This is a genomic window from Paludibacterium yongneupense DSM 18731 (assembly GCF_000422925.1).
In the GTDB taxonomy this organism is placed as follows: Bacteria; Pseudomonadota; Gammaproteobacteria; order Burkholderiales; family Chromobacteriaceae; genus Paludibacterium; species Paludibacterium yongneupense.
The window spans coordinates 1-54,861 of the sequence record NZ_AUGZ01000018.1 but is presented as its reverse complement, the minus strand read 5'-3'; the positions used below and the strand labels follow the sequence as shown (position 1 = coordinate 54,861).

At 63.5% G+C, this 54,861-nt stretch carries 60 protein-coding genes (1 of these 60 only partly in view); 35 read left to right on the top strand and 25 right to left on the bottom strand.

Annotated elements, in window-relative coordinates; all coding sequences use genetic code 11:
* The 7 genes from G520_RS0108230 to G520_RS0108200 form a co-directional block, all read left to right on the top strand.
* A protein-coding gene (locus tag G520_RS0108230) for an ABC transporter ATP-binding protein (protein ID WP_028535231.1) crosses the window boundary here: on the top strand, nt 1–60 show its 3' portion. Its footprint begins 1,041 nt before the window's first position; only the last 60 of its 1,101 coding nucleotides appear in the window; the start codon falls outside the window, past its left edge; it ends in the stop codon at nt 58–60.
* Between the two features lie 102 nt (nt 61–162).
* Nucleotides 163–1,200 (top strand): ABC transporter substrate-binding protein, encoded by a 1,038-nt coding sequence (locus G520_RS0108225; protein ID WP_028535230.1) that lies wholly within the window; start codon nt 163–165, stop codon nt 1,198–1,200.
* A 63-nt stretch (nt 1,201–1,263) separates the two neighbouring features.
* The gene (locus tag G520_RS0108220; protein WP_211222788.1) at nt 1,264–2,520 is read left to right on the top strand and encodes an ABC transporter permease; all 1,257 of its coding nucleotides are present in this window, start codon (nt 1,264–1,266) and stop codon (nt 2,518–2,520) included.
* Between the two features lie 21 nt (nt 2,521–2,541).
* Nucleotides 2,542–3,369, top strand: a complete 828-nt coding sequence (locus G520_RS0108215; protein ID WP_028535228.1) for an ABC transporter permease — start codon at nt 2,542–2,544, stop codon at nt 3,367–3,369.
* 61 nt (nt 3,370–3,430) lie between these two features.
* Complete coding sequence (gabT, locus tag G520_RS0108210) at nt 3,431–4,717, top strand: 4-aminobutyrate--2-oxoglutarate transaminase (RefSeq protein ID WP_156876908.1); 1,287 nt, start codon at nt 3,431–3,433, stop codon at nt 4,715–4,717.
* Between the two features lie 113 nt (nt 4,718–4,830).
* The gene (locus G520_RS0108205) at nt 4,831–5,988 is read left to right on the top strand and encodes an iron-containing alcohol dehydrogenase (RefSeq protein ID WP_028535226.1); all 1,158 of its coding nucleotides are present in this window, start codon (nt 4,831–4,833) and stop codon (nt 5,986–5,988) included.
* Nucleotides 5,989–6,022: 34 nt separating this feature from the next.
* Nucleotides 6,023–6,805: an N-acyl homoserine lactonase family protein gene (locus tag G520_RS0108200; protein ID WP_028535225.1), complete on the top strand. Its 783-nt coding sequence runs from the start codon at nt 6,023–6,025 to the stop codon at nt 6,803–6,805.
* Between the two features lie 141 nt (nt 6,806–6,946).
* Here G520_RS0108200 and G520_RS0108195 read toward each other — a convergent pair whose 3' ends face one another.
* From G520_RS0108195 to G520_RS0108185, 3 genes are all read right to left on the bottom strand, one after another.
* Nucleotides 6,947–7,564 carry a peroxiredoxin gene (locus tag G520_RS0108195; protein WP_028535224.1) on the bottom strand — a complete coding sequence of 206 codons (618 nt, stop codon included), beginning with the start codon at nt 7,562–7,564 and terminating at the stop codon, nt 6,947–6,949.
* A gap of 158 nt (nt 7,565–7,722) precedes the next feature.
* Complete coding sequence (locus tag G520_RS0108190; RefSeq protein WP_028535223.1) at nt 7,723–8,961, bottom strand: MFS transporter; 1,239 nt, start codon at nt 8,959–8,961, stop codon at nt 7,723–7,725.
* A 181-nt stretch (nt 8,962–9,142) separates the two neighbouring features.
* On the bottom strand, nt 9,143–9,730 hold the full coding sequence (locus tag G520_RS0108185; RefSeq protein ID WP_028535222.1) for an arylesterase: 588 nt from the start codon (nt 9,728–9,730) through the stop codon (nt 9,143–9,145).
* A gap of 9 nt (nt 9,731–9,739) precedes the next feature.
* On the opposite strand from G520_RS0108185, the gene G520_RS0108180 reads away from it, so the two are divergent.
* Nucleotides 9,740–10,432: an ABC transporter ATP-binding protein gene (locus tag G520_RS0108180; RefSeq protein ID WP_028535221.1), complete on the top strand. Its 693-nt coding sequence runs from the start codon at nt 9,740–9,742 to the stop codon at nt 10,430–10,432.
* Nucleotides 10,429–12,912 carry an ABC transporter permease gene (locus tag G520_RS0108175; protein WP_036665793.1) on the top strand — a complete coding sequence of 828 codons (2,484 nt, stop codon included), beginning with the start codon at nt 10,429–10,431 and terminating at the stop codon, nt 12,910–12,912. The genes G520_RS0108180 and G520_RS0108175 overlap by 4 nt, the downstream gene beginning before the upstream one ends.
* A gap of 7 nt (nt 12,913–12,919) precedes the next feature.
* Here the strand turns inward: G520_RS0108175 and G520_RS0108170 are convergent, their stop codons facing one another.
* A complete protein-coding gene (locus tag G520_RS0108170; protein WP_028535219.1) occupies nt 12,920–13,594 on the bottom strand; it encodes a DUF3313 domain-containing protein in 675 nt (224 codons plus the stop codon).
* A 458-nt stretch (nt 13,595–14,052) separates the two neighbouring features.
* Here G520_RS0108170 and mltG point away from each other — a divergent pair, with 458 nt between their 5' ends.
* From mltG to G520_RS0108150, 4 genes are read left to right on the top strand one after another with little or no spacing between them, the layout of a single operon-like run.
* Nucleotides 14,053–15,045 carry an endolytic transglycosylase MltG gene (mltG, locus tag G520_RS0108165; protein ID WP_028535218.1) on the top strand — a complete coding sequence of 331 codons (993 nt, stop codon included), beginning with the start codon at nt 14,053–14,055 and terminating at the stop codon, nt 15,043–15,045.
* Nucleotides 15,045–16,034 (top strand): DNA polymerase III subunit delta', encoded by a 990-nt coding sequence (gene holB / locus G520_RS0108160; protein WP_028535217.1) that lies wholly within the window; start codon nt 15,045–15,047, stop codon nt 16,032–16,034. Before mltG ends, holB begins: the two co-directional genes overlap by 1 nt.
* Before the next feature lie 20 nt (nt 16,035–16,054).
* Nucleotides 16,055–16,840 carry a TatD family hydrolase gene (locus G520_RS0108155; protein WP_028535216.1) on the top strand — a complete coding sequence of 262 codons (786 nt, stop codon included), beginning with the start codon at nt 16,055–16,057 and terminating at the stop codon, nt 16,838–16,840.
* Complete coding sequence (locus tag G520_RS0108150; RefSeq protein ID WP_028535215.1) at nt 16,837–17,613, top strand: MBL fold metallo-hydrolase; 777 nt, start codon at nt 16,837–16,839, stop codon at nt 17,611–17,613. The genes G520_RS0108155 and G520_RS0108150 overlap by 4 nt, the downstream gene beginning before the upstream one ends.
* A 54-nt stretch (nt 17,614–17,667) precedes the next feature.
* Here G520_RS0108150 and trpS read toward each other — a convergent pair whose 3' ends face one another.
* Nucleotides 17,668–18,690: a tryptophan--tRNA ligase gene (gene trpS / locus G520_RS0108145; protein WP_028535214.1), complete on the bottom strand. Its 1,023-nt coding sequence runs from the start codon at nt 18,688–18,690 to the stop codon at nt 17,668–17,670.
* A 248-nt stretch (nt 18,691–18,938) separates the two neighbouring features.
* A complete protein-coding gene (gene ppsR, locus G520_RS0108140; RefSeq protein WP_028535213.1) occupies nt 18,939–19,760 on the bottom strand; it encodes a posphoenolpyruvate synthetase regulatory kinase/phosphorylase PpsR in 822 nt (273 codons plus the stop codon).
* Between the two features lie 309 nt (nt 19,761–20,069).
* Here ppsR and ppsA point away from each other — a divergent pair, with 309 nt between their 5' ends.
* Nucleotides 20,070–22,457 carry a phosphoenolpyruvate synthase gene (ppsA, locus tag G520_RS0108135; RefSeq protein WP_028535212.1) on the top strand — a complete coding sequence of 796 codons (2,388 nt, stop codon included), beginning with the start codon at nt 20,070–20,072 and terminating at the stop codon, nt 22,455–22,457.
* A 73-nt stretch (nt 22,458–22,530) separates the two neighbouring features.
* Entirely contained in the window at nt 22,531–23,442 is a 912-nt protein-coding gene (locus G520_RS0108130) for a DMT family transporter (RefSeq protein WP_028535211.1), read from the top strand.
* On the opposite strand, the gene mfd is transcribed toward G520_RS0108130, so the two are convergent.
* Nucleotides 23,426–26,830 (bottom strand): transcription-repair coupling factor, encoded by a 3,405-nt coding sequence (gene mfd, locus G520_RS0108125; RefSeq protein ID WP_028535210.1) that lies wholly within the window; start codon nt 26,828–26,830, stop codon nt 23,426–23,428. The two genes, G520_RS0108130 and mfd, sit on opposite strands and share 17 nt — an antisense overlap.
* Before the next feature lie 153 nt (nt 26,831–26,983).
* Here mfd and G520_RS22130 point away from each other — a divergent pair, with 153 nt between their 5' ends.
* The 9 genes from G520_RS22130 (at nt 26,984) to rplI (ending at nt 33,509) form a co-directional block, all read left to right on the top strand.
* Nucleotides 26,984–30,256: a bifunctional diguanylate cyclase/phosphodiesterase gene (locus G520_RS22130; protein ID WP_246542728.1), complete on the top strand. Its 3,273-nt coding sequence runs from the start codon at nt 26,984–26,986 to the stop codon at nt 30,254–30,256.
* Nucleotides 30,257–30,330: 74 nt separating this feature from the next.
* Nucleotides 30,331–31,080, top strand: a complete 750-nt coding sequence (gene rlmB, locus G520_RS0108115; RefSeq protein ID WP_028535208.1) for a 23S rRNA (guanosine(2251)-2'-O)-methyltransferase RlmB — start codon at nt 30,331–30,333, stop codon at nt 31,078–31,080.
* 87 nt (nt 31,081–31,167) lie between these two features.
* Complete coding sequence (locus G520_RS0108110; RefSeq protein WP_051229264.1) at nt 31,168–31,473, top strand: metal-sensitive transcriptional regulator; 306 nt, start codon at nt 31,168–31,170, stop codon at nt 31,471–31,473.
* A 9-nt stretch (nt 31,474–31,482) separates the two neighbouring features.
* Nucleotides 31,483–31,746, top strand: coding sequence for a hypothetical protein (locus tag G520_RS0108105; protein ID WP_028535206.1), 264 nt, complete (start codon nt 31,483–31,485; stop codon nt 31,744–31,746).
* Between the two features lie 7 nt (nt 31,747–31,753).
* Complete coding sequence (locus G520_RS0108100; protein ID WP_028535205.1) at nt 31,754–31,963, top strand: heavy-metal-associated domain-containing protein; 210 nt, start codon at nt 31,754–31,756, stop codon at nt 31,961–31,963.
* A gap of 151 nt (nt 31,964–32,114) precedes the next feature.
* Nucleotides 32,115–32,492, top strand: coding sequence for a 30S ribosomal protein S6 (rpsF, locus tag G520_RS0108095; protein ID WP_028535204.1), 378 nt, complete (start codon nt 32,115–32,117; stop codon nt 32,490–32,492).
* A gap of 5 nt (nt 32,493–32,497) precedes the next feature.
* Entirely contained in the window at nt 32,498–32,809 is a 312-nt protein-coding gene (gene priB / locus G520_RS0108090; RefSeq protein ID WP_036665782.1) for a primosomal replication protein N, read from the top strand.
* A 4-nt stretch (nt 32,810–32,813) separates the two neighbouring features.
* Nucleotides 32,814–33,041, top strand: a complete 228-nt coding sequence (gene rpsR / locus G520_RS0108085; RefSeq protein ID WP_028535202.1) for a 30S ribosomal protein S18 — start codon at nt 32,814–32,816, stop codon at nt 33,039–33,041.
* 18 nt (nt 33,042–33,059) lie between these two features.
* Nucleotides 33,060–33,509, top strand: coding sequence for a 50S ribosomal protein L9 (rplI, locus tag G520_RS0108080; protein ID WP_028535201.1), 450 nt, complete (start codon nt 33,060–33,062; stop codon nt 33,507–33,509).
* Nucleotides 33,510–33,638: 129 nt separating this feature from the next.
* Here rplI and G520_RS0108075 read toward each other — a convergent pair whose 3' ends face one another.
* From G520_RS0108075 to G520_RS0108055, 5 genes are all read right to left on the bottom strand, one after another.
* Nucleotides 33,639–33,956 carry a RebB family R body protein gene (locus G520_RS0108075; RefSeq protein ID WP_028535200.1) on the bottom strand — a complete coding sequence of 106 codons (318 nt, stop codon included), beginning with the start codon at nt 33,954–33,956 and terminating at the stop codon, nt 33,639–33,641.
* Between the two features lie 67 nt (nt 33,957–34,023).
* Complete coding sequence (locus G520_RS0108070) at nt 34,024–34,341, bottom strand: RebB family R body protein (protein WP_028535199.1); 318 nt, start codon at nt 34,339–34,341, stop codon at nt 34,024–34,026.
* Nucleotides 34,342–34,397: 56 nt separating this feature from the next.
* On the bottom strand, nt 34,398–34,937 hold the full coding sequence (locus tag G520_RS0108065) for a hypothetical protein (RefSeq protein WP_028535198.1): 540 nt from the start codon (nt 34,935–34,937) through the stop codon (nt 34,398–34,400).
* 60 nt (nt 34,938–34,997) lie between these two features.
* Nucleotides 34,998–35,834: a hypothetical protein gene (locus tag G520_RS25350; RefSeq protein WP_211222787.1), complete on the bottom strand. Its 837-nt coding sequence runs from the start codon at nt 35,832–35,834 to the stop codon at nt 34,998–35,000.
* A gap of 75 nt (nt 35,835–35,909) precedes the next feature.
* Nucleotides 35,910–36,137 (bottom strand): RebB family R body protein, encoded by a 228-nt coding sequence (locus G520_RS0108055; protein ID WP_028535197.1) that lies wholly within the window; start codon nt 36,135–36,137, stop codon nt 35,910–35,912.
* Nucleotides 36,138–36,383: 246 nt separating this feature from the next.
* Between G520_RS0108055 and G520_RS0108050 the strand changes: the two genes are divergently transcribed.
* On the top strand, nt 36,384–37,121 hold the full coding sequence (locus tag G520_RS0108050) for a Crp/Fnr family transcriptional regulator (RefSeq protein WP_051229263.1): 738 nt from the start codon (nt 36,384–36,386) through the stop codon (nt 37,119–37,121).
* Nucleotides 37,122–37,227: 106 nt separating this feature from the next.
* Nucleotides 37,228–37,788 carry an RNA polymerase sigma factor gene (locus G520_RS0108045; protein WP_036665780.1) on the top strand — a complete coding sequence of 187 codons (561 nt, stop codon included), beginning with the start codon at nt 37,228–37,230 and terminating at the stop codon, nt 37,786–37,788.
* 12 nt (nt 37,789–37,800) lie between these two features.
* Here G520_RS0108045 and G520_RS0108040 read toward each other — a convergent pair whose 3' ends face one another.
* From G520_RS0108040 to purM, 11 genes are all read right to left on the bottom strand, one after another.
* Nucleotides 37,801–38,130, bottom strand: coding sequence for a DUF2322 family protein (locus tag G520_RS0108040; protein WP_028535194.1), 330 nt, complete (start codon nt 38,128–38,130; stop codon nt 37,801–37,803).
* A gap of 49 nt (nt 38,131–38,179) precedes the next feature.
* Complete coding sequence (locus G520_RS0108035; RefSeq protein ID WP_028535193.1) at nt 38,180–38,734, bottom strand: hydrolase; 555 nt, start codon at nt 38,732–38,734, stop codon at nt 38,180–38,182.
* Nucleotides 38,735–38,855: 121 nt separating this feature from the next.
* Nucleotides 38,856–40,100, bottom strand: coding sequence for a uracil-xanthine permease family protein (locus G520_RS0108030; RefSeq protein WP_028535192.1), 1,245 nt, complete (start codon nt 40,098–40,100; stop codon nt 38,856–38,858).
* Between the two features lie 103 nt (nt 40,101–40,203).
* Nucleotides 40,204–40,836 carry a uracil phosphoribosyltransferase gene (gene upp / locus G520_RS0108025; RefSeq protein ID WP_028535191.1) on the bottom strand — a complete coding sequence of 211 codons (633 nt, stop codon included), beginning with the start codon at nt 40,834–40,836 and terminating at the stop codon, nt 40,204–40,206.
* A gap of 130 nt (nt 40,837–40,966) precedes the next feature.
* Nucleotides 40,967–41,776, bottom strand: coding sequence for an EAL domain-containing protein (locus tag G520_RS22120; protein WP_051229262.1), 810 nt, complete (start codon nt 41,774–41,776; stop codon nt 40,967–40,969).
* Nucleotides 41,777–41,855: 79 nt separating this feature from the next.
* Nucleotides 41,856–42,170, bottom strand: a complete 315-nt coding sequence (gene grxD, locus G520_RS0108015; protein WP_028535190.1) for a Grx4 family monothiol glutaredoxin — start codon at nt 42,168–42,170, stop codon at nt 41,856–41,858.
* Between the two features lie 98 nt (nt 42,171–42,268).
* Nucleotides 42,269–43,555, bottom strand: a complete 1,287-nt coding sequence (locus tag G520_RS22115) for a chloride channel protein (RefSeq protein ID WP_051229261.1) — start codon at nt 43,553–43,555, stop codon at nt 42,269–42,271.
* Between the two features lie 31 nt (nt 43,556–43,586).
* A complete protein-coding gene (locus G520_RS0108005) occupies nt 43,587–44,855 on the bottom strand; it encodes an RsmB/NOP family class I SAM-dependent RNA methyltransferase (protein ID WP_211222786.1) in 1,269 nt (422 codons plus the stop codon).
* A gap of 2 nt (nt 44,856–44,857) precedes the next feature.
* The gene (locus G520_RS0108000; protein WP_028535188.1) at nt 44,858–45,928 is read right to left on the bottom strand and encodes a DUF3108 domain-containing protein; all 1,071 of its coding nucleotides are present in this window, start codon (nt 45,926–45,928) and stop codon (nt 44,858–44,860) included.
* A 6-nt stretch (nt 45,929–45,934) separates the two neighbouring features.
* Nucleotides 45,935–46,573, bottom strand: a complete 639-nt coding sequence (gene purN, locus G520_RS0107995; protein ID WP_028535187.1) for a phosphoribosylglycinamide formyltransferase — start codon at nt 46,571–46,573, stop codon at nt 45,935–45,937.
* A 95-nt stretch (nt 46,574–46,668) separates the two neighbouring features.
* Entirely contained in the window at nt 46,669–47,706 is a 1,038-nt protein-coding gene (gene purM / locus G520_RS0107990; protein ID WP_028535186.1) for a phosphoribosylformylglycinamidine cyclo-ligase, read from the bottom strand.
* A 210-nt stretch (nt 47,707–47,916) separates the two neighbouring features.
* Here purM and hda point away from each other — a divergent pair, with 210 nt between their 5' ends.
* From hda to G520_RS0107965, 5 genes are read left to right on the top strand one after another with little or no spacing between them, the layout of a single operon-like run.
* Nucleotides 47,917–48,591 carry a DnaA regulatory inactivator Hda gene (gene hda, locus G520_RS0107985; RefSeq protein WP_028535185.1) on the top strand — a complete coding sequence of 225 codons (675 nt, stop codon included), beginning with the start codon at nt 47,917–47,919 and terminating at the stop codon, nt 48,589–48,591.
* Complete coding sequence (locus G520_RS0107980) at nt 48,588–49,253, top strand: histidinol-phosphatase (protein ID WP_028535184.1); 666 nt, start codon at nt 48,588–48,590, stop codon at nt 49,251–49,253. Before hda ends, G520_RS0107980 begins: the two co-directional genes overlap by 4 nt.
* A gap of 10 nt (nt 49,254–49,263) precedes the next feature.
* Nucleotides 49,264–50,133 (top strand): ATP-binding protein, encoded by an 870-nt coding sequence (locus tag G520_RS0107975; RefSeq protein WP_028535183.1) that lies wholly within the window; start codon nt 49,264–49,266, stop codon nt 50,131–50,133.
* 2 nt (nt 50,134–50,135) lie between these two features.
* Nucleotides 50,136–50,846: an NUDIX domain-containing protein gene (locus G520_RS0107970; RefSeq protein ID WP_028535182.1), complete on the top strand. Its 711-nt coding sequence runs from the start codon at nt 50,136–50,138 to the stop codon at nt 50,844–50,846.
* Nucleotides 50,840–51,265 carry a hypothetical protein gene (locus G520_RS0107965; RefSeq protein ID WP_246542729.1) on the top strand — a complete coding sequence of 142 codons (426 nt, stop codon included), beginning with the start codon at nt 50,840–50,842 and terminating at the stop codon, nt 51,263–51,265. Before G520_RS0107970 ends, G520_RS0107965 begins: the two co-directional genes overlap by 7 nt.
* Before the next feature lie 9 nt (nt 51,266–51,274).
* Here G520_RS0107965 and ubiA read toward each other — a convergent pair whose 3' ends face one another.
* Nucleotides 51,275–52,102 carry a 4-hydroxybenzoate octaprenyltransferase gene (ubiA, locus tag G520_RS0107960; protein ID WP_051229278.1) on the bottom strand — a complete coding sequence of 276 codons (828 nt, stop codon included), beginning with the start codon at nt 52,100–52,102 and terminating at the stop codon, nt 51,275–51,277.
* Nucleotides 52,103–52,143: 41 nt separating this feature from the next.
* The gene (locus G520_RS25345) at nt 52,144–52,662 is read right to left on the bottom strand and encodes a chorismate--pyruvate lyase family protein (RefSeq protein ID WP_246542730.1); all 519 of its coding nucleotides are present in this window, start codon (nt 52,660–52,662) and stop codon (nt 52,144–52,146) included.
* A gap of 56 nt (nt 52,663–52,718) precedes the next feature.
* Here G520_RS25345 and G520_RS0107950 point away from each other — a divergent pair, with 56 nt between their 5' ends.
* From G520_RS0107950 to G520_RS22110, 4 genes are all read left to right on the top strand, one after another.
* Nucleotides 52,719–53,084, top strand: coding sequence for a CidA/LrgA family protein (locus tag G520_RS0107950; protein ID WP_028535178.1), 366 nt, complete (start codon nt 52,719–52,721; stop codon nt 53,082–53,084).
* Entirely contained in the window at nt 53,081–53,791 is a 711-nt protein-coding gene (locus G520_RS0107945) for an LrgB family protein (protein WP_028535177.1), read from the top strand. Before G520_RS0107950 ends, G520_RS0107945 begins: the two co-directional genes overlap by 4 nt.
* Before the next feature lie 42 nt (nt 53,792–53,833).
* Complete coding sequence (locus G520_RS0107940) at nt 53,834–54,301, top strand: SixA phosphatase family protein (RefSeq protein WP_246542731.1); 468 nt, start codon at nt 53,834–53,836, stop codon at nt 54,299–54,301.
* Nucleotides 54,302–54,449: 148 nt separating this feature from the next.
* On the top strand, nt 54,450–54,861 hold a 412-nt coding region (locus tag G520_RS22110; RefSeq protein ID WP_487042755.1), incomplete at its 3' end, for a phosphoketolase family protein.

The window sequence follows — 54,861 nt, the reverse complement described above, 5'->3', positions numbered from 1 at the left end:
GACGATGTGGTCCCGCTGGGATGGTCGGTGGAACATGCGCGCGCGCTCGACCCGATCTGAGACGTGCAGGATGTCCGCCCTCGCCGGTCGTATCCCCGGCGCGGGGCGGTTTGTGCAGAAATCAGGACTTTGTGTTCATTTATTGCTGTGAGGAAACCCGACATGACGTTTAACGCTCCCAAGTGGCTCGCCCTGAGCTGTCTGATCCCGCTGGCCGCGCATGCCGCCACCGATCTCACTCTGATCTCCTTTGGCGGATCGAACAAGGATGCCCAGGTCAAGGCCTATTACGGCCCGTTCCAGAAGACGAGCGGCGTCCATCTGGTGACCGGCGAGTACAACGGCGAGATGGCCAAGATCAAGGCCATGGTCGAAGCCGGCAATATCGGCTGGGACGTGGTCGAGGTGGAAACGCCGGAACTGATCCGCGGCTGCGACGAAGGACTGTTCGAGAAGCTGGACTGGAGCCAGATCGGCAACAAGAAAGATTTCGTTCCGGCCGCGGTCAGCCAGTGCGGCGCCGGTATTTTTGTGTGGTCGACGGCGCTGACGTATAACGCCGCCAAGCTGAAGGGAACGCCGACCGGCTGGAAGGATTTCTGGGATCTGAAGAAATTTCCGGGCAAGCGCGGCCTGCGCAAGGGGGCCAAGTACACGCTGGAATTCGCCCTGCTCGCCGACGGGGTGAAGCCGGCCGATGTGTACAAGGTGCTGGCGACCAAGGCCGGTGTCGATCGCGCGTTCAAGAAGCTCGATCAGATCAAGCCGGCGATCCAGTGGTGGGATGCCGGTGCTCAACCGGCCCAGTTCCTGGCATCCGGCGACGTGGTCATGAGCTCGGCATACAACGGCCGCATCGCGCTGGCGCAGAAGGATGGCAACAAAAACCTGAAGATTGTCTGGGGCGGCAGCATCTACGATGTCGACTCCTGGGCCATCGTCAAGGGCTCGCCCAAGAAGGCTGAAGCATTGAAGTACATCGCTTTTGCCAGCAAGCCGCAATACCAGAAGATCTATTCCGAGAACATCGCCTATGGTCCGACCAACGTCAAGGCATTGCCCCTGCTGAGCAAGGCCGTGCAGGCCGACTTGCCGACCGCGGCCGCCAACATCAAGAATGCCATGGCACTTAACGTGCAATTCTGGGTGGATAACGGCGAAGAACTCGAGCAACGCTTCAACGCCTGGGCAGCCAAGTAAGCGGCTGTTTTACCGTGGCCCGGCCGGGGTGCCGACCGGGCCCTTCATGCGAGCGAGACGACGATGAGCGATATGAGTCCTGCCGTGCTGCTGACGAATACCGGGGTGCCGATGAAGGCGCAGCTGCGCCGCATCGAACGCGTCAGCCAGCTGAAGTCGCTGGCGCTGATCCTGCCCCTGCTGCTGTTTTTGATCGTGACCTTCATGCTGCCTATCGCCGCCATGTTGCGGCAAAGCGTGAGCAACCCGGAAGTGGTGCGCGTGATGCCCGCCACCTTGCAGGCGCTCAAGCACTGGAATGGCAAGACCATGCCGGATGAGGCCACCAGCCGCGCGCTGCTGTCCGATCTGACCCGCGCAGGCGGAGACGGATACGCGCTGGCCGCGGCCGGCAAACGACTGAATATGGAAATCGCCGGCTATCGCAGCCTGGTGATGAAGACGGTGCGGCATTTGCCCGAAGAGCGTGCGGCGCCGTCTGCCCGCGCCGCGCTGTTGACGGTCGACGATCGCTGGGGCGATCCTGCCTACTGGCACGCGATTGCGCGCAATGCCTCTCCCACGACGCCGTTTTACCTGCTGGCCTCGCTCGACCACAATGTCAACGATCAGGGCGAAGTCGTGCATTCCGAGCCGGACCGCGCGATCTATCTCGATGTGTTCGCGCGTACTTTCGGCATGAGTCTGGTCGTGACCCTGGTGTGCGTTCTGCTGGGCTTTCCGGTGGCCTACCTGCTGGCGACGCTGCCGACGCGCAAGAGCAATCTGCTGATGATTCTGGTGCTGCTGCCGTTCTGGACATCGGTGCTGGTGCGTGTCGCCGCCTGGATCGTGCTGCTGCAATCCGGGGGGCTGATCAATTCGGCGCTGATCGGGCTAGGCCTGACGCGCGAACCGCTGGAGCTGGTGTTCAACCGTACCGGCGTCTACATCTCCATGGTCCATATCCTGCTGCCGTTCATGATTCTGCCCATCTATAGCGTGATGCGCGGGATTTCACCCAGCTATATGCGGGCGGCGATTTCGCTGGGCAGCCACCCCATCCTCAGCTTCTGGCGCGTCTATTTTCCGCAGACCGTCGCCGGACTGGCGGCGGGCGGCCTGCTGGTGTTTATCCTCAGTATCGGCTATTACATCACGCCGGCCTTGCTCGGCGGCCCGAAGGATCAGATGGTCAGTTATTTCGTCGCCTTCTATACCAATACCACCGTCAACTGGGGCATGGCCACTTCGCTGGGGACGCTGCTGCTGCTGGCGACACTCATCCTGTACGCCGTGTACAACCGCCTCATCGGCGCCAACCGACTGCAACTGGGCTGAGCCCCGCCAACGGAGACCGCCATGCAATCCTTCGTCACGCTGCCCGAACGCATCTGGTACTACACCTTCCGCGTCATCTGCGCGCTGGTGCTGCTGTTCCTGGTGCTGCCCATCCTCGTGATCGTGCCGTTGTCGTTCAATTCGAGCGAGTTTCTGCTCTATCCGCTGACAGGATTTTCCCTGCGCTGGTATCAGGACTTTTTCCATTCGCCGGAATGGATGAATTCGCTTAAGAACAGCGCCATCGTCGCACCGTCGGCGACGGTCGTGGCGACCTTGCTCGGAACCATGGCCGCGGTCGGTCTGACCCGGGCGCGCTTTCGCGGCAAGGCGCTGCTGATGGGCGTGCTGATCTCGCCGATGGTGGTGCCCGTGGTCATTCTCGGCGTTGCCAGCTATCTGTTTTTTGCTCCGCTCGGCCTGACCAGCGGCTACGGTCTGCTGATCATGACCCACGCTGCGCTCGGCGTTCCCTTCGTCATCATTACCGTCAGCGCGACCTTGCAGGGCTTCAATACCAACTTGCTGCGCGCGGCCAGCAGCCTTGGCTCAACGCCGCTGCATGCGTTTTTCCGCATCACCTTGCCGCTGATCGCCCCCGGCGTGGTCTCGGGGGCCTTGTTCGCATTCGGCACCTCTTTCGACGAGGTGGTGGTCACGCTGTTTCTGGCGGGGCCGGAACAGACGACCTTGCCGCGGCAGATGTTCAGCGGCATTCGCGAGAATATCAGCCCGACCATCGCCGCCGTGGCGACGATACTGATCGCCATTTCGGTGTGCATGCTGCTGGCGCTCGAATTCCTGCGCGGCAGGGCCGAGAAACTGCGTTCCTCCTTGCCCGGGGCTTAGGAGGCTGTTTACTGCGACGGGCGTCGTGCCCGCCGCGCTTCACTTGGATAGGATCCGACAGATGGACAGGCAAACGTTGATCGACAATACGAGCTTGGCGCAGCGGCGCCGGGCCGCCACCTCGCTTGGAGTCGGTGTTGCGACCGATATCTACCCGGTGCGCGCGAAAAACGCCGAAGTATGGGATGGGGAAGGGCGACGCTACATCGATTTCGCCGCCGGGATCGCCGTTTTGAACACCGGGCACCTGCACCCCAGGGTGCAGGCGGCAGCCAAGGCGCAACTCGATCAGTTCTCGCACACCTGTTATCAGGTGCTGCCCTACGCCGGCTATGTCGAACTGGCCGAGCGTCTGAACGCGCTGGCGCCGATCGAGGGACCGGCCAAGTCGCTGTTTGTGACCACCGGTGCCGAAGCGGTCGAAAACGCGGTGAAAATCGCCCGCGCCGCCACCGGCCGTCCCGGCATCATCTCCTTCAACGGCGGTTTCCATGGCCGCACGAATCTGACCATGGCGCTGACCGGCAAGGTTGCACCGTACAAGATCGGTTTCGGCCCGCTGGCGGGGGGCGTCTACCATGCCGCCTATCCCAACGCGCTGCATGGGATCAGCTGCGCCGATGCGCTGGCCAGTGTGGAAGCCCTGTTCAAATACGATATCGCGGCGCAGGAAGTGGCCGCCATCCTGATCGAGCCGGTGCAGGGCGAGGGGGGCTTCGTGCCCGCGCCGGCCGAATTCATGCACGCGCTGCGTGCTCTGTGCGACCGGCACGGCATCCTGCTGATCGCCGACGAAGTCCAGTCCGGCTTCGCGCGGACCGGCAAGCTGTTTGCCATGGAGTATTTCGACGTCAAGCCCGATCTGATGTGTATCGCCAAATCGCTGGCCGGCGGGCTGCCCCTGTCCGGCGTGGTCGGTCGCGCCGCATTGATGGATGCGCCCGTAGTCGGCGGTCTGGGCGGCACCTATGGCGGCAATCCGGTGGCGATCGCCGCCGCGCTGGCGGTACTGGACGTCATCGAAGACGAAGACTTGTGCCGGCGTGCCGATGCCATTGGTGCCCGCATCAAGGCACGGCTGGGCGCACTGGCGGCACGCGTGCCCCAGATTGCCGACGTGCGCGGCCCGGGCGCGATGGTCGCGGTCGAGTTCATGCAAGACGGCGAGCCGGCGCAGGCTTTCCTGGGGCGCGTGAAGGCGCGGGCGCTCGAGCTGGGGCTGATCTTGCTGTCGTGTGGCGTCTACGGCAATGTGATCCGCTTCCTGTGCCCGCTGACGATTGAAGACACGGTGCTGGAAGAGGCGCTCGACATCCTCGAGCGCTCGCTGCTCGACGCCGGCGAGTAAGTTCCGACTCGCGCCGCACGCCCCCGCTTCCGCAAGGAAGGGGGGCATTTTTATGGCATCCGACCGCCGTCGGCGATCGGCGCCCGCTATTTTTCTACCCTTGGAATGCCTTCATGACTTCTTATGAGTTTCATACCGTCCCCCACATCGTGGTGCAGGTGGGGGCCGCCGCGCGGCTGGGCGAAATACTGGCTCCGCGCTTCAAGGAGCGTCAGGCGTGCATCGTGACCGATGCCGGTTTGCTTCAGAGCGGATTGCTCGCCCCGGCCCTGGAGAGTCTCGAGTCGGCAGGCTGGCGGGTCGACGTGATCGCCGACGTGCAGGCCGACCCGCCGGAACGGGTGGTGCTGGATATCGCCGCGCGCGCGCGCTCGCTCGATTGCCGGCTGGTGATCGGGCTGGGCGGAGGTTCCTCGCTCGATGTGGCCAAGCTCGTTGCCGTGCTGCTGGCCAGCGACCGGCCTTTGTCCGATATGTATGGCATCGACAAGGTCGGTGGCGGACGTCTGCCGCTGGTGCAGATCCCGACGACGGCCGGGACCGGTTCCGAAGTCACGCCGATATCGATCGTCACCACCGGCGAGACGACCAAGAGCGGCATTGTGGACAACACCTTGTATGCCGACCTGGTGGTTCTAGATGCCGACCTGACGCTGGGGCTGCCCGCAAGCGTCACGGCAGCGACCGGAATCGATGCCATGGTGCACGCCATCGAGGCTTTCACCAGCCGCCATCGCAAGAATCCGTTGTCGGACCAACTGGCGATCAATGCCCTGCGCCTGCTCGGCCGCAGCCTGCTCAAGGCCTGCCGCTTCGGACAGGACCTGCGGGCCCGGGAAGATATGCTGCTGGGCGCCATGCTGGCCGGGCAGGCCTTCGCCAATGCGCCGGTAGCGGCCGTACATGCGCTGGCCTATCCGATCGGCGGCCTGTTCCATGTTGCGCACGGTCTGTCCAATGCGCTGGTGTTGCCGCATGTCCTGCGTCACAACAGCACGCGTTGTGCGGATCTGTATGCGCAACTGGCCGACGAGGTTCTGCCCGTTCCCTTGCGCGGGTCGGTCGCGGAGCGCTCGGAAGCCTGGGTTCGCCATTTTGAAACGCTGATCGCGGCATCGGGATTGCCGAGCCGCCTGCGCGATGTCGGCGTGGCCGAGCAGGACATTCCGGCCATGGCCGCCGCCGCCATGCTGCAGACGCGGCTGCTGGACAACAACCCGTGCGAACTCGGGTTGGCCGATGTCACGGCCATCTACGAACGCGCGTGGTAACCCCCGACGAAACGGCATACGGATTGAAATGATCATGTCGCAGACCAGGCTTTATTTTTTGTCCTCCGGAGTGCTGGAGAGCGAAAAACACTACTTCACCCTGAACCGTGGGCAGGGCGAAGCCTTTACCGTCCCCGTTCCGTTTTTCTTCGTCGAACATGACGGCGCGAGGGTGCTGCTCGATACCGGCAATTCGATCAAGGTGTGCGCGAATCCGCGCGAGCATTGGGGAAGCGCCGTCGACGCCTATTACCCGCGGATGGGCCCGTCCGACTATGTCGTGAATCAGCTGGCCGCGCTGGGCTGCGCGCCGGAAGCGGTGACGCACATCGTTCTGTCGCATCTGCACCTGGATCACGCGGGCGGGATCAAGTCCTTTCCCGGAGCACGCCTCGTCGTCCAGCAGCGCGAGTACGATTGGGCGTTCAGCGAAGCGAACACTCAGCACGGGGCTTATATCCAGGCCGACCTGACCGGCATCGCGGCCAGGCAGTGGCTGTGCATCGACGGTGAATTCGATCTGTTCGGTGACGGCAGCGTCTGTGCGTTTCCCACGCCGGGGCACACGCCAGGTCATCAGTCCTTCCTGATTCGTCTTGCCAGCGGCAAGCGTTTCGTGCTGACCGGCGATGCCTGCTACACGACGGAAAATCTGGAGGAGGACATTCCACCGGGTCTGGTCTGGGATGCGGAGACGAGCCGGGCCAGCATGCAGGCGATCAGGCGGATCGCCCGCGAGAACGGAGCGGAGGTCATCGTCGGTCACGATCCCGTGGCTTGGGGAGCCTGGCGGCATGCTCCGGCGTTCTACTCATAGCCCGTGCGGCACAAAGGGGAAAAAGGAGGCGGCCATAAAGCGAAACCCCCCCTCTTCCAGAGGAAGGGGGGGCTTGTTTTTATGTTGTTTGCAGCGGTTTCCCTTTTTTGCGGGATATAGAACGTCCCGCGGCGATATCTTTTACAGGTCCTTCGCGTTTTCGGCGAGGTAGGCGGCAACGCCGGCCGTATCGGCCTTCATCCCCTTTTTGCCCTTGTTCCAACCCGCCGGGCACACTTCGCCGTGTTCTTCGAAGAATTGCAGCGCGTCGACCATGCGCAGCGCTTCGTCGATATTGCGACCCAGCGGCAGGTCATTGACCACCTGGTGACGCACCTGGCCGGCGCGATCGATCAGGAAGGTGCCGCGGAAAGCGACACCGCCTGCCGTCTCGACGTCGAAGGCCTGCGCAATCTCATGCTTGAGGTCGGCGACAAGCGTGTAACCGACCTGGCCGATGCCGCCCTTTTCGACGGGCGTGTTACGCCAGGCGCTATGGGTGAACTGGCTGTCGATCGATATGCCGATGACTTCGACATTGCGCTTCTTGAATTCTTCCAGACGGTGATCGAACGCGATCAGTTCCGACGGGCAGACGAAGGTGAAGTCCAGCGGGTAGAAGAATACGACGGCATATTTGCCGGAAGTGGTCTTATGGAAACTGAAGTCGTCGACGATTTCGCCGTTTCCGAGTACTGCGGAGAAAGTCTTTTCGGAGTCAGCAAAAAACGGTGCGCTTTTCCCTACGAGTACAGCCATGTTTTCTCCTTTGCATAGTGCTTGCGACGTAAGCCATCCTGCGACTGGCCTCGCCTAGCAGATGCAAATTTATAAGGCATTTGAACGTTTTACCGCCAATTGTAAATTGATATCGAGACGATTGAATTTCGCAATCGGCGGGGTCGGAGAGGACGGCGTCAGGGGCGACAGTCGGCGGGGGTCGGCTGCGGGTGCAGAATGGCGTTGATCGCCGGCGATTGCACGGCAAGGGCCGCGATCGAGGCCAGGCCGCACACCCACCACAGCATCGCACCGCCCGCACTTGCGTAGATCCAGGTGCCGAGGGCGGGAGCGTATAGCGTGCGCCCGCTCCAGACCGCGCTGTAGACACCCATATAGCGCCCGCGCTGCCGCCCTTCCGAGCGCAGCATCACCAACTGGGCGAGCGAGGGGGACAGCAGCAACTCGCCGAAGGTGATCGCGATCATCATCAGTATGCCCCACAGCGGTCCATTGCCGAAATTGAGCACACAATAGCCGGCGCCGTTGAGGAAAACGCCGAGCGCAGCACAGCGCCCCATCCCCCAGGCCTGCATGCGATGCGCGATCGGCACCTGCAGAAAAACCACCATCAGGCCATTGAGGGTGAACAGATAGCCAAGCCAGCGCGGGTCGAGCTGATAGTCGCGTCGGAGAAACAGGCCGAGCGTGGTATAGGTCTGGTCGAAAATCGCGGTCGCAATCATCAGGGCCAGCATCAGGCGCAGGAACACGCCGTCTCGCCACGGCCCTTGTCTGCCCGCCACCTCGTGGCGACTGGGCGCATTTCTGGCGATGCCAGGGGCCGGGTGGCGGCGGTAGGCCCAGACCATCCAGATCACGGCGAGCAGGGCACTGACGCCATCGCTGAGGTAGACCCAATGATAACCGACCGAAGCCAGCAGGCCGCCGGTGATGCCCGACAAGGCGACCCCCAGATTGGTGGCGACGCGCAGCATGCCTTGTGCGACGGGCCGGCGCGCTTCGGTGCACGGTTCGAGCGCCAGGCGCTGATTGACCGGGCGGAAGGCGCCGTCGGCAATGCCGGCGACCAGCAGCACCGGCAGAAAGGCAGGCAAGGGCAAGGCGGTGCCGAGCAGCACCAGGCAGAGGCCGGAGAGGGTCAGAAACACTCGGGCGAGCATGCGGGGGTCGAAGCGGTCGGACAAGGCGCCGCCTTTGTAGGAGCCGAGCAGCGACCCGGCGCCATAGGCTGAAATCATCAGGCCGACGCTGCGGAAGTCGACACCGTAGCTCTCGTGCAGGTACAGGGGCAGGAACAGTTTGGCCATACCGCCCATATTGATGATCAGGCAACAGACGACCTGGATATACACGGCTGTGGGCAGGCCGCGGTAAGGAAGGGTGATGCGCTTGAGCGCGGCTGAAAAGGGCATGCGTCGGCTTGTCTTGTCATGTTGGGCCGCAGCGACAGTGCGCGGAGAGTAAGAAGAATATAACCCGGCGAGGGGGATATTGAGAATGGATAATATCAAGCAATGCCGGTCTCGGCGTGCCGTAAGCCCTGCGGCTGCGGACATCTTTGCCGCCCGTGCGGCGATTGCGTGCATTCCGGTATTACAATGGCAGCCTGGCTTTGACCGTTAGCATCATGCGCGGCTGCATTTCGGCGCGGGGATGGATACCGTCGCTCTGGAAGCGTGCGAGATCGCGCTCGAAGCCGGCGACGAGCAGCGGCACGTAGATCAGCCGCCGCCGCCGCGCGAGAGCGTCAAAGACGGCGTGGAAGGCGTCCCCATAGCTCTGCCCGTAGTTGGGCGGCAGTTGCTGCCCGATCAGGACGACGCGTGCACCCGCGCGTCGGCTGAGTTCGACCATGCGCTCGAGATTGACGGCCATCTCGGGCAGCGGCAGGCCGCGCAATCCGTCGTTGCCGCCAAGCTCGAGGACCACGATGTCGGGATGGACGCGGGCGAGAGTCTGCGGCAGGCGGGTCAGGCCGCCGGCGCTGGTCTCGCCCGAAACGCTGGCGTTGATGACACGATGGCGCGGGCCCAGGTCGCGGGCCAGCAGGTCGACCCAGCCCTGGCCGGGCGCCAGTCCGTACGCTGCGGACAGGCTGTCGCCAAAGACCAGCACGGTGGCGGCCGAGACAGGCAGGGCCGACAGCAGTAGAAACGATAAACCCGCCAGAGAACGCAGCATGGGCATCCAATGAATACATATGACGACAAGGCTGTATTATCCGCTACCGCGCTGGCCAAGCAAGTCGAGCTGCACGGTGAGTCCATCACCATTCTCGCTTCGGCAAGTCTCACGGTTGCGCGCGGAGAAAGCGTTGCCATCGTCGGCGCCTCCGGTTCCGGCAAATCGACGCTGCTGTCGCTGCTGGCCGGCCTGGACATCCCCAGCGAGGGCGAGGTCATGCTGCTTGGCAGACCGTTGTCGGAGCTGGACGAGGATCAGCGCGCCGCTCTGCGGCGCGATCGCGTCGGGTTCGTGTTTCAGAATTTCCAATTGCTTGCGCAGCTGTCGGCGCTGGAAAACGTGATGCTGCCCCTGGAACTGGCCGGGCGGCGCGATGCGGTGCAGGTGGCGACGCAGATGCTGACCCGTGTCGGGCTCGCGCACCGGCTCAAACACTATCCGCGCCATTTGTCCGGCGGCGAACAGCAGCGGGTGGCGCTGGCGCGCGCTTTTGTGATTCATCCGCCGCTGCTGTTCGCCGACGAGCCGACCGGCAACCTCGATCCCGTGCATGGACGGCAGATCATCGACCTGCTGTTCCAGCTCAATGCCGAAGAGGGGACTGCGCTGGTGCTGGTCACTCACGACAATGAGCTGGCGGGGCGCTGCGATGCGATCTACCGCCTGGTGGACGGAACCCTGGTCGGGGCCGGTCGATGAGGGCGCGCCTCGGCCTCATCCTGCGTTTCGTGCGGCGCGAGCTGCAGAGCGGCGAGCTGACGGTGCTCGCGTTGGCGCTGGTGATCGCCGTGACCGCGATGAGCAGCGTGGCGTTTTTTTCCGACCGCGTCGAGCAGGGGTTGGCATCGCAGGCGACGCAGCTGCTGGCCGCCGATCTGGTCGTGGTCGGCGACGCGCCGCTGGCGCCGCAGTTTGCCCGCGCCGCCAGCGGCGCCGGCCTTGCAACGGCGAGCAGCGTCAGCTTTCCCTCCATGATCTTTGCCGACGGACAGACTGCGCTGGCCAATCTGAAGGCGGTCAGCGACAGCTACCCCTTGCGTGGCGAGGTCTGGCTGCGGCTGGCGGATGGCCGTCCGAGTCATGGCGCTTTGCATCCGTTGCCGGGGAGCGTCTGGGCGGATGCGCGACTGATGCAGCGCCTCGGCGTGGCGCCGGGCACGATGCTCGCCATCGGCAGCACGCGTTTGCGGCTAACCGCCGAAATCGTGCGCGAGCCCGATGGCGCCATGGATCTGTACAACTTCATTCCGCGGCTGGTGATCAATCAGCGCGATCTGGCGGCGACCGGCCTGATCCAGGAAGGCAGTCGAGCACGCTGGCGGTTGATGGCGGCCGGGCGTGCCGATGCCGTCGCCTCGGTGCGGCAGGCGTGGTCCGGGTATTTGCAGCGCGGCACCCGTATCGAGGATGTGGAGGAGGCCAGGCCCGAAGTCCGTACTGCGCTGACGCGCGCGCGCCGCTTTCTCGGCTTGACGGCGATGCTGACCGTGGCGCTGGCCGCCGCCGCTGTTTCGCTGGCGGTACGACGCTATCTGGCGCGGCACTGGCAGGCGGTTGCGGTGCTGCGTTGTCTCGGGCAGACCTCGTCCGAGGTTCTGGCCCTGTTTGCCTCGCTGTTCGTTCTGCTCGGTCTCGGGGCCGGGACGGTTGGCACCCTGCTCGGTTTCGCGCTGCAGAGCGCGCTGGCGCGCATGACCCTGTCCTGGCTGGGGGCGGCCCTGCCGGACCCTCGCGGGCTCATGTTCTTGCCGGGGCCGCTGGCGGCACTGGTGCTGCTGGCCGGCCTTGCCCTGCCGCCGCTGCTCGGTTTGCGTCAGGTGCCGCCGCTGGCGGTGCTGCGCACCGAAGCCCCCGCGACCGGGCTGGGCGCCGCGACCTCCATCATGGCGGTGTTCGTCCTGCTCGGGCTGGCGGCGTGGCAGGTTGGCGATGCCGGACTCGCACTATGGATGCTGGCCGGTTTCGCCGGCTTTTTCGGCGGCGTGGCGCTGCTGGCCCTGGCCCTGGTATCGCTTACGCGCGCGCTGTCGGGACGCGGGCGGATAGGCTGGCGGCTCGGTGTCATCAGCCTCGCACGCCGGCCCTGGCTGGCGGTGATACAGATCTCGGCCCTGTCCGTGGGGCTGATGGCCTTGCTGACCCTGACCGTGGTTCGCAACGATCTGATCCGGTCCTGGCAGCAGAGCATTCCCGCCGATGCGCCCAACCATTTCGTCATCAATCTGCAGCCGGCGCAGCGGGCGCCGTTCGCGGCGGCCTTCGCCGGGGTGGGGCGCATCGCCCCCGAACTGGCTCCCATGGTGCGTGGGCGCTTGACCGCAATCAATGACCATGCCGTGACCGCCGGCGACTATCGCAGTGGCGAGGCGCGACGTTTGGTCGAGCGCGAATTCAATCTTTCCTGGCGCTCGACGCTTCCGCCCGGCAATGTCTTGACCGCCGGGCGCTGGTGGCGCGATGCGCACCCTGCCGCGCAATTCTCGGTCGAGGCGGGCGTTGCCGAAAAGCTGGGCATCCGCGTTGGCGACGCGCTGACCTTCGATATCGGCGGAACGCCCTACGAAGCGCTGGTGACCAGCCTGCGCGCCGTCGCCTGGGACAGTTTTCGCGCCAACTTCTTTGTGCTCGCGCCGCCCGGCCTGCTCTCGGACCAGCCGTCGAGCTGGATCACCAGCTTTCACCTGGCACCGGGCGACGAGGCTTTTGTGGCGTCGCTGGTGCGGCGCTTCCCCAATATCACCGTGATCGATGTGAGCGAGATTCTCGACGAGGTCCGCGCGATGATAGATCGCCTGTCGCGCGCAATCGAGGTGATGTTCGCGCTGGCGCTGGCGGCGGGTGTGCTGGTGCTGTGGGCGGCGTTGGCGACTACGCGCGACGAACGGCTGATCGATGTCGCCTTGCTGCGCGCGATTGGCGCGTCGCGGCGTCAGGTGCGCCTGGTCGTGGTGTCCGAACTGCTGTGGTTGGGTACGTTCGCCGGCTTGCTGGCCGGGGGGGGCGCGATGGCGCTGGGTACGCTGGCGGCAAGCAAGCTGTTCAACCTGCCGCCGACGCTGGATGTCGCCCTGCTGCCGCTGGGCGTTGGAGCCGGCATCGGCGTGGTTCTTCTCGCCGGCTGGCCATTGGTGCGGCGCGTGACGCGGCACGCGCCGGTCGAAGTGTTGCGCGAGCTGTAAAACCCGCTCAGGGCTGCCGCCGCAGGGTCTTGGCCAGCAGTTGCGCGTTCTGCTCGCACCAGCGATCCAGCATCGGCTTCATCAGGGCGAAAGTGATGGCCTGTGTGGCCGTCTTGGCCTGCTTGCCTTCTTTTTTCAGGTCGACGCCGCCGGCCAGCAGCTCGCCGCTGTTCGCGTCTTCAAGCTGGGCCATTGAGGCAATATGTACCAGATAGGGTTCGATGCCTCCGGCGTAACGTGCCAGATTGAACACGGCCTTGATCGGCAGCAGATCGCTGGCCTGGAACCCCTGATGTTCCTGACTCAAGGACGTGACCGCGGTGCGCAGGCGCAGCACGCCGGGACCGGCCTGTTCGGTGACCGTGATGCCGAGTTTCTGCAATTCGTGGCTAAGGGTCTGCTGGTAATAGCGGCTGACTTCATTGCGTTCGTCGACGCTGAACAGTTTCCACTGTCCGTCGCTGTCCTTGCCGATGAAGGCCAGGGGTTCGATGATGATGGCACTGTAGCTGTGCAGATCGACGCCCGGCTTTTTGTAGCCGTACTGGCTTGGCTTGCCGTCCATCTGCAGGAAAGCTTCTTTCGGCAGGTTGAGGATGGACTCGCCCGAGTGGGCGGCGGTGGTCAGCGACAGCAGCGACCAGGCGACCAAGGCGCAGGAGAAATGGAATAAAGTCTTCATTTTTTTTATCCGCCAGCTAGTTTCAATGCATAACTTAAGCAGACAGATTTGCTTCCAGAATGTTCCCCGCTGCTGCCGGTCTAAAATGATAACGCGTTTGACCGGTCGTTTGTTTAAAATAAGCCCGTTCATCTGTCATCCTTTCGCTGTCGCCGCGGCCTTGTCCCCGACGGAGAAGCGGTGGGGAATGCGGCACTCGGGTCAATGAACATAATGTTATATGTGTTTAAACAAAATGATAGCCTGTTCTGTCCGTTCGAGCCGCGGCCCGCAGAAAATTCATGCCTCCTTCCTAGGCCGCCCCAGCGCGCGGCAGCCCGCGCCGTTCGCGGCCGCAGCGCGCCGAGGCGGCGATTCCGGCCGTGGCCGGCGCTCACGGAGCGACATCTAGCTGGTATCATGTCGGCTTTAGACCTCGCGCGCAGGGCGCGGGGGCGACCGTTGCGGATCGATTTCTGATGATGAAGAGTATTGGCCGGATTTTGGCGCTGGCCGTCGTGGCGGCGGTGGCGTGGCTGATCTGGGTGGTCGCTGTTCCGGTGGAACTGCCGCGCACACCGTATGGCATTACCGTGGGGCCCAACCGTACCCTGGGCCAGGTTTCGCGCTCGCTGGAGGATGAAGGTGTGATCCGCAACCGGCGGGTGATGATCGTGCTGGCGCGGCTCGGCGGCTACGACCGTCGGCTCAAGGCCGGCCTGTACCGCTTCAACGGCCCCGCCTCCTTGTGGGACATCCTGCAGCGCTTCGCGCAGGGACGCCCGGACGAAGCGAGCGTGACGGTGATCGAGGGGTGGACGTTCCGCCAGCTTCGCGCGCAGCTCGATCAGAATCCGGACCTGCAGCACGTGACGGCGGGCTGGAGCGATGCCCAGATCCTGAGCGAGATCGGTGCGACCGAAACGCAGGCCGAAGGGCTGTTCTTTCCGAGCACCTATTATTTCAACCCGGAGTCGACCGATCTGGCGCTGTACCAGCGCGCCTACCGCACCATGCGCGAGCATGTCGACGCGGCCTGGCAGCAGCGGGTTGCCGGCGACGGTCTGAAGTCGCCCTACGAGCTCCTGATCCTGGCCAGCCTGATCGAGAAGGAAACGTCGCGCGACGAGGACAGGCCCCTGGTCGCGGCAGTGTTCCGCAACCGCCTCAAGAGCGGGATGCGCTTGCAGACCGATCCGTCGGTCATCTATGGCATGGGCGAGGCGTATCGCGGCAAGATAGGCAAGGCCGACCTGAGGCGCGATACCCCGTACAACACCTATACGCGCAGCGGGCTGACGCCGACCCCCATCTCGCTGCCGGGCAAGGCATCCCTGCAAGCGGCCGCCCGGCCAGCGCTCAGCGACGTGCTGTACTTCGTCGCTAGCGGCGACGGACGCAGCCAGTTTTCGGCGACGCTGCAGCAGCACAACAGTGCCGTACGCAAATTCATTCTCAAGAAAGCGAACTGATGCTGTATCCGTGGCAACTGGACGATTGGCGGCGCATCAACGCCGAACGCGAACGCCTTCCCAACGCCTGGCTGTTTACCGGCGCCGCCGGTACCGGCAAGCTGGCGTTCGCCGAGCATATGGCCCGTTCGTTGCTGTGCGACCGGCCGGATGCGGCACTGAACGCCTGTGGCGAGTGCGAGGCGTGCCGCTGGTTCGCCAATAGCGGCCATCCCGATTTCAGGCGTCTGACGCCGGCGGGCGAGGAGGCCGAGGAAAAGACCGCGCGCCGCCTGCCGTTGATCCGCATCGAAGCGGTGCGCGAGATGATAGAGTTTGCCCACCTGACTGCGCATCGCAACGGCAGGCGCGTGATTCTGGTCGAACCGGCGGAGGCGCTGAATCCTGCCGCTGCCAACGCGCTGCTCAAGATCCTGGAGGAACCCCCGCGCGACGTGCTGTTTCTGCTGGTCGCACACGCGCCACAGCGGCTGCTGCCGACGATACGCAGCCGTTGCCGTCCGTTTCAGCTGTCGGCTCCGACGTCGGCAGAGGCGCTGGACTGGCTGCGCGGGCAGGGGGTGGCCGATGCCGAGAATGAACTCGCCTATCACGGCGGCGCGCCGCTGTTCGATCATGATCCGGCGCTGGCCGCGCTGCGGCGTCAGTTTCTCGATGCGCTGGAGCAGACCACATTTGCCAGCGTCCTGCAGGTGGCCGAGGTGATCGACAAGAACAAGTTGTCGCTGGCGCAGGCGCTCGAATGGCTGCAGCAGTGGCTGCTGGACCTCGCCGGCGCCGGCCTGGCCGCCAGCGTGCGCTACTTTCCCGACCGGCGTGCGAAACTGGACGCGCTGGCCGCGCGCGCGGACATGATGGAGCTGATGCGCTGCCAGCAGGAGGCGGTGCGCCTGGCTCCATATGGCCAGCACACCTTGAACGTACGGTTGCAGCTGGAGGCCCTGCTGATGGGCTACCTCAAGATTTTCGCCCCGGCGCGTCCGGCGTGAGCGTGGCAAAAGGAGCGGGCATGCTGGTCGATTCGCACTGTCATATCAATTTTCCCGATCTGCTGGAGCGCATGGACGAAGTGCGCGCGGCGATGCAGGAAAACGGGGTCGGCCACGCCCTGGTCATCGGGGTCAATCTGCCCGAATTTCCGAGCGTGCTCGCTCTGGCCGAGCAGTATGACAATTTTTATGCCACGGTCGGCGTGCATCCGGACAGTCCTGACGCGGAAGAGGCCGACGAGGATCGCTTGATCGCACTGGCCACGCATCCGCGCGTCGTCGGCATCGGCGAGACCGGGCTGGACTACCACTGGTGCGAAGGCGATCTCGAGTGGCAGCACCAGCGCTTCCGCACCCATATCCGCGCGGCGCGGCGAAGCCGATTGCCGTTGATTATCCACACCCGCGATGCCGCCGCCGATACCCTGCGTCTGATGCGCGAGGAAAATGCCGGCGAAGCCGGCGGGGTGATGCATTGCTTTTCCGAGGATTGGGAGGTGGCCAGGCAGGCCCTGGACCTGGGGTTTTACATCTCGTTCTCCGGCATCGTCACCTTCAAGAACGCGTTGGCGATACAAGATGTCGCTCGCCGCATGCCGCTCGATCGCATGCTGGTGGAGACCGATTCGCCCTATCTGGCCCCTGTGCCCAAGCGCGGCAAGCAGAACCAGCCGGCATACGTGAAATACGTGGCCGAGCATATCGCGCGCTTGCGCGGCGTCGATTTCGACGAGATCGCCGCGGCCACCAGCGCCAACTTTTTCAGGTTGTTCGGCAAAATCGGAGTCGAGGGAGGCGCGCAGTGAAAAGCGTCGAGTTCACCCTTCTCGGCTGCGGTTCGAGTTCGGGCACCCCGGCCATCGGTTGTGAGTGCGCCACGTGCCGTTCGGACGATGCGCGCAATCGCCGCACGCGCGCGAGCGCCTATGTCGATGTCGATGGTGTCGGCTTCTTGATCGACTCCGGCCCCGATCTGCGCGCGCAGGCGCTGCGGGAAGGCGTTACCCGCGTCGATGCGGTGCTGTATACCCACCCCCATGCCGATCATCTCAACGGCATCGATGACCTGCGCGCATTTTGCTATCTGCGGCGCGGTCCCGTCACTTTGTACGGCAACGCGTTTACCCTCGACAATATCCGTTCGCGCTTTTCCTATGCCCTGATGGCGGCCTCGCCGAGCTGGGACAAGCCCGTGTTGACGACCGAGACGGTGACGGGTTCGTTCATGCACGAAGGGGTGGAGCTGACTCCCGTGCCGTTGCTGCACGGCAAATGGCCGTGTCTGGGGTGGCGCATCGGGGACGCGGCCTGGCTGACCGACTTGTCTTCGATTCCGGATGCCAGCATGGACCTGCTGCGTGGACTCAAGGTGCTGTTTCTCGACTGCCTGCGTTACGACAGCTACCCATCGCACCTGTCGGTCGCCGAAGCGCTGGAATGGGCCGCCCGCATCGGCGCCGAGCGCACGGTGCTGATCCACATGACCCATGATCTGGAATACAGCCGGCTGGCGGGCGAATGCCCGCCCGGCGTCGAGCCCGGTTACGACGGTCTGCGCGTGCGCATCGGCGGGCGTTAGGCGGGCGTTAGGCGGGCGTTAGGCGGCGCGGAGATTCCTCCGCGCCTTCTCTTCTCAGAAGTAGTTCAGGCCCATCGCGGCCTTGACTTCGGACAGCGTCTGCCCGGCGGCCTCGCGTGCTTTCAGCGTGCCCTGCTTGAGGATGTCCATCACCATGGCCGGGTCGCGCGCGAGCGCCTCGCGCCGCGTGCGTATCGGTTCGAGCAAGGCTTGCAGGCATGCTTCCAGTTCGCGCTTGAGCGGCATGTCGCCGAGTCCGCCGCGCTGATAGTGTTCTTTCCATTCGGCCACGCGGGCGGCGTCGGGGTGGAACACATCGAGATAGGTGAATACCACATTGCCTTCGACCTGGCCCGGATCGGCCACGCGCAGGTGCTTGGGGTCGGTATACATCATCTTGACCGCCTGGCTGATTTCGTCGGGCGTCGAGGACAGATTCAGGGCATTGCCCAGAGACTTCGACATCTTGGCGCGGCCATCGATGCCGGGCAGGCGCGAGCCATTCTCCGGAACCACCGCGCGTGCTTCGACCAGGATCTCCTGATTCACGCTGCTGTTGAAGCGGCGCACGATTTCGTTGGTCTGCTCGATCATCGGAATCTGATCGCTGCCGACCGGAACCACGGTCGCCTTGAAGGCGGTGATATCGGCGGCCTGGGCGGCCGGATAGGTCAGGAAGCCGGCCGGGATGTCGCGTTCGTAGCCGCGCAGTTTGATCTCGTCCTTGATGGTCGGATTGCGCTCCAGACGTGCCACGGTCACCAGGTTCAGATAGTAGGACGACAGCTCGGACAGTTCGGGCACCAGACTCTGGATGAAGATAGTGCTCTTGGCCGGGTCGATGCCGACGGCCAGGTAGTCGAGTGCGACCTGAAGCACATTGTCGCGCACCTTGACGTAGTTGCCCATATTGTCGGTCAGCGCTTGCGCGTCGGCCAGCAACAGAAACTGCCGACAGATATCCTGCAGCAACACGCGGTTTTTCAGCGAGCCGACAAAGTGTCCGAGATGCAGCGGGCCGGTGGTCCGGTCGCCGGTGAGGATGGTGTCGTCGGGTTTGACGTTAAACAGATTCAAGTCGTTCTCCAGTGCGTTCGGAGCTGGCGACAAGACGGACCATGCCGGGATCTGCCTTGTCGGCAGCCTCGGGGTTGTATGCGTATCAGCCCGGGGCGCCTAAGAGCGGCGCCACCAGCAGCAGCGGGGCAGATAAGGGCAGGAATTCATGGAGCGTATCTGAGCATGGTGTATGGTACGGCGTCAAGTGCGGCGGTGGCCGGCGCGCGGCCGCCAGGCGGGAGAGTGCCGCCCGGCGTGCAAATGCATCAGAAGCGCCGGTTCAGCGTCGCATCGCGCAGTATGGTCGATGCGATCTCCTCGATCGACTTGTGCGTGGTGCTGATGAAAGGCACCGAGTGCTGGCGGAACATCGATTCCGCCTCGTTCACCTCGGAGCGGCAATTTTCGAGGCTCGCGTAGCGCGAGTCGGGGCGGCGTTCGCTGCGGATATTGTGCAGCCGCTGCGGATCTATGGTCAGCCCGAAAAGCTTGTTGCGATAGGGCAGCAATAACTTGGGCAGACCCTGGTCGTCCAGATCCTCCGGGGTCAGCGGGTAGTTGGCCGCTTTGATGCCGTACTGCAAGGCCAGATAGAGACAGGTCGGCGTCTTGCCGGAGCGGGAGACGCCGACCAGCACCACATCCGCTTCGGACAGGTCTTTCAACTTGACGCCGTCGTCGTGGTTGAGCGAAAAATTGACCGCCTCGATGCGGTGGTCATACTTTTCTTCGTTGTTCATGCCGTGCGCGCGCCCCACCATGAGCGAGGCGCCCTGGCCCAGCTCCTGTTCCAGCTCGCCGATGAAGGTTTCGAAAAAATCGATGACAAGGGCATCGCGAATGCGCAGGGCGGCCCGAACCGCCGGGTCGATGATGCTGGTGAACACAAGCGGACGCTGGTTATCGATTTCCGCCTGGGCGTGAATGCGGTCGGCGAGCGCGTGGGCTTTCTCGACGGTATCGATGAAAGGGACGGTTTCGCGCTTGATTTCAAGCGATTCGAACTGTGTCAGCAGAGTATGCCCCAGCGATTCGGCGGTGATCCCGGTACGGTCCGAGATGAAAAAGGCTGAGCGGCGATGTGGCATGAATGCACCTTATGACAAAGTTGGATCACGACGGTGACCAAGATTATACGCGAGACCGCGTCCAGTATGGATGGTCTCTACACGCATGCTTGTGCCGTAACGACCGGTGTTCGGCTCGATTAGCGCCAGATGATAGCGCTGACCATGGCATGATGTTGCCCCAAAACTGTGCATTTGACCGAGTTGTCAGTCTTATTTTTGTAAAAATCACCATTGTGCGTTGCACGACGGGCTACGCAACCCCCCCCTCATCGGCTAGAATGGGCGCTTCATATCGTCCTAAAATTCCAACACAGGGAAGTGAGAGTGATGGCTGAGAACTACGTCATCTGGTTCGAGAAGCTGCGCATGGCTGATGTCGAACAAGTGGGTGGCAAGAATGCCTCCTTGGGAGAAATGATCAGCCAGCTGGCTAACTCCGGTGTCCGTGTCCCGGGCGGTTTCGCCACGACGGCGGACGCCTACCGTGATTTTCTTCAGCACAACGGCCTGGCGGATCGCATCAATGCCGTTCTGACGCGTCTCGATGTCGAGGATGTCAACGAGCTGGCTCGGGTGGGCAAGGAAATTCGCCAATGGATCATCGACACGCCGTTCCCGGATCGTCTCGACGCCGATCTGCGCACCGCGTGGGATAAAATGGTCGCCGACGCAGGCAGCGCCGATATCGCGGTCGCGGTCCGCTCTTCCGCCACGGCGGAAGACCTGCCTGACGCCTCGTTCGCCGGACAGCAGGAAACCTTCCTCAACATCCGCGGTCTGGACAACGTCAAGGACGCCATCAAGCACGTCTTTGCCTCCCTGTACAACGATCGCGCCATCTCCTACCGCGTGCACAAGGGCTTCGCCCATGACGTGGTCGCCCTGTCGGCCGGCATCCAGCGCATGGTGCGCTCCGACTGCGGCGCCGCCGGGGTGATGTTCACCATCGATACCGAGTCCGGCTTCGAGGACGTGGTGTTCATCACCTCGTCCTACGGTCTCGGCGAAACCGTGGTGCAAGGCGCGGTCAATCCCGACGAATTCTATGTCCACAAGCCGACGCTGAAGGCCGGTCGCCCCGCGATCCTGCGCAAGTCCATCGGCTCCAAGCTGATCAAGATGGAATTCACCGACGCGTCGCAAGCCGGCCGTTCGGTGCGTACCGTCGATGTGGCGGTGGCCGAGCAGAAGCGTTTCTCCATCACCGACGCCGAAGTTTCCGAACTCGCGCGCTACGCCCTGATCATCGAGAAGCACTATCAGCGCCCGATGGATATCGAGTGGGGCCGCGATGGCATCGACGGCAAGCTCTACATCCTGCAAGCGCGCCCCGAGACGGTCAAGTCGCAGGAAAACCGCGTCGAGACCCTGCGTCGCTACCGCATCAACACCAAGTCGACCGTGCTGTGTTCGGGCCGCGCCATCGGTCAGAAGGCAGGCCAGGGTGCGGTGCGCTACATCCGCGACGCCTCCGAGATGGACCGCGTCAAGCCGGGCGATGTGCTGGTGACCGACATGACCGACCCCGATTGGGAACCGGTGATGAAGCGCGCCTCCGCCATCGTGACCAATCGCGGCGGCCGTACCTGCCATGCGGCGATCATCGCGCGCGAGCTGGGCATCCCGGCGGTGGTGGGTTGCGGCGATGCGACCTCGGTGCTGGAAGAAGGTCAGCTGGTGACCGTGTCCTGCGCAGAAGGCGATACCGGTAACATCTACGAAGGCCTGCTCGAGATCGAGATCATCGACCTCGAACTCGACAAGATGCCGAAAGCGCCGGTCAAGCTGATGATGAATGTCGGCAATCCGGAACTGGCCTTCGACTTCGCGCAGTTGCCGAACGAAGGCGTCGGCCTTGCCCGCATGGAGTTCGTGATCAACCGCCAGATCGGCATCCACCCGAAAGCGCTGCTGCAGTTCGACAGCCTGCCGGCGGATCTGAAGGCGACCATCTCGGACCGCATCGCGGGCTATGCTTCCCCGGTCGACTTCTATGTCGACAAGCTGGCCGAAGGGATTTCCACGCTGGCCGCCGCATTCTGGCCGAAGAAGGTGATCGTGCGCATGTCGGACTTCAAGTCCAACGAGTACGCGAACCTGCTGGCCGGCCAGCTGTACGAGCCGCATGAAGAAAACCCGATGCTGGGCTTCCGCGGTGCCGCTCGCTACGTGGCTCCCGAATTCCGCGATTGTTTCGAGCTCGAATGCCGCGCGGTCAAGAAGGTGCGCGACGAGATGGGGCTGACCAATGTGGAAGTCATGATCCCCTTCGTGCGGACGCTGACCGAAGCGCGCCAGGTGGTCGAGATTCTCGCCGACAACGATCTGAAGCGCGGCCAGAACGGCCTGCGCCTGATCATGATGTGCGAGCTGCCGTCCAACGCCGTGCTGGCCGAGCAGTTCCTCGAATACTTCGACGGCTTCTCGATCGGTTCGAACGACATGACCCAGCTGACTCTCGGTTGCGACCGTGACTCCGGCGGCCCGGTCGCTTCGACCTTCGACGAGCGCGACGCCGCGGTCAAGGCCATGCTGCACATGTCGATCCAGGCTTGCCGCAAGCAGGGCAAGTATGTCGGCATCTGCGGTCAGGGCCCGTCCGATCACCCCGATTTTGCCAAGTGGCTGGTCGAGGAGGGTATCGAATCGGTGTCGCTGAATCCCGATACCGTGGTCGAGACCTGGCTCTATCTGGCGCGCGAGCTGAACGTGTAAACCGTCCGTTGTTGCGCGCTGGAAAACGAAACCCGCCTCGGCGGGTTTTTTCATCGTATCAAGCGGAGTGTGTATGTTGCCTTATCTGGCGCTGACGCTGGCCATGGTGTTATGGGCCAGTTCGTTTCTGGTATTGAAAACCGTGTTTGCGGTTTTCGATCCGATGGTGGTGCTGTTCGCGCGGATGGTGATCGCCAGTTTGTGTCTGGCGGTGATTTTCGCGCGCCGGCGAGGAGGGCGCTGGCACTATCGCGCCGGAGACTGGAAAGCGCTGCTGGGGATGGGGCTGGCCGAGCCCTGCCTGTATTTTTTGTTTGAAGCGCGGGCGCTGACTCTGACCACGGTCTCGCAGGCCGCGGTGATCACCGCCACGCTGCCCTTGCTGGCGGCGCTGGGAGCGCGCCTGTTCTTGCGCGAACACGGCAGCAACCGCGCCTGGTTCGGCATTGCCCTGTCCTGCAGCGGCATCGTGTGGCTGACGCTGGCCGGTGGCGGAGGAGCCGGTGCGGCGAACCCGGCGCTGGGCAATCTGCTCGAATTCTGCGCGATGATCTGCGCGACCGGCTATGTGCTGCTGGCGAAACGACTGTCGCCGCGTTATTCGCCGCTGGCGCTGACCGCGGTGCAGTCGGTTCTCGGCTGTGTCTGGTTCGGAGCGGGCCTGCTGCTGCCCGGGGTGGCGTTGCCGACGCATCTGCCGCTGTGGCCCTCGCTTGGCGTGCTCTATCTGGGTGCCTGCATTACGCTGGGCGCATACGGACTGTACACCTGGTCGGTCAGCAAGGTTCCGGTGGCGCAGGCGACAGCCTTCATCAACCTGATCCCGGTGTTCACGGTCACGATGGCGTGGTCCCTGCTCGATGAGAGGCTGAGTCCGACGCAGGGAGTCGCCTGTGTGCTGGTGTTCTGCGGGGTGTTTTTCGTCGGGCACGCGCGAGCGGCGCCCGACGATGGGACGGCTGTCAGCCCTAGCCCAGTTCCTTGAGCAGTTCCTTGACGCGGACCACGCGCAGCCCGACGTCGCCGATCGCGACCTCGACCCGCAGACGGTCCTGGCCCGCCAGCTTGTAGTTGCGTTTGCTCTGTATCAATTTGATGATGTTCATCGGGTCGATGGGGGGATTGGGAGCAAAGACCAGGGTGATGCCGTCCTCGCTCGCATCGATTTTTTGAATGCCGAGCGCGCGCGCGGCGATGCGCAGCCGATGGCTTTCGATCAGCGTCTTGACCGCTTGCGGCGGCAGGCCGAAACGGTCGATCAGTTCTTCGTGGATCGCATCGACATCGGCGGCGCTTTCTGCCGTCGCCAGCCGCTTGTACAGCACCAGGCGTTCGTGCACGTCAGGCGAATAGGCGTCCGGAAGCAGCGCCGGGCTGTGCAGGTTGATCTCGGTGGTGACGCCGAGTGGTGCGTCCAGATCGGGCTGACGACCCTTTTTCAAGTCGCGCACCGCCTGTTTCAGCATCTCGGTGAACAGTGCGAATCCCACTTCCTGCATTTCGCCCGACTGGCCTTCGCCCAATACTTCGCCGGCGCCGCGTATTTCCAGATCGTGCATCGCCAGGTAGAAGCCGGCCCCCAATTCCTCCGACATCTGGATGGCTTCCAGCCGTTTGACCGCATCGCGGGTCATGCCGTCCGGGGTCAGCAGATAGGCGTAAGCCTGGTGGTGCGAGCGCCCGACGCGACCGCGCAGCTGGTGCAGCTGTGCGAGCCCGAACTTGTCAGCCCGATTGATCAAGATGGTATTGGCATTCGGAATGTCGATACCGGTTTCGATGATGGTCGAACACAGCAACACATTGAAGCGCTGCTGCAGAAAGTCGCGCATCACCTGCTCGAGCGCGCGCTCGCGCAACTGACCGTGCGCGACTGCGACGCGAGCCTCGGGAATCAGCTCTATCATCTTTTCGCGCATATTCTCGATGGTGTCGACGTCGTTGTGCAGGAAGAACACCTGCCCCCCGCGTTTGAGCTCGCGCAGCACGGCCTCGCGGATGATGCCGTTGCTGAAGGGAGAGACGAACGTCTTGACCGCCAACCGGCGCGAAGGCGCGGTGGTGATGGCCGAGAAGTCGCGCAATCCCTCCAGCGCCATCGACAGCGTGCGCGGAATCGGGGTCGCGGTCAGCGTCAGCACATCGACATTGGCGCGCAAGCGCTTGAGTTGTTCTTTCTGGCGGACCCCGAAACGGTGCTCTTCATCGATGATCACCAGGCCGAGATTCTTGAACCGGATATCGGGCTGCACCAGCTTGTGCGTGCCGATAACGATGTCGACGCTGCCCTCGGCGAGTCCCGCCAGAGCCGCCTTGCTCTCCTTGCCGGATTTGAAGCGCGACAATTCGGCGATCTTGACCGGCCAGTCGGCGAAACGATCGGAAAAGCTCTGGAAATGTTGTTCCGCCAGCAAGGTGGTCGGGACCAGTACCGCAACCTGCTTGCCGCCGAGCACGGCGACGAAGGCTGCGCGCAACGCCACTTCGGTCTTGCCGAAGCCGACGTCGCCGCAGACCAGCCGGTCCATCGGCTTGCCCGAACACATGTCGGTGATCACGGCTTCGATGGCGGTGGCCTGGTCCGGCGTCTCTTCGAAACCGAAGCCGGAGGCGAAGGCGTCGTAGTCCTTGTCGGACAGGGTGAAACGATGGCCTTCGCGCGCAGCGCGCTGGGCGTACAGGTTCAATAGCTCGGCCGCGGTGTCGCGCGCCTTTTCCGCCGCGCGCTTTTTTGCCTTTTCCCACTGCGGCGCGCCCAGGCGGTGCAGGGGGGCGGCTTCGGCGCTGCCGCCGGCATAGCGAGAAATCAGGTGCAGTTGCGCGACAGGAACATAGAGTTTGGAGTCCTCGGCGTACTCGAGTTGCATCAGCTCGGTTTCGCCTTCGCCCAGATCCATGGACACCAGGCCCATATAGCGGCCGATGCCGTGCTGTTCATGCACGACCGGATCGCCGACCTTCACTTCGGCCAGGTCGCGCAACATCGAGTCGGTGCTGCTGTGTGCGCTGCGGCGGCGGGTGCGCCCGCGCGCCACATGCTGGTACAACTCGCTTTCGGTGACGATGGACAGCGCTGGAGTCGTGAGCTGGAAGCCGCTGTAGAGTGGCGCCACGGTCAGGGCGAGGCGGGCTTCGCCATGCTGGAAAGCGTGCCAGTTGTCCACCGTCTGCGCGGCGATGCCGTGCTCTTGCAGAAAATGCGACATCGTCTCGCGCCGACCGAGGCTTTCGGCCGTCAGCAGGATGCGGCCCGGATTGCGGCGCATGAAATCCTGCAAGCGGTGCAGCGGGTTCTCTGCGCGTCGTTCGACCGCCAACTCAGGCAGCGGCGCCGTATTCGGCTCCGCCTCGCCTGTCGCGGGAAACTCGATGCGCGCATACGACTTGAAGGCGGCCATCAACTCGTCGGCGCGCAGGAATAGCTCGGTCGGCGCCAGCACCGGGCGTTCAAGATCGCCGCGTGCCATCTTGTAGCGGGTATCGACGCTGCCCCAGAATTCTTCGGCCGCCGCAAGGATGTCGCGATGCAGGATCAGCAGCGTGTCGGCTCCGAGATAATCGAAAAGGGTCGACGTCTGTTCGAAGAACAGCGGCAGATAGTACTCGATGCCGGCCGGAAAACTTTGCGCCGAAACGTCGCGGTAGATGCGGCTTTTGGAGGGGTCGCCTTCCACCCGTTCGCGATAATGCTGCCGGAAGGCGGTGACGCCCGATTCATCTGCCGGGTATTCGCGCGCCGGCAGCATCCGCACTTCGGGAACCGGATAGAGCGTGCGCTGGGTATCGGGGTCGAAGGTGCGCAGCGTTTCAATTTCGTTATCGAACAGATCGATGCGATAAGGCAGGGCCGAGCCCATCGGAAACAGATCGATCAGGCCGCCGCGTATCGAAAACTCGCCCGGTGCCATGACCTGGGTGACATGGGTATAGCCAGCCGTGACCATGTCGGCACGCAGATTGTCGACATCCAGTTTCTGCTTCGTTTGCAGGAAGAAGGTGCGGGCCAGCAGAAACGAGACCGGCGGCAGGCGTGTCATCGCCGTACTGACCGGTGCGATCACGATGTCGCACTCGTGTTTGTGGATGCGCCACAAGGTCGCCAGCCGTTCCGAGATCAGGTCGCTGTGCGGCGAGAAGTGATCGTAAGGAAGCGTTTCCCAATCCGGCATCAGCGCGACGCGCAGCTCGGGATCGAAAAAAGGAATCTCGGCCTGCAGCCGCTGCGCAGCCTGGGCGTCCGAGGTCAGTACCAGCAAAACGCCGCGATGCTGACGTTGCATCGCCGCGATGCAGGCGGCGTCGAGCCCGTCAGGCAGGACGCCGCTGCGGTTTTTCAATCCGGGGGAGGGAATGCGTGGCAGATTATCCAACATAAAGCTTCACAATCATTTGACTCACGGTATTATACCAGCTGGCTTGCGGCCGCATCCCGGATGCGAGCCCGTTGTGGATCATGGCGTCGGACCGTCGGGTCCCGCGCGCGCCGAATGTTCGTTATTTTCCCGAGGCAAAAAGGATCTGGAAGCGTGAACAATAAAGCGTTTCTCGGTGGGGCGCTGGCGTTTCTGGCCTTTATGGCCGCCCTGGTGTTTTTGCCGCGATCTTCCCATGCCGCGATTTCGCTGGCTTCGTTCACGGCGCACGGCATTGCCGCCTGCAGCCTGATCCGTCTGCGCCGCTTCCGTTACGTCGGCTGGTGGCCGCTTCCCGCCGCATTGCTACTGTACCCTTTTTGCGGGCTGGCATGGTCGCTGGCGCTGGCCGGGTCGGTTTATGCCCTGTTCCTGTCCATACTGTTTGCCGGCTTGAACCGCCGCGCAGACTGGCTGGCGTCGCCACGCTCCCTGATGCGCCTGCTGCTCTCGCTGGCGGCCTATCCGGCGCCGGTCGCTACCCTGGCGCTGGTTCTGGCCGGCAGCGACGGCGGTCCGTTGGCGGTTCCGGGCGTGCTGGCGATCTGGGCCGGTCTGTGCCTGTCGCTGCTGGTCTGGGTACCGCAGGCTTTCAGTTCTCCGCTGAAAAACAACCGCCGCTATCTCGAACTTGGCCTGATCATGCTGGTGACGGTCGGGCTGTGGCTGAGCGTGCGCGACGCGCCGCAGCGTGCGCTGGTTCCGGCCCAGTTTCTGTTCTTTCCGCTCATCCTGTGGGCCGGATTTCGCGGTAGCGTTCTCGGCTCCGGTCTGGTCAGCGCGCTCGTGGTCTCCTTGCTGACCCTGATCGGCTCCGACACCGCTGCCGGCTGGGCTGGGGCCGGCGTCGGGGTCGACAGCATGCTGACCTTCGCCTTTATTCTGGCGGGCTTGTTTGTGGCGGTGCTGGTTGAAACGCAGCGCCGCCACGAAATCGCGCTCGACGAATTTCAGGCACGGGTCGAGTCTCTGGTCAACAACAGTCCCAATCTGATGTCGCTCAAAGGACTGGACGGCCGCTTTCTGATGGTCAACCGCGCCTATGCCGCCCTGCTTGACCGCACTCCGCTGGAAATGGTCGGGGGGCGCGCGAGCGATTTTTTTGCCAGCGACGATGCGGCCATGATACGGACCCAGGACGATATGGTGCTGCGCTGCCTCGAGCCGCGCCAGTTCGAAGAGAGTTTCGAGGCTGGCGGCCGCCATTATTCGATTCTGGTGACCAAGTTCCCCCTGTTCGATGCCCAGGGCTTGCCCGCCGGCGTTGGCAGCGTCGACACCGATATCACCGAGTCGCGCAAGCAGCAACAGGCGCGGCTGGAAGCGGAAGAGAAGTACCGCGCGCTGGCCGAACAGTCGCTGGCCGGCATCTATATCCTGCAGGACGAGGAATTGTGTTACATCAACCCCAAGTTCGCCACCATGCTCGGCTACGAGCCGGAGGAGTTGCCGCACGCCCCGCTGTCCAAGGTGTTGTTGCCGGACGAGCTCGCACGCGTGCGTGCCCGGATTGCGCTGCGCTACAAGGAAAATCGCGCGGTCATGCATTTCATGAGCCGCGTCATCGGCAAGAGCGGCGAGTTGATTGATGTCGAGATCCACAGCCGGCTATTCGAATACCGGGGTCGGGTCGCCATCATCGGCGTCGTACTGGATATCTCGGATCGCATCGCGGCCGATGCCAGCCTCAAACTGGCTGCCAAAGTGTTCGAAACGTCGGCCGAAGGCATTTTGATCACCGACGCCGATACCCGCATCATCGCGGTGAACGAAGCTTTTACCCGTATCACCGGTTACAGCCAGGAACAGGTGCTGGGCCGCAGTTCGCGCATTTTCAGCGATGCCGCCCAACCCGACTACCCCAGGATGATCGCATCGCTGCGCGAATCGGGCTACTGGCAGGGAGAACTGATCGACCGGCGCAGTAACGGCGACTTTTATCCGGTCGAAGTCTCCTTGTCGGTGGTGCGTGACCCGGATGGCACGGTCAGCAACTACGTGGGGGTGTTTTCTGATATTACCACCCGCAAGCAGGCACAGGAGCGTCTGCACTTTCTTGCCAATCACGATCCGCTGACGCGGCTCCCCAACCGCAGCTGCCTGATCTCGTCGCTGGAAACCCATCTGTCTCGCACTCGTGTGGAGAGTGGCCAGCTTGCGGTCGTATTCATCGATCTGGACCGTTTCAAACTGATCAACGATTCCTTTGGCCACCAGGCCGGCGACGAATTATTGCGTGTCATCAGCATGCGGCTCGGCGAGGCGGTCGGGCATCTGGGTATGTTGGCGCGTCTGGGGGGCGACGAGTTTACCTTGCTGGTTCCCGAATTTGTGAGCCTGCGGCAGTTGTCGCAGATCGCGGAAGACGTGCTCGAGACGCTTGCGCGTCCGCTATTGCTGGAAGAACATGAAGTGTTCGTGACCGGCAGTATCGGGATCAGCGTATTCCCCAACGACGGCATCGACGCGCGTACGCTGCTCAAGAACGCCGACGTGGCCATGTACCGTGCCAAAGACTCGGGCAAAAACAACTTCCAGTTCTTCGCGGCCGAGATGAATACCCAGACTTTCGAGCGCCTGCTGCTGGAGAGCGGTCTGCGCCAGGCGCTTGAGCGCGACGAGTTCGAATTGCACTACCAGCCCCAGGTCGAGGCCGTCGGTCGCCATCTGATCGGAGTCGAAGTGCTGATCCGCTGGCGTCATCCGCAACTCGGGCTGGTGCCGCCGGGACGCTTCATTCCGTTGGCCGAGGAGACAGGCCTGATCAAGGCGATAGGCGAGTGGGTGCTGCGCGGTGCCTGCCGGCAACTGGTGGCCTGGGATGCGGCCGGCATCTCGGTTCCGCGCGTGGCCGTCAATCTGTCGGCGCGGCAATTCGAACAACAGACGCTGACCCAGCAGGTGGCCGGGGCGCTCGACTCCGCTGGCCTGGCGCCGGAGAGGCTGGAGCTCGAAATCACCGAGAGCATGATCATGCAGAACCCGGTCGAGGCGGTCAGAATACTCAAGGATCTGAAGAAGCTCGGTGTGCTGCTGTCCATCGACGACTTCGGCACCGGCTACTCGTCGCTGTCCATCCTCAAGCGGTTTCCGCTCGACTCGCTCAAGATCGACCGCTCCTTCGTCGACGGCTTGCCGCTGGACGAGGACAGTGCGGCGATTGCCGATGCCATCCTCGCCATGGCGCATAGGCTGGAGTTCACCGTGGTCGCCGAAGGCGTGGAAAACGAAGCGCAGGCCGCGTTCTTGCAGCGGCAGGGCTGCGATCTGCTGCAGGGCTTCCACTTCAGCAAGCCCCTGCCTGCCGCCGAGTTTGCCGTGCTGGCCGAGTCGTGGGCGTCGGATGTGCGCCGCAGTGTCGCCTCGCGCGTCACGTCGCCCGGCTGAGTCCGTGGCCAGCGCCCTTGCGTCTCGTGGGGCGTCACGGTTTAATACCCCCCATTTTCTCCAAGAGCGGTGCCATGAGCAATAAACGTCTGATTCACGGGTTTCACGCCCTTAATGCCCGGCTTTGGCAAAATCCCAAGAGCCTGGTCGAGATCTATCTGTCGGGCGGGCGCCAGGATGCGCGTGCGCGCGAGGTGCTGGACAAGGCGGAGCAGGAAGAGGTCAAGGTACACCTGGTTGACAAGGCCCGCCTCGACAGCCTGACCGGCAATGCGCGCCACCAGGGCGTGGCGGCGTGGATAGACGCGAGCCGCAACTTTGTGGCGCTGGACGATGTACTGGAAAGCCTGAAAGAGCCTCCGCTGCTGCTGATCCTCGATGGTGTGACCGATCCGCACAATCTGGGCGCCTGCCTGCGCGTCGCCGACGCGATGGGGGCGCACGCGGTGCTGGCGCCCAAGGATCGCAGTGCCGGCATCAATGCCACGGTGTCCAAGGTCGCCTGCGGCGCGGCCGAGGCCGTGCCCTATATCACGGTGACCAATCTCGCGCGCACCTTGCGCGACTTGAAAGACGCGGGGGTGTGGATCGCAGGGACCACGATGGAGGCGGACACCGATCTGTTTCATTTCGACCAGAGCGGTGCGCTGGCCTGGGTCATGGGGGCCGAAGGCGAAGGCATGCGGCGGCTGACGCGCGAGCACTGCGACGTGCTGGTGTCCATCCCGATGTTCGGTTCGGTGGAAAGTCTGAATGTCTCCGTCTCGTCCGGCATCGTCCTGGCTGAGAGCCGGCGCCAGCGCTTGCTGAAGGCAGGCGCCTGAGGCGGCCGGTCGTCTTTCAATATACCTTATGGGGGTATATGATGTTCCCTCCGGGATCTCGCATCCCGCCCCCGCGGGAGATCGCGCATGCGCGCATGCCATAGTGAAGCGGAAGAGCACGCCAAGGTCGTGGTGCAGCCTAACAAGTCGGCGTTGATGAAACGGCTGGCCCGCATTGAAGGTCAGGTGCGCGGCATCGGCGGCATGATAGAGGCCGACCGTTACTGCATCGATGTCCTGACTCAGGTGGCGGCGGTCAAGTCGGCGCTGGACGCGGTTGCGATGCAGTTGCTGGAAAACCACATGCGCGGCTGTGTCGCCAGTGCGATGCAGCAGGGCGATGCGACCGGCATGGTGACCGAGTTGATCGACGCGGTCAAAAAGATTCGCTGAGGAGTAGGGATGATGTGGCCGCGATGGTGGGGAGTGCTTCTGATGGTACCGGCGCTGGCATGCGCGGCACCGGTGACGTTCGACGTCTATCTGCAGTTGCACGTCGGGATGAGCGAGGCCGAGTTGCTGAAGACGGCCGGCAAGCCGGACCACGTCGACGTCCGCAACGGGCGCGAGTTGTGGTGGTTGGGCAACGACGATACGCCGGCGCAGACCATCGTGAAGATCGAGAGTGGAAAAGTCAGCGCGATTCGGCGCGAACAATCTTTGTGAGGCGGAAATGGACACCTTGATATTGCAGGTTGAAGGCATGTCGTGCGGCGGTTGCGTCAAGAGCGTGCAGCAGGCATTGACGGCGCTGCCGGGGGTTGGCCGGGTCGATGTCGACCTGGCCAGCGGCCGGGTCGAAATCGAGTGCGTTCCGGGTCAAACCCTGGCCCGCGATCAGGCCGCCGCCGCGGTTTCCGGCGCCGGTTTCGACGTCGTTTAGGTCTGCGCGCACCGGTTCCCGCGCCCGCCTGGGGCGGGGCGGGCGATCGGGCTTGCCAGGGGGGCGCAATGCGCGTATCCTCTGCAGGTTTTAACCCTTGCTTTTCCGCGACTACGCATGGCGGAGAGGCTGTTAGCCATAAGGAGTTCACATGCGGCATTATGAAATCGTATTCATCGTCCATCCGGACCAGAGTGAACAGGTCCCGGCGATGATCGAACGTTACAAGGGCATGGTTGTTGGTGCCGAAGGCGTGATCCATCGTCTGGAAGACTGGGGCCGTCGTCAGCTGGCCTACCCGATCCAGAAACTGCACAAGGCGCATTACGTTCTGATGAACGTCGAATGCAGCACCGACACCCTGGTCGAAATCGAGCATGCCTTCAAGTTCAACGACGCCGTTCTGCGCCATCTGACCATCAAGATGGCTCATGCCGTGACCGAAGCGTCCCCGATGATGAAGGACGAGAAGGCCAAAAACCTGCTCGACCCGCAACAGCCGGTGGCTGAGGCTGAAGTCGTCGCCTGATTCAGGTGAATGGCTCCTCGCAGAATCGTCTGGTACTGACCGCGACTGTCGCGCGCGAAGACGTCCTGAGATATACGCCGGCCGGAATGCCGGTGCTGGAAATGTGGCTAGGCCATCATTCCCGGCAACAGGAAGCGGGCTTCGAGCGGGACGTCAACTGCGAAATACAGGCCGTACTGGTTGGTGAAATCGCCAGCCGATGGGCCGGAAAACTGGTGGGACGCGATGTGGATGTCGCCGGGTTCATCAGTCAGCGCAGTATGAAAAATCCGCGGTTGGTCCTGCATATTGAATACGTTGAATTGGTAAAAGGTTAGAAAAATGGCTCGCCAACTCTTTAAGCGCAAAAAGTTCTGCCGCTTCACGGCAGAAGGCATCAAAGACATCGACTACAAGTCTGTCGACCTCCTGAAAGATTTCATCGCTGAAAACGGTAAAATCATTCCGGCTCGCATCACCGGTACCAAGGCTCGCTACCAGCGCCAGCTGACCACCGCGATCAAGCGTGCTCGTTTCCTGGCTTTCCTGCCGTATACCGACCAGCACTAAACCGGGAAAGGAACCGACATGCAAATCATTCTGCTCGAAAAAGTCGCCAACCTGGGTCAACTGGGTGACGTGGTCAAAGTCAAAGAAGGTTACGCGCGTAACTTCCTGATCCCGCAAGGCAAGGCCAAGCGTGCTACGGATGCGAACCTGAAACAGTTCGAAGAACGCCGCGCCGAACTGGAAGCCAAGCAGGCCTCCGTTCTGGCCGACGCGCAAGCGCGCGCCGCCAAGCTGGCCGATGCCGTCATCACCATCGAACAAAAGGCCGGCGTTGACGGTCGTCTGTTCGGTTCGGTCGGCAGCGTCGACATCGCCGAAGCCATCACCGCTACCGGCGTTGAAGTGAAGCGTTTCGAAGTGCGTCTGCCGAACGGTCCGCTGAAGACCATCGGCGAATTCGACCTCGAAATCGCCCTGCACCACGACGTGGTTGCTGCAGTCAAGGTTGCGATCGTACACGCCGCCTGATCGACGTTCGCGGCTCGTTTCGCACGGGCCGCAACGAAGAAAAAAGCCCAAAGCTTGCTTTGGGCTTTTTTTTGCCTGGCAGGAGGAGAAGGCCCGTTGCGGGGCCGGTCGCCACGATGACGTAGCGCCTTACTGCCCCTGGAATGACTTGAGGACGGTCAGCAGGCTGGTGAGATTGTCGGAGACTCCGGTTTGCGCAACCTTCTCGGTCGCGCCGGCCGCAGCAGTGGTGTCCAGCGTATAGATTTGCATCACGCCCTGGTTGGCTGCAGCCTGGGCCAGGGTGTTTTGTTGTTGCTGGGCGGCGACCGCATTCTGCATCAGGATGCCGGTCGAGTGGGCCATGGCCTGGTAGATGGAGCCCATGGCCATGGCCGGGGCTTCGCCGATGACCTTGACGTTGGATTGGGTGACGGCGTCGGTGACTTGTTGGCTGACAAATGCCATTTGACTACTCCTTGTTTCGGTTTATCCGGATTGCGAAGCCGGGTCCGGTTCGGTCGGATCGTGCTGCTTACTGGTTCTGGAAGGCCCTGAGGACAGTCAACAGACTGGTCAGATTGTCCGAGACCCCGGTTTGGGCTACTTTTTCGGTGGCACCGGCCGCCGCGGTGGTATCCAGCGAATAGACCTGCATGATGCCCTGGTTGGCGGCGGCCTGTGCCAGGGTGTTCTGCTGCTGCTGAGCCGATACGGCATTTTGAAACAAGATGCCGGTCGAGTGGGCCATGGCCTGGTAGATGGAGCCCATGGCCATGGCCGGCGCTTCCGCTACGACCTTGACGTTAGACTGGGTGACCGCATCGGTGATCTGGTAATTTACGTCCGCCATTCTTGCTCTCCTGAGTTCATGCACGGCACCCGTGCCATGCTATCTACTTGGACGTCTCAGCCCTGCGTTTGTGAAGAGGGGACTGGGCTGATCTGTCCCGTCGATGCCGTGTTTGCCGCAGGGGCTGCTGCAGGCGTCGTTGCTCCCACGAGCGTGTCCAGCGCCCGTACGACAGGGTCCAGCGCCAGTTTGAGCTGCCGCTCCACCTCGGCGCTGATCAGGGGAGTTATCTGCTGGAGCTGGGCTGGGGTCGGTTGCGCCGTTGCGGCCTGGGCCGCGCTGCGTATCGCCTCCAGCCAGTTGAGTGCCAGCTGTTCGTCACCGGATTGGCTGGCCAGTGCTTCGCTGGAAATCTGCTGCAGCGATTCGGCGACCTGGCGCATGGTACTGTCTACTCTTTCCTTGCCCTCGTTCAGCGCTTGCATGATCAGCTGCTGCGCCTGGGTGTTGAGGTCGTGGCGTGGCGCTGCCTGCGGGGGGATCAGGCGCAGCAAATTCGCCAGCCCTTGTTCTTCCTCTTTTTGCAAGGGCCGTTTGAGCTGGCGCTGCACCAGTTCGCGCAGGCTGCGGGTGAGTTCGTGGTCCGGTGTGCTCATGCTATGCCTCCATCGTGGCGGGCACGAGGAAGCCTGCCATGCCCCCTCGTGCCGGCCGGGTCAGTTTTTTGTGGTCGCGGCACGGCTTTGCAGCAGCGCCGTATACTTGCTGATGCTCTGATCTATCTTGTCTATGGCGAAACCGGCCGATTCGGCTTCGAGCGCACCTGCCGCCGAGGCGACCGCCGCCGCCGCCCCCATCAATACGTCGGTCAGTAGCGCGCCCAGCGCATCTTCGGCCGCGGCTGCCATCTGCTGTTTGGCAATGTTCTCTGTCATCTGCCTGATCAAAACCCCCTGGCTGGCTAGCGCCAGTTTGCTGACGCCATCGAAATAGTTCGCCGCCGATTGGGCAACCAGCCCCGATGCCTGGGTGATCATCATATTTGGCCCCAGCGCGATCTCGGTCGGGGCGTAGCTGGCCGTTTCGGCATTGCTCAACAGTGTTGCTTGCACCACCTGGCGGTTGAGTGCATCGGTGGCCGGCGCTTGGGCAGCATCGAGTTTTTGCAGCATCTGACCGTTCATGAGCGCCAGCAGCGACTGCGGTGCTGGAGTCGATGGCTGCGCCGGAGCGGCGGCAGGCTCCGGTGCGGCGGCCGGGCCTGGTGTGGCGGCCGGCTCCGGTGTGGCGGCAGGCTCCGGTGTGGCGGCAGGCTCCGGTGTGGCGGCCGGCTCCGGTGCGGCGGCAGGCTCCGGTGCGGCCGCCGGTTCCGTTGCGGCGGCAGGTTGCTGTGCGGCGGCTGCAGTTTCCGGGGGAGAAACGGGAGGGCCGGACGGCGTGACTTCCGCTGCCGGAGCCGCCGCAGCCGTTGGGCGGTCGGCGGCTGTGCTCGCGTTCTCCGTCGGCTGGATGCCGGAAGTGAAGCTCTGGGTGAGGGTTTTCCACAAAGACATGGGAACGATTCTCCTGATCTGCCGGCCTGGCGCGATGCCGGCGGCCGTTCACGGCCGGGGCTTGCTCAGACCGTCCTATTCGCCTATGGACATGATCAAGGCGACGGCCTTGGACACCACGGCGTTGGAGATCTGGTTCAAGGCCTGCTGGCTTTGCACGGCGTTTTGTAGCGACAGCCCGGCCGAGTGGCTGGCGACCTGGTACAGCGATGCGATGGACTGAGCCGGCGCTTCGGCCACCACCTTGACATTGGTTTGGGTGACCGCATCGGTGATCTGGGCGTTGACGGTGGTGTCTGCCATGAACTTCTCCTGTGAGCGGGGCGGATGGGGGCGTAGGGTCGCCACCCTTTTCGCTTATAGGGGGAGAGGACGCTCGAGCCGGTGCTTTGTGAATGCCGGTCTGCTATTTCTATGCTAGCGGGCGATGCAGGGTTTCTGCGGCGGCGGCACGGGCGGACTGTCCTTTGTGACAGGTCGTTCGGGTTTCACACGCGTCGCGCCGCCACGTTCTGTCTTTACTGGCCATGACAACGAGTGGATGAGGCGATGCGGATGGCGCTGAGCGGCAAGGGCATGGAAGGGGAGGCGCCGAGCGTGCGCGCGGACCGCCTGGAGCGGGTTCCCCTGTTGACCGGCTTGCCGGAGGCGCTGTTGGCCTATATCCATGCGCACGGCATCTGCTGGCACGCGGGGCAGGAGAGGGTGCTGTACGTGCAGCACGACCAGGAGGATTTCATCGCCTTCGTGCTCGAGGGCTGTGTCCAGCATGTCCTGCATGGCAGCGATGGCAGGGAAATCATCGTCACGGTCAGCGGCGAAGGCGATGTGCTGGGCGAGGCCGGCCTGTTCGATGCGCAGCGGCACAGCGCAACGGCGCGGGCACTGGAAAATACCACCTTGTGGTTGCTGTCGCGGCGGCACTTTCCGGTATTGCTGTCACATCCTCCATTCGTCCTGCGGATACAGCATCTGATGTGCCGACGCATGCGCGAAGTCGTCGGCCTGGTCGAATCGGTGTGTCTGCATCGACTGGAGTCGCGACTCGCACGCTATTTGCTCGACGAGGCGGAGAGGCACGGCCGCCTGGAAAGCGAAGGCATCCTGATACCCTTCAAACACAGTCAAAGCACCGTGGCGTCCATGCTCAACGCCAGCCGGCCCAAGCTGAATGCACAGCTGCAGAGTTGGTCGCGCAGCGGCTTGATTCTACGCGGGCAGCACGTGCTGCTGATTCCCGATCTGGAGCGTTTGCGTCGTATTGCCGTCAAGGACAGCGGCGCTTGATGGTGTGCGAATGACGATCCATTTAACATTAAAAATGTTACTTGGGTAACAGTTTGTTCTGTTTGAGTGTTTCATCCTGACCTTCGGTCTTGCTACGGAGATAAAGATGGGACAAGCAGAACACGCGTCGATCAAGGTCCGTTCGGCGGCGGATCGCTTCGAATGCGCCTGGCGCGCGGTGCAAGATAATCTGTTGCGCAAGGCGCGGCGATTGTGCCGTGGCGATGCGGCTCAGGCGGATGAACTGTTGGCCGATACGGCTCTCAAAGCGTGCCTCTATCTGCGCAAGCAGCCGGAGAAAGTGCGCGACCCGGAAGGTTTTCTGTTTCTGGTCCTGAACCACGTGTTCCTCGACCACATTCGCCGGCTTGGCCGCGAGAGAACCGTGTTCAATTTCGATCTCGACATCGATGCCGATTTCATCGGAGAGATCGCCTCGCATACGCCCGGGCTGGAGCTGGAGCTGGAGTTGCGTCAGCAACTCCAGCAGCTCGACCGCGCGCTGGCCACGCTCAGCCCGGGGCAACGCGACCTGTTCGCACTCAAATTCGAGAAGGAACTCTCCTACCCCGTGATCGCCGCCAGCCTCTCCATCAGCGAAGCGCTCGCGCGCAAGCGGGTGGAACTGCTACGGCGCCGGCTGCAGACACTGCTGCGAACGGCCTAGGGCGCGTCCCTATCAGGCGCGCGGTAGAACGCGGCCCTGCAGCGTGGGCGCCCCCTGTTCCGCGATCGCCAGCAAGGTATCGACATTGGGGTGCTTGCCCGGATTCAGGCGCGCGTCTTCAGTATGTTCGGCGTACAGCTTGAGGCCGGCGCGGGCGGCGTCGCCGTCGATGCGGCCGTACTGGCGCAACAGGCTGTGATAAACGCGCAGCGAGCCGGCACTGCCCGGCTTGTTCTCCAGGCGGCGCAGGGCGGTGCCATTGGCATCGACCAGCTCTATCGCATCGACATCGTGGCTGGGGGGCAAGGTTTGCAAAATGTACTGAAAGGTGAAGGCGCTCATGAGATCGTCGCTGTCTTTATGGTTGTAGCGGTAAGGAAAGGGCTTGCCATCAGGACGGCTGTTCGCCCTGCAGATAACGTTTACTCAATGTCTTGAACTGTGCATCGCCGGCGCCGCGCAGCAGCTCGAAGAGTACCATTTCACGGCTGACCAGGATGGCGCCGGCGGCGCGCATTCTCTCCAGCGCCAGCGTATGGTCGAACCGGGAACGACTCGCGCAGGCATCGGCGACGACAAACACGGTCTTGCCCGTTGCCAGAAGGTCGATGACGGTTTGCAGTACGCAGACATGCGTTTCCATTCCGGCTACGATGATCTGTTCGCGTTCGAGCAGCGACTCGGGCAAGGCGGAAACCCGAACGCAGGAAAAGGCGACTTTTTCCAGTATCGGGGCGGCCGGTGCGATGGCCAGCAACTCCGGCCGGGTCCGCCCGAGTCCGGCCGGGTACTGTTCCGAGAATATCAGCGGCAGCCCACAGTCGTGGCTGACGCTGATCAACCATTGTGCGCGTTGCAGCAGGCCGGCGCAGTCTTCGACCGCCGGCAGCAGTTTTTCCTGGATATCGATGCAGAGCAGTACGGAGCGTGCGCGTTCGATCAGCATGGGGGTGACTCCCGCGAGTGGCAGTGGCGCACAGCATAGCGCAAGGGGGCGCGGGCGTCACCCGGTCGGGGGGAGGGCCGGAGAGCGCCGGCCATGCGGCTGCGGCGCCCCCGTGTCCGCGTCAGATGTCGCGGGCTTCAGCGATGCCCTCGTGGCTGCCTGAACGGCGTGGCAGGATCAAATTGAGCACGATGGCCATCACCGAGCACAGGCCGACGCCGGCGAGTCCGAAGCTGCCTATTTTCAGTTCCAGCCCACCGATGCCCGAGGTCAGCACCACCGAGATGATGACCAGATTGCGCGGCTCCATCAGATCGACCTTGGACTCGATCAGGGTTTTGAGACCGATCGAGGCGATGGTGCCGAACAGCAGAACCATGATGCCGCCCATGACCGGCATCGGGATGGATTGCAACAGGGCGTTGAATTTTCCGAAGAACGCCATGGCGATGGCAAAGGCGGCCGCCCAGGTCATGGTGACCGGGTTGAAGTTGCGAGTGATCATGACCGCGCCGGTGACTTCGGCATAGGTGGTGACCGGCGGGCCGCCGATCAGGCCGGCGATGCAGACGCCGAGGCCATCCCCGCACAGGGTGCGATGAAGGCCGGGCGCCTTGGTGTAATCCTTGCCCGTGACGCCGCCGATCGCCATGACGCCGCCGATATGCTCGATGGCCGGAGCGATAGCCACCGGCAGCATGAACAAGGCGGCGGCCCAGTTGACGGTGGGGGCGGCCAGCTGCGGCATCGCGAACCAGGGGGCGTTGACGATATGGGCGATGTCGACCACGCCGAGCGCCAGTGCGAGCAGATAACCGGCTATCACCCCGGCGAGAATGGGAATCAGCTTGACGATCCCGCGTGCGAAAATCGCCACCACGATGGTGGTTGCCAGCGACACGGCGGCCAGCAGCATCGCCGTGGGATAGGGCATCACCTGATGGCCTCCGGCCCGACCCATCGCCATGCTGGAGGCGGCGGTGGCGACCGACAGGCCGATGATCATGATGACGGGGCCGATGACCACCGGCGGCAGCAGGCGGTTGACGAGAGCCATGCCGCGCCAGCGGACGATCGCGGCGAAAACGAAGTACATGAAGCCCGCGCAGAACAGGCCGAACATGGTCGATGGCATGCCCCAGGTGTGGACCGAATAGATGATGGGGCCGATGAAGGCAAAGGACGAACCGAGAAAGATGGGGACCTGGCGGCCGGTGCAGAGCTGGAATACCAGGGTGCCGATACCGGCTCCGAGAAGAGCCATCGCCGGATTCAGACCGGTGAGCAGCGGCACCAGCACCAGTGCGCCGAAGGCGACGAACAGGATCTGGGCGCCGGAAACCGCCTGCTTCGCGTAATGAAACATATAGACTTCCTTATAGCGGGAGAGCGCGGGTAGGGGGCATGAAAACGCCGCTTGTCGCGCAGGCAAGCGGCGTGGGCGGCCCGGTAAACCGGGCGCAGGGTCGTCAGGCGTGCTTGGTGCCGAAGATCTTGTCGCCTGCGTCGCCGAGTCCGGGGATGATGTAGCCGTTTTCGTTCAGGTGGTCGTCGAGCGAAGCCGCATAAATCTGGACATCCGGATGCGCATCGGACACCGCCTTGACGCCTTCCGGCGCGGCAACCATGACCACGGCCTTGATCTGGCGGCAGCCCTTGCGCTTCAATAGCTCGATGGTGGCATTCATCGACCCGCCTGTTGCCAGCATCGGGTCGATGATCAACGCGATGCGTTCGTCGAGGCTGTCCACGAACTTGTCGAAGTAGGGCACCGGCTCCAGGGTTTCTTCGTTGCGATACAGGCCGACGACGCTGATCTTGGCCGAGGGAACCAGATCGAGCACCCCGTCGAGCATGCCGAGGCCGGCGCGCAGGATCGGAACGACGGTGACTTTCTTGCCCTTGATCTGTTCGACTTCGATCGGCCCGCACCAGCCCTGAATCGTGGTCGGTTCGAGTTCGAAGTCGCGGGTGGCTTCATAGGCGAGCAGGCGGGCCAGTTCCTGAGTCAGCTGGCGAAACTTCATCGTGCTGATGTCGCCTTCGCGCAGCAGCCCCAGTTTGTGTTGGACCAGGGGGTGTTTGACGACAGTGATGTTCATGCGAGTGTTCCCCACCTTGTAAAAAAGCTGTTTTCCCGGCGCGCACGGCATGGGAAAACAGCTCTTGGTATCGATTCGGTCACACGTCTCTCCCGGAGGTTGACGGGTGCAACAGGTATGGGGCCGCATTCTACCACGTCTTTCGGCTGTTGATCCATAATTCGACTTCCGCTTCCGCCATGGGGGGTGCGAACAAAAAACCCTGTGCGGCCTGGCAGCCGAGCGCACGCACCAGTTCGAGATCGGCCGTCTCCTCGATGCCGATGGCGACGGTTTCCATGCCTGCGCGCTTCCCCTGCATCAAGGCCGCGCTCAGCCATCTTCTGCGATGCGGATCCAGGCTTGCATGGAACACGATGGAGGGATCTATCTTGATCATGCTGAAGCGTTGGCGGTTCAGCGGCGAAACGACGCCCAGGCCGATGCCAAACTCGTCAATGGCCACGCCGATCGAGGCTCTGCGCAGCCAGACGAGCTGACGGTCGGCCAGATCCCAATCCTGGCTGAGCATGAATTCGGAGAATTCGAGGATCAGTTGACCGTTTTCCAGGCCCGCTTGCCTGAGCTGGGCAACGATCCAGGCGTTGAGATTCGGGCGGGTGAGAGACTGCAGCGGCATATTGACCGAGACGCGCACGGGGAGCCCGCCGTCCCGCCAGTGGCGACAGGCATGAAGGGCCTGGGCAAGCATCAGTTCCGACAGTGGGCGCAGCAGCCCGTGCTCGCGCATGGCGGGCAGGAAGCTGGCGGGGGGGAGCAGACCATGCGCGGGGTGTCGCCAGCGGGCCAGCGCTTCGAGCGAACTGATCCGGCCGTTGCTCAAGTCGATGACAGGCTGGAAATACGCGACGAACTGCCCGCCGGCCATGGCCTGGCGTATTTCGGCCTGCGATGGGGCGGGAGGGGCAAGACTCGCCGCGGCAGCCGGGCTTGCGTTCATGGCGGCGCGCCGGCATGGCCGGCGAAGAAAGGGATGGTTTCATTCTATGCCGCGCCGCGGCTTTTTTCTTGCTGACGACTCAGGCGAATTCTTTTAGCAAGGCCTGCAGTTCGCCTGACTGATACATCTCGGCCATGATGTCCGAGCCGCCGATGAATTCGCCCTTGACGTAAAGCTGGGGCACTGTCGGCCAGTTGGCGTAGTCCTTGATGCCCTGGCGGATGTCGGGATCGGCCAGTACGTCGACGGTGGCAAATTTGGCGACGCCACAGGCCTTTATCAATTGCACTGCACGCGAAGAAAAGCCGCACTGCGGGAACTGGGGCGTACCCTTCATATACAGTACGACCGGGGTGGAGCTGACTGTCTCGCGGATGGTTTCCTGAATGCTCATTATGGTTTTCCTTTGTACGCTACAAAATACCCGAGTGTTTCCATTGGGTATTTTACGTCCAGGCATTTGCTGCGGTCAATTTGCCTGCAAGCGAAGATTCAGACCAGAAATTTTTGGGCCAGATCGTGGTAGAGGCGAGTCTCGAAAACCCTGGCCACGCCCGCCGCGATCATGGCGGCGCCCAGCGTCGAGATCACCATGCCGTGGCCATCTGTCATTTCTATCATGATGATGGCCGAGGTGATCGGGGCGCGCGTCACCCCGGCGAGCATGGCCACCATCCCCAGGGCGATGATCTTGATGTGGACTTCCGGGGCGAACAGGGGGGCGACCCAACTGCCGAGCCCGGCGCCCAGCGACAGCGACGGCGCGAAAATGCCTCCGGGCAAACCGGTCAGGAATGTGGCCAGCAGGCCGACGAACTTGAGCGGAAGATAGGCCGCGCCCAGGTCGCCGCGGCCGGCGATGACGCGGCTGGTTTCGTCTGCACCGCTGCCGAATATCGGCAGCGCGAGTCCGCAGAGGGCGATGAGCAGGCCGCAGGCGGCAATGAAGCCATACGGGTGCCGCTGCCGCCAGCGGGCGACGCGGGCGGGCAGCCAGCGCGTCTGGTGCACGCACAGCCACGAGAACAGCCCGCCGATCAAGCCGCCGCCGACGGCGACCATGGCCATGGGCAAAACGATGGAAAAGGAAAAGGGCGGGACATGGATACGGCCGAAATAGGTGTAGTTGCCCAGTAGTGCGAGCGAGATGATTCCCGCGAGAATCACCGCCCCGATCGTGCGGCCGCTCGTGGTCTGCTCTATCGAGTTGGCCAGCTCTTCGAAAGCGAAAACGACGCCGGCCAGGGGGGTATTGAATGCGGCGGCGATGCCGGCCGCTCCCCCCGCGAGGATGAGATGACGGCGGAATGCGGCATCGTCCGGAACAAAACGGCGGCAGGCGTACATCAGTGCCGCACCTATCTGCACGGTCGGCCCCTCGCGTCCGAGTACGAAACCGCTGCCGACGCCCATGACGATGCCGACGAATTTGGCCAGAGCGATACGGGCGGACAGCAGACGCGCGGCGCGCGGGGTATCGGCCAGTTGCAGTGCCGCCAGTGCCTGCGGAATGCCGCTGCCTTCTGCGCCTTGCCCTATGCATGTCATCAGCCAGCGGATCAGCATGCCGCCGACGGGCAGGGCGAGGAAGGGCCACCACGGCCAACGCCCGGCCAGCAGCTGAAAGCCGTGAAATGCCGACTCGGATGCTTTCGCCAGGGCCACGGCCACCAGTCCGACCAGCGTGGCACCGCTCCAGAGCACGAGGGTGGCGCGGGTTTGAGAGGAGAAGAGGTCGAACCGGCGCTGAAGCCGGCTGGCAAGGGCTGTGACCTTCATCCCGGTCTCGCTGTCGTTATTTAAGGAAAGCCTAATTTACCACGGCTTCATCGACTTGTCGCGTGAGTACGGCGGCAAAAAACCCATCAGTGTTATGCAATTGTGGCTGCAGCTCCAGGTACTCGCCGATTTGCAGCGGAATTTTCTGATCCTGCAGCACCGTGTCGGCGCTGAGCAGGCTGAAGTCCGGATGGCGTTCGAGGAAGGCGGTGACGATGTCCTGATTTTCCTGCGGCAACAGGCTGCAGGTCGCATAGACGAGCCGGCCGCCCTTTTTGACCAAACGGCAGGCGCTGTCGAGAATGGCCGTCTGCTTGACGTTCAGCTCGGCGATGCTCTCCGGCGACTGGCGGAACTTGAGGTCGGGGTTGCGGCGCAAGGTGCCGAGCCCCGAGCACGGGGCGTCGACCAGTACCCGGTCGGCCTTGCCGGCCAGGCGCTTGATGCGCGCGTCGTTCTCATGCGCGAGGACTTGCGGATGGACATTGGACAGGCCGGAGCGCGCGAGGCGGGGCTTGAGGTTGGTCAGCCGCTTTTCCGATACGTCGAACGCGTACAGGCGTCCGGTCGACGCCATCTGTGCGCCGAGCAGCAGGGTTTTGCCGCCTGCGCCGGCGCAGAAGTCGACGATCATTTCGCCGCGGCGTGCGCCGCACAACAGTCCGAGCAACTGGCTGCCTTCGTCCTGGACTTCGATGGCCCCGCTCTTGAACAGCTCATGCTTGTTGATCGAGGGCTTGCCCTTTACGCGGATGCCTATCGGAGAATACGGGGTGGGCGCGCACTCGATTCCGCTGCGGGCGAGTTCGCGCAGCGCTTCGTCGCGTTTCATCTTGAAGGTGTTGACGCGCAGATCGAGCGGAGCGCTCTGCATCAGCGCGCGTCCGAGCGCCTGGATGTCGTCGGCGCTCTTGCCTTGCAGCCGCTCTATGACCCAGGCCGGTAGTTCGGCCTGAATCGCGAGATCGTCCGGCAGTGCCTTGCCTTTCAGTTCGGAGATCCAGGTTTTTTCCTCTTCCTTGACCGAGGGGCCGAATTCTTTAAGATTCAGGCCGCGTACGCGCGACAGGGTCGCCAGAGTCAGCTTGCGCGGCGTCGCCTTTTGCGGGGCGATCAGCGCGGTGAGCTGGCCCAGATGGCGCAGACAGGCGAAAGCCGTTTCGGCGATGACATGGCGGTCGCTCGAGCCGATCTGCTCGTTCTGGCGGAAATAGGCCGACAGCACGACGTCGGCCGGTTTGTCGAAGCGGATCATCAGACCCAGTACGGTTTCGATATGGCTGAGCAGCGTGGGATGCATGATTATTTGAATTTCCTGTCATGGGGGTCGGGCAAGTCCCATTCGGTCTTGCCGTTGATTTCTATCTTTCTGGCGCGCAAGTCGACATCCACATTACCGCTGAAGTGGATGCGAACCGGCTGATTGGCGTAATCGGGTGCCAGCCAGAATTCGATACGGGTGTCGCCGCCCTGCTCCTGGGCGCGCAGGATGACGACGTGTATTTTTTTGCCGTCGGCGAGGTAGTCGCTTTCGCCGACGGCATGCAGCGTGGCCGGGTAGACCTTGCGGCCATTGGTGATGTGCAACTCGCTCGCGTCTCCTTCGGCGCCGAGCAAAGCGACCTGGTAAATGATGCTCAACATGTCCTGCGTGCCAGCGTGCAGCGGGGACGTGTCGTTGTCGCCGAGAGACAGCGTTTTTTCCGGCCACGAAAAACGGGCGAGTCCGGTGGTGTTGCCATTGCGCATGGCGGTGAAACTGTCGGGTTTGAGTCCGCCGCGCCCCAGGCTGCCTTCCGAACGATAGCGTATCGAGAACCAGGCGATATTGGCCACGGTCTCAAGGGAGTAGCGTTTGCCTTCGCGTTCCCAGTCCAGGGTTGCGATCCCGACATTGTTCACCCAATAGCGCAGTCTGGCGCTATTGGGAAAATGCTTGAGATGCGCGATCGAAGCCGGAGCCGCATCGTCCGTCGCGTCTGAGGCGGGGGCCGAGGCGCTTGTCGCGCCCGCCGTCGCTGCGGCCTCCGCCAGCGGCGCACTGCTGCTTTGCGCGGCGCTCGCGCCTGTCTGGGCGAGCGCTTGCGAGGCGGCCTCGCGGCGAACGCCATGCGTGTCCCTGCGCTCGGCGGCCGGAGCGGGCGGAGCCGCTGCAGCCGTCAGCGAGAAGCTGCCTTTCGGCGGCGCCACGGGGGTCGGCACCGGCTTGGGCGCCGGGTCCAGCGTCAGTGCCTGCAGGCGCGCGGTCAGCGGCTTGAGCGCGGTTTCCTGCTGCTCGCTGCGGGCGAGCGGCAGCAGGTCGAAGCCCAGTACAGCCAGATGCACCCCCAGGGAGAGTGCGAGGGCCATCAGGATCGGAGCGCGGCGCGGCATGTCGGCTCAGTTCCCGGGACACGTCAGCTGCGCGCCGGCATCGTCGTTTGCAGTGTCGAGGCAGACCTTGCCGTCGCTCAGACGGAGGCGGCCGTCGGCAAAGCGGGCGATCGCGCGCGGGTAGAGAATGTGCTCGAGCTCGAGCACGCGCGCGGCCAGCGTCTCCGGATCGTCGTCGTCCAGCACCGGTACGGCGCCCTGGGCGATGATCGGGCCGTGGTCGAGCTCGGCCGTGACAAAGTGCACGGTGCAGCCGGCCAGTCTGCAACCGGCCTCCAGCGCGCGTCTGTGGGTGTCGAGGCCGGTGAAGGCGGGCAGCAGCGAAGGATGGACGTTGATCATCCTGCCCTGATAGTGGCGGGTGAAGGCGGCGCCGAGGATGCGCATGAAGCCGGCCAGCACCACGAGGTCGGGAGCGAATCCGTCTATCGTCGCCGCCAGTTCGCGGTCGAAGGCGTCGCGCGAGGCGAAGGCCCTGTGATCGAGGCAGGCTGTCGCGATGCCGCGTTCGCGTGCGAACGCGAGGCCGGCCGCGTCCGGACGGTTGGATATCACCGCTCCGATGCGCACATTGGCGATGTCGGCGTCGACAATGGCGCGCATATTGGAGCCGCGCCCGGAAATCAGGATGACGATGGTCTTCATTATCGATTTATAGCGCCCGTGTCCGCGAGCGGATACGGCTGATGAAAGACGCCGCCGACACGGATGCCGGCGGCGCATGGGCGTACCGGCAGGACTCAGACGATTTGCGTCTGATGTTCGCTGTCGGCGCGCGCGCGGATACGGCCGATGGTGTAGACCGTTTCGCCGTGTTGCGCGAGCAAGTCGGCCGCCTTCGCCGCGTGTTCGGGGGCGACGATGACCACCATGCCGATACCGCAGTTGAAGGTGCGGTACATTTCCTGCGCGTCGATCTGTCCTTGCTGCTGCAGCCAGGCAAAGAGCGGCGTCTGCGGCCAGCTCGCGGCGTCGATCTGCGCCACGACGTTGTCGGGCAGGACGCGCGGGGTGTTTTCGGTGATGCCGCCGCCGGTGATGTGGGCCATGCCCTTGACCGGGAGGGCCGCCATCAGGGCCAGCAGCGGTTTCACGTACAGCCGCGTCGGGGCGATGATCGCATCGCGCAGGGTGGTCGCGCCGTCGAAGGGGGCGTCCAGATCGGGCGCGGCGCGTTCGATGATCTTGCGCACCAGCGAGAAGCCGTTGGAATGGACGCCGTTGGACGCCAGGCCCAGTACGACGTCGTCCGGGCGGATGTCGCGGCCGGTGATGACGCGCGATTTTTCCACCACGCCGACCGCAAAACCGGCCAGATCGTACTCGCCGGCCGGGTACATGCCCGGCATTTCGGCGGTCTCGCCGCCGATCAACGCGCAACCCGACTGCTCGCAGCCGGCGGCGATGCCTTTGATCACTTCGGTGGCCTGTGCGACGTCAAGCTTGCCGCAGGCGAAGTAGTCGAGGAAGAACAGCGGCTCTGCGCCCTGCACCAGAATGTCGTTGACGCTCATGGCGACCAGATCGATGCCGACCGTGTCGTGGCGTTGCCATTCGAAGGCCAGCTTGAGCTTGGTGCCGACACCGTCGGTGCCGGACACCAGGACCGGTTCCTTGTACTTCTTGGATATTTCCACCAGTGCGCCGAATCCACCGATTCCGCCCAGCACTTCCGGACGCATTGTGCGCTTGGCATAGGGTTTGATGTTTTCGACGAGCGCGTCGCCGGCATCGATATCGACACCGGCATCGCGATAACTGAGGGACGGGGTATTCAAGGGCGACTCGCTTTCTGCTCACGTGATAGTTTTACATCAAGCTTCCATTGTTCGAAAGCGCCTGTATTTTAACCGATTTTTCGCGAAAACGCTGCATCCGCCAGCGCGCCTTGTATTTCCCGGCAGGAATAAGCGGGCTATTCTTTCGCGAAATGTGCCGTTCAGCGTAAAATCGCTATATGACTCATCATTTTATGCCCTCCCGAGATTTTGGATCAGCTCGTACTTGACCTCGCTCCGGTTCCGCTGCCCGCTTTCGATAATTTCGTAGCCGAGCGCAACCGCGAAGTGATCGCCGCCCTGACCCATGAAGGGGATGAGCGCTTCATCTATCTGTGGGGTGAGCCCGGCAGCGGAAAAACGCATCTGCTGCAAGCGTGGATCGCTTATGCCGAAGCGCTCGGACGCGCCTCGATCTATCTGGACGCGCAAAGCGAACGCCTTCCCGATTTCGCACGCGAAGCCAGTTTCATCGCCGTCGACCATGTCGACGAGCTCGACCCCGACGACCAGATCACCCTGTTTTCGATTTACAACTCGCTCAAGGAGAGTGGCGAGGGAAGGCTGTTGATGGCGGGACGCCATCCGCCCATTGCGCTGGGCGTGCGCGACGACTTGCGCACCCGGCTCGGCTGGGGGCTGGTGTTCGAGGTCAAGGCCCTGTCAGACGCCGAGAAGCTGGCAGCCCTGCATGCGCACGCGGCGCGACGGCAATTGGCGATACCGGACGATGTGTTCCGCTATCTGCTCACGCACTGGCGGCGCGACCTGACGAGCCTGATCGCCATGCTCGACATGCTCGACCGCTATTCGTTGGCCTTGCGCCGCCCGATCACGGTGCCGCTGGTCAAGAACGTATTGCAAACGACACGAACGGAATCATGAATCTCGCACTCTTCGACCTCGACCACACATTGATAGCCGGCGACTCCGATTCGGAGTGGCCGAAATTCCTGACCCAGCGCGGCCTGTTGAACGAAGCGCACCAGCGGCAAAGCGAAGCCTATTACCGGCAATACCTCGACGGCACGCTGGACATCGATCGCTTTCTGGCCTTCCAGCTCAAGCCGCTGGCAAGCTTCGAGCGCACCGAGCTCGACGCCCTGCATGCGGAGTACATGCGCGAGCATATTCTGCCCATCATCCCGGACAAGGCCCGTGCCATCCTCGCCGCACACCAGGCGGCGGGCGATGTCATCGTGATCGTGACGGCGACCAACCGCTTCATCACCGAACCGATCGCGCGCGAGCTTGGCGTCGAGAATCTGATCGCCATCGAACTGGAGCAGGATGAGGCTGGCAATTTCACCGGCCGGCCGAGCGGCGTGCCGAGCTTCCGCGACGGCAAGATCGTGCGCGTCGAGGCGTGGCTGGCCGAGCGCGGCGAGACGCTGGCGTCTTACGAAAAAGTATTTTTCTACAGCGATTCGCACAACGATCTGCCGCTGTTGTCGCGCGTGAGCCATCCGGTTGCGGTCGATCCCGACTCCGCTTTGCTGGCGCACGCGACGCGACAAGGCTGGCCCGTCATCTCGCTGCGCGATTGAGGAGAGGATCATGGACGCTCTGGAGCAGTTCCTGCTGCGCGCCGAAGCCTTGCTCGCCCGGGTGGAAGCGGTGCTGCCGCCGGTCGCGACCGCGCCCGATTGGGATGCCCCGGCTTTCCTGTGGCGGCGGGTCGGCGGCCGCGGCGCGCTGATCGCCGTGCACGAGCCTCATACCGTGGACATGGCTCGGCTGACCCATATCGACCGGCAACGTGCGCAATTGCTGCGTAACACGCGCCAGTTCGTCAAAGGCAAACCTGCGAACAACGTGCTCCTCACCGGCGCGCGCGGCACCGGCAAATCGTCGCTGATCAAGGCGCTGCTTCCCGAGTTCGCCGCCCAGGGGCTACGCCTGATCGAGATCGACAAATCACAGCTGTCCGATCTGCCGGACGTTGTCGAGTGGGTGTCGGGGAGGGCCGAGCGTTTCATCCTGTTCTGCGACGATCTGTCGTTCGAAGAGGGGGATGACGGCTACAAGGCACTCAAGGTCGCGCTCGACGGCGGCATCAGCCATCGCACCGAGAATCTGCTGGTGTATGCGACCTCCAATCGCCGTCATCTGCTGGCGGAGCGGATGTCGGAGAATCGCGAAGGCTGGGCCCGCGACGGCGAAATCCATCCGGGCGAGGCGACGGAGGAAAAAGTGTCGCTCTCCGACCGCTTCGGCTTGTGGCTGTCGTTCTATCCTTTCGATCAGGAGGCCTATCTGGCCGCCGTGGCGCAATGGCTCGCGCATTTTTCGCTGTCTCTCGACGCGACGGCCGAGCGTGCGGCTCTGCAATGGTCGCAGCAGCGCGGCAGCCGGAGTGGCCGCGTTGCATGGCAGTTCGCCTGCGACTGGGCCGGACGCGGCGCGCGCGAACGCAAGGCGGATTGAGCATGAAAAAAATAGTCGAAGTGGTCGCCGGCGTGCTTCTGGCGGGCGACGGCCGTTTCCTGCTTGGCAGCCGCCCCGCCGGCAAGCCGTATGCCGGCTACTGGGAGTTCCCGGGCGGCAAGATCGAGGCGGGCGAGACGCCGCTGGCCGCGCTGGCGCGCGAGCTGGACGAGGAGATGGGAATCGCCGTCACCGAGGCCACGCCGTGGCTGACGCGCCGTCACGACTATGAGCATGCGCGCGTGAATCTGCGCTTTTTTCGCGTGAGCGGCTGGCGCGGCGAGTTCGAGGCGCGCGAAGGGCAGCGCTTCGCCTGGCAGTGGCCGGGCCGGGTCGATGTCGAGCCGGTGTTGCCGGCGAACGGGTCTATTCTGAAATCGCTGCAATTGCCCTCCATCCTGTCCGGGCCGTTCGGCGCCGGCGAGCTGCTGGACGCGGCCCGCCTGATGACGCTGACCCGGCGCCCGCCCGGGGAATGGGTCGGCGCCCGTATCGCGACGCGCGAGCAGCTTGACCGGGCCGCACGGCTGGAGCTGGATTACGTCGTGCTGGAAAGCCAGGACGGGGCCTTGGCCTGGCCGGCGTTCGACGCCATCCTGGCCGATGGCATTCCGCTGCCGGTGTTCGCCGGCGGCGGACTCGTTGCGGCGGATCTCGGACTCGCGCACAAGCATGGGGCGCACGGTATCGCATCCGGCCCCTTCGCATGCTGACGGCCAAGCAGAAAAAATATGCCGTGTTCGGCCTGGCGTTGTTGATGCTGGCGGCGGTCAAGTTTGCCTTGATCGGCTGGTATCTGCATTCGCGTAGCGCCGTGGCCGCCGTGCAGACGGTGAGCTGCAAGGATGCGGTATGTGCCCTGCCCGGCGGCGGACGTCTGCGTTTCGTCACGCCCCCGCGCCATGGCCAGGCGTTCGAGCTGCGCGTCGAAGGCGTGGAGACGAAGAGCGCGACAGCCGAGTTCACCATGCGCGATATGGACATGGGCTTCAACCGCTACCGCTTCGTCAAACAGCCGGCCGCGTGGCAGGCGCGCGTGATGCTGCCCCTGTGCGTGACCGGGCGGCGCGAATGGACGATGACGCTGATCCTGGACGATGCGCGCTACCGGTTGCCGTTCCGGGTCGACTGAGCGCCTGCCTCAGCCCTTCAGCGCGTAGTCGGCGGCCAGGGCCAGAAAAATCACCCAACCCACGCGGTTATTGTCGAGAAAGGCCTTGAAGCAGAGCGCGCGATCCCGCCCCCTGATGTCCAGATACTGTTTGCCTATCAGCAGCGCCGCTGCCGCGAGCCCCAGGTAATAGACCGCTCCCCGTCCGCTCATGCTGCCGACGACGCTCATCAGGCCGAGAAAGAGCGCGTGGCACAGCATGACCGCTTGGGCATCGAAACGCCCGAAGGTGATGGCCGAGGTGTGGAGGCCGATCTTGATATCATCCGGTTTGTCGGCCATGGCGTAGGCGGTGTCGTAGGCTATGGTCCAGAATGCGGTGGCCAGCAGCAGTATCCATGCGATCGGCGGCAGGGTGTCGAGCACGGCGGCGAAGCCCATCGGAATGCCGAAGGCGAAGGCCAGCCCGAGCCAGGCCTGCGGCAGCGGGAAAAACCGCTTGGTGAAAGGGTAGACGACGGCGATCAGCACGGCCACCGCACTCAGTTGCAAGGTCAGCCGGTTGAGCGGCAGTATCAGCAAGCCGGCCAGCAGAGTCAGGCCCGCCGCCAGCAGCAGCGCTTCGCGTTTGCCGACGGCGCCGCGCGCGAACGGACGGTTGCGGGTGCGTTCCACCCGCGCATCGAAATGGCGATCGGCATAATCGTTGACGACGCAGCCGGCCGAGCGCGTCAAAAAAGTCCCGATCGTGAAAATGGCGACGATGGCGAGCGGCGGGTGGCCGCGGGCGGCGATCCATAGTCCCCAGTAGGTCGGCCACAGCAGCAGCAGGGTGCCGATCGGCTTGTCGATGCGCATCAACTGGCCATAGGCGAGCAGGCGTTGCTTGAGTGCCGGGTTCACAGGAAGGTCTCCAGCGCGGGAAGGAAGGCTTCGCACACATACAGCGGGCGGCCGGCGAGTTCGAAACCGCAGCGCCGGGCCGGGACCGCATCGGCGACGCCGAGGGCGGCGGCGCGCGCGTGCCATGGATGGGCGGGAGTCAGCATCGTGTAATGCAGGCGCTGGCGGACGATGGGCCGCCCCTCGCCGAACAGGGTCAGTCCGAGCGAGCGGGCGCCGCGGTCGAGAATCGGCAGCCACTGCGGGCAGTCTTCCCGGCACAGGCTGCGTGCGATGACCACCGGAACGTCATCCAGCGTCAGTGTCACCTGTCGCGCCCACAGTCGCTTGCCGTCGCCGAACAGGCCGCATTCGTCGGGGTGGGGGACGACCGAACCCAGTGCCTGCAGCTCGACGGCGAAGCGATGCCCGCTCGCTCGCAGGCGTTCGGTCAGCGAACCGGGTTCGGTCAGGCAACCGAGTACTTTCGGCGGAGCCGCCGGCGGGGTAGTCTGCCAGTATGAATCGATAATCATGCGCGTCATTATGCCAAACGATGCTGTCGCTGTCGTGGGCGCGCCGGGGAGAAACAATGCTTGAGACGTTGACCTGGCTGATCGCCTACCAGGTTGTGGGAGAAGTCGTGTGCCGCGGGCTGGGCTGGCCGTTGCCGGGCCCGGTGCTCGGTATGGTGCTGCTGTTTATCACCTTGTGCGTACGCCGCACCATACCGGACACGCTCAAACGGCATGTGCCGGGACTCCTGAGTCATATGTCGCTGTTGTTCGTGCCGGTCGGCGTCGGCGTCATGGCCTACCGCGACTTGTTGACCGGTTACGGCTGGCAGTTGGCGGCGATCGTCATCGTGGCGACGGCAGTGACATTGCTGTCGTCGGCGCTGCTGCTGCATTTTCTGCTGGCGCGCCGCCAGCGCACGCATGCGCGGAGCGCGGCATGAACGCCGCCGTGACCTGGTTGCACACCTCGCCGCTGACCGGCTTGCTGCTGACCCTGCTGGCGTACCGGCTGGCGGTCTCTGTCAATCGTCGCTGCCGCGGCAACCCGTTGAGCAACAGCGTGCTGGTCGCGGTACTTCTCGTGGTGGCGGCGTTGCAAATCGGCGGCATCCGTTACGACGAGTACATGCAGGGGGCCCGTTTCATCCATTTGTTGCTTGGGCCTGCTACCGTGGCACTGGCCATCCCCTTGTACGATAACCTGGCGCGTCTCAAGCGCGCAGGCGGCGCCCTGGCGTTGACCTTGTTCGGCGGTGGTCTGATCGGTATCGTCAGCGGAACCGTGCTCGGCCGCGCGATGGGCTTGCCGCGTCAGGCCGTGTTGTCGCTGATGCCGCGCTCGGTCACCACCCCGATCGCGATGGGGGTGGCCGAGAGCATAGGCGGAATACCGGCCCTGGCGGCGGCACTGGTGATTCTGACCGGCATCGTCGGCGCCGTGATGGTTCGCCCGCTGCTGTACCGCTTCGGTTTGAAGGATGACCGGGTCCTGGGTTTTGCTACCGGTATCGCCGCACATGGTGTGGGAACCGCGCGGGCGTTTCAGTTGTCGGAAACGGCCGGGGCATTCGCCGGCCTGGCCATGGGGCTGAATGGTTTGCTAACGCCGGTGCTGGTGCCCATGCTGGTGGGCTGGCTGGTCGCTTGACGCTGCTGTGGCGTCGGGCACGCAGTGCTAAAAGGAAAAATAATGATGGACCTCATTCTGTGGCGACATGCCGAGGCCGAAGAGGCTTCGAGCGATATGGGACGCGCGCTGACGCGCCGGGGACAGTTGCAGGCCAGCCAGATGGCGGCCTGGTTGCGCGACCGCCTGCCGCGCGATTTCACGTTGATCGCATCGGAGGCGGTGCGGGCGCGACAGACGGCGGCCTGCCTGGTGAAAAGCTTCGAAGTGTGTCCCGAAATCAACCCGGGAGCGGAGCCCGCGGCGGTTCTGCAGGCGGTGGGCTGGCCGCAGCGCGGCAAGACGGTGGTGCTGGTCGGGCACCAGCCCTATCTGGGTTCGCTGGTGTCGGAGCTGTTATGCGGCAGCGCGCAGGACTGGAGTTTCAAGAAGGGGGCGATCTGGTGGATTTCGCATCGCGAGCGGCATGGCATAGAGCAGATCAGACTCAAAGCCATGCTCGCGCCTGGGCTGCTGACAGGGGAAGAATAGGGCGAAAATGACGGGCGGGTGACAGTTGATTTACGTCAGAGGGCGGGGTCGCCTTCGGCCTATACTGGCAGTTCCACACCGCCGCGGGGATGACGGCGGTGCTCGTGACAAGCTTGTTTCGATACAACCCACACAAGAGAGAACGACCGTGGCTCAATCAACGCTGGCACCAGAACAACTCGACCGCATGCACGCCTACTGGCGCGCGGCCAACTACCTGTCCGTCGGACAGATCTATCTGATGGCGAACCCGCTGCTGCGGGAACCGCTCGTGCGCGAACACGTGAAACCGCGCCTGCTCGGGCACTGGGGCACCACGCCGGGGCTGAACTTCCTCTACGTCCACCTCAACCGCGTGATCAGCCAGCGCGAACGGGAAATGATCTACATCACCGGCCCCGGCCACGGCGGTCCGGGCCTGGTGGCCAACAGCTGGCTCGAAGGCAGCTATTCGGAGATCTATCCGAACATTTCGCAAGACGGCGAAGGGATGCGCAAGCTGTTCAAGCAGTTCTCCTTCCCCGGCGGGATCCCCTCGCATGTGGCGCCGGAAACGCCGG

Bases quoted from the DNA above. Each gene is read 5' to 3' on its own strand.
- G520_RS0108180 (WP_028535221.1), top strand. From the start codon at position 9,740: ATGAATACATATGACGACAAGGCTGTATTATCCGCTACCGCGCTGGCC.
- G520_RS0108045 (WP_036665780.1), top strand. From the start codon at position 37,228: ATGGGACAAGCAGAACACGCGTCGATCAAGGTCCGTTCGGCGGCGGAT.
- rpsR (WP_028535202.1), top strand. From the start codon at position 32,814: ATGGCTCGCCAACTCTTTAAGCGCAAAAAGTTCTGCCGCTTCACGGCA.
- G520_RS0108000 (WP_028535188.1), bottom strand. From the start codon at position 45,928: ATGCCGCGCCGCGCTCCGATCCTGATGGCCCTCGCACTCTCCCTGGGG.
- G520_RS0108005 (WP_211222786.1), bottom strand. From the start codon at position 44,855: ATGCATCCCACGCTGCTCAGCCATATCGAAACCGTACTGGGTCTGATG.
- G520_RS0108100 (WP_028535205.1), top strand. From the start codon at position 31,754: ATGGACACCTTGATATTGCAGGTTGAAGGCATGTCGTGCGGCGGTTGC.
- G520_RS0107940 (WP_246542731.1), top strand. From the start codon at position 53,834: ATGATGGACCTCATTCTGTGGCGACATGCCGAGGCCGAAGAGGCTTCG.
- G520_RS0107980 (WP_028535184.1), top strand. From the start codon at position 48,588: ATGAATCTCGCACTCTTCGACCTCGACCACACATTGATAGCCGGCGAC.
- rlmB (WP_028535208.1), top strand. From the start codon at position 30,331: ATGAGCAATAAACGTCTGATTCACGGGTTTCACGCCCTTAATGCCCGG.
- ubiA (WP_051229278.1), bottom strand. From the start codon at position 52,102: ATGCGCATCGACAAGCCGATCGGCACCCTGCTGCTGCTGTGGCCGACC.
- G520_RS0107950 (WP_028535178.1), top strand. From the start codon at position 52,719: ATGCTTGAGACGTTGACCTGGCTGATCGCCTACCAGGTTGTGGGAGAA.
- G520_RS0108155 (WP_028535216.1), top strand. From the start codon at position 16,055: ATGCTGGTCGATTCGCACTGTCATATCAATTTTCCCGATCTGCTGGAG.
- holB (WP_028535217.1), top strand. From the start codon at position 15,045: ATGCTGTATCCGTGGCAACTGGACGATTGGCGGCGCATCAACGCCGAA.
- G520_RS0107970 (WP_028535182.1), top strand. From the start codon at position 50,136: ATGAAAAAAATAGTCGAAGTGGTCGCCGGCGTGCTTCTGGCGGGCGAC.
- G520_RS0108175 (WP_036665793.1), top strand. From the start codon at position 10,429: ATGAGGGCGCGCCTCGGCCTCATCCTGCGTTTCGTGCGGCGCGAGCTG.
- G520_RS0107945 (WP_028535177.1), top strand. From the start codon at position 53,081: ATGAACGCCGCCGTGACCTGGTTGCACACCTCGCCGCTGACCGGCTTG.
- gabT (WP_156876908.1), top strand. From the start codon at position 3,431: ATGGACAGGCAAACGTTGATCGACAATACGAGCTTGGCGCAGCGGCGC.
- G520_RS22120 (WP_051229262.1), bottom strand. From the start codon at position 41,776: ATGAACGCAAGCCCGGCTGCCGCGGCGAGTCTTGCCCCTCCCGCCCCA.
- G520_RS0108110 (WP_051229264.1), top strand. From the start codon at position 31,168: ATGCGCGCATGCCATAGTGAAGCGGAAGAGCACGCCAAGGTCGTGGTG.
- rpsF (WP_028535204.1), top strand. From the start codon at position 32,115: ATGCGGCATTATGAAATCGTATTCATCGTCCATCCGGACCAGAGTGAA.
- G520_RS0108205 (WP_028535226.1), top strand. From the start codon at position 4,831: ATGACTTCTTATGAGTTTCATACCGTCCCCCACATCGTGGTGCAGGTG.
- G520_RS0108200 (WP_028535225.1), top strand. From the start codon at position 6,023: ATGTCGCAGACCAGGCTTTATTTTTTGTCCTCCGGAGTGCTGGAGAGC.
- G520_RS25345 (WP_246542730.1), bottom strand. From the start codon at position 52,662: ATGATTATCGATTCATACTGGCAGACTACCCCGCCGGCGGCTCCGCCG.
- G520_RS0108070 (WP_028535199.1), bottom strand. From the start codon at position 34,341: ATGGCGGACGTAAATTACCAGATCACCGATGCGGTCACCCAGTCTAAC.
- G520_RS0108190 (WP_028535223.1), bottom strand. From the start codon at position 8,961: ATGCCCTTTTCAGCCGCGCTCAAGCGCATCACCCTTCCTTACCGCGGC.
- G520_RS0108075 (WP_028535200.1), bottom strand. From the start codon at position 33,956: ATGGCATTTGTCAGCCAACAAGTCACCGACGCCGTCACCCAATCCAAC.
- ppsR (WP_028535213.1), bottom strand. From the start codon at position 19,760: ATGCCACATCGCCGCTCAGCCTTTTTCATCTCGGACCGTACCGGGATC.
- G520_RS0108220 (WP_211222788.1), top strand. From the start codon at position 1,264: ATGAGCGATATGAGTCCTGCCGTGCTGCTGACGAATACCGGGGTGCCG.
- G520_RS0108105 (WP_028535206.1), top strand. From the start codon at position 31,483: ATGATGTGGCCGCGATGGTGGGGAGTGCTTCTGATGGTACCGGCGCTG.
- G520_RS0108130 (WP_028535211.1), top strand. From the start codon at position 22,531: ATGTTGCCTTATCTGGCGCTGACGCTGGCCATGGTGTTATGGGCCAGT.
- mfd (WP_028535210.1), bottom strand. From the start codon at position 26,830: ATGTTGGATAATCTGCCACGCATTCCCTCCCCCGGATTGAAAAACCGC.
- G520_RS0108185 (WP_028535222.1), bottom strand. From the start codon at position 9,730: ATGCTGCGTTCTCTGGCGGGTTTATCGTTTCTACTGCTGTCGGCCCTG.
- G520_RS0108215 (WP_028535228.1), top strand. From the start codon at position 2,542: ATGCAATCCTTCGTCACGCTGCCCGAACGCATCTGGTACTACACCTTC.
- grxD (WP_028535190.1), bottom strand. From the start codon at position 42,170: ATGAGCATTCAGGAAACCATCCGCGAGACAGTCAGCTCCACCCCGGTC.
- G520_RS0107975 (WP_028535183.1), top strand. From the start codon at position 49,264: ATGGACGCTCTGGAGCAGTTCCTGCTGCGCGCCGAAGCCTTGCTCGCC.
- G520_RS0108170 (WP_028535219.1), bottom strand. From the start codon at position 13,594: ATGAAGACTTTATTCCATTTCTCCTGCGCCTTGGTCGCCTGGTCGCTG.
- G520_RS0107965 (WP_246542729.1), top strand. From the start codon at position 50,840: ATGCTGACGGCCAAGCAGAAAAAATATGCCGTGTTCGGCCTGGCGTTG.
- ppsA (WP_028535212.1), top strand. From the start codon at position 20,070: ATGGCTGAGAACTACGTCATCTGGTTCGAGAAGCTGCGCATGGCTGAT.
- G520_RS0108030 (WP_028535192.1), bottom strand. From the start codon at position 40,100: ATGTTTCATTACGCGAAGCAGGCGGTTTCCGGCGCCCAGATCCTGTTC.
- mltG (WP_028535218.1), top strand. From the start codon at position 14,053: ATGATGAAGAGTATTGGCCGGATTTTGGCGCTGGCCGTCGTGGCGGCG.
- purN (WP_028535187.1), bottom strand. From the start codon at position 46,573: ATGAAGACCATCGTCATCCTGATTTCCGGGCGCGGCTCCAATATGCGC.
- rplI (WP_028535201.1), top strand. From the start codon at position 33,060: ATGCAAATCATTCTGCTCGAAAAAGTCGCCAACCTGGGTCAACTGGGT.
- G520_RS0108035 (WP_028535193.1), bottom strand. From the start codon at position 38,734: ATGCTGATCGAACGCGCACGCTCCGTACTGCTCTGCATCGATATCCAG.
- G520_RS0108225 (WP_028535230.1), top strand. From the start codon at position 163: ATGACGTTTAACGCTCCCAAGTGGCTCGCCCTGAGCTGTCTGATCCCG.
- G520_RS0108065 (WP_028535198.1), bottom strand. From the start codon at position 34,937: ATGAGCACACCGGACCACGAACTCACCCGCAGCCTGCGCGAACTGGTG.
- G520_RS25350 (WP_211222787.1), bottom strand. From the start codon at position 35,834: ATGTCTTTGTGGAAAACCCTCACCCAGAGCTTCACTTCCGGCATCCAG.
- G520_RS0108195 (WP_028535224.1), bottom strand. From the start codon at position 7,564: ATGGCTGTACTCGTAGGGAAAAGCGCACCGTTTTTTGCTGACTCCGAA.
- G520_RS0108040 (WP_028535194.1), bottom strand. From the start codon at position 38,130: ATGAGCGCCTTCACCTTTCAGTACATTTTGCAAACCTTGCCCCCCAGC.
- upp (WP_028535191.1), bottom strand. From the start codon at position 40,836: ATGAACATCACTGTCGTCAAACACCCCCTGGTCCAACACAAACTGGGG.
- G520_RS0108055 (WP_028535197.1), bottom strand. From the start codon at position 36,137: ATGGCAGACACCACCGTCAACGCCCAGATCACCGATGCGGTCACCCAA.
- G520_RS22115 (WP_051229261.1), bottom strand. From the start codon at position 43,555: ATGAAGGTCACAGCCCTTGCCAGCCGGCTTCAGCGCCGGTTCGACCTC.
- G520_RS0108050 (WP_051229263.1), top strand. From the start codon at position 36,384: ATGCGGATGGCGCTGAGCGGCAAGGGCATGGAAGGGGAGGCGCCGAGC.